Source organism: Enterovibrio baiacu (assembly GCF_004120195.1).
In the GTDB taxonomy this organism is placed as follows: Bacteria; Pseudomonadota; Gammaproteobacteria; order Enterobacterales; family Vibrionaceae; genus Enterovibrio; species Enterovibrio baiacui.
This window is the reverse complement of the sequence record NZ_SCHN01000027.1, coordinates 1-57,671: the sequence shown is the minus strand read 5'-3', so window position 1 is coordinate 57,671 and position 57,671 is coordinate 1. Positions and strand designations below refer to the sequence as shown.

The following is a 57,671-nucleotide window of genomic DNA, read 5'->3' as shown; positions in this document are numbered from 1 at the left end:
GGAATCGGCTTGGCATTTACACCGTGTGTGTTACCGATGTACCCAATATTGACGGGCATAGTGCTGGGCGGCGGGAAGAAAACCCACGGTCAAACATTCCGACTCTCCATGCTGTATGTACAAGGCATGGCGCTTACCTATACCTTACTCGGGCTTGTTGTTGCATCGGCAGGGTTGCAGTTCCAAGCGGCGTTCCAACACCCGTATGTGTTGATGGGATTAAGCACACTGTTCATCTTGTTGGCCATGTCGATGTTTGGCGTATTTAACCTTCAGCTCCCTTCGGGTCTACAAACCCGTTTGAGCCAAATGAGCAATCAACAAACCGGTGGCAGCAACCTCGGCGTGTTCAGCATGGGGGCAATCTCAGGCTTAATTTGCTCACCGTGTACCACGGCGCCTCTGTCGGGCGCACTGCTTTACGTGGCGCAAAGTGGTGACTTGCTCACGGGCGCCATCACCCTTTACGCCTTGGCATTAGGCATGGGTATCCCACTTATTCTGGCGGCAATGTTCGGCAACAAACTGCTGCCAAAAGCCGGCGACTGGATGAACACGGTGAAAGTCTTCTTCGGGTTCGTGTTGTTGGCTGTGCCCCTATTCTTGCTCGAACGTTTGTTACCAGAACAAGCCAGCATCGGACTTTGGATGGGCTGGCTTATCGCCGCGCTAGGTTGGCTTTACCATATCAGCCGTTCAATCAAGCCTGGCAAGCTGGCGAGCACCCTCGCTATCATCTCCATTCTGGGATTAAGCACAGGCGCGGCTTACACCTATAACGCGCTCAATTCAACCGTGAAAGCAGATGTCCCTGACGTGAGTTTTGTTCGAATCGAGAGTATTGACGATCTGAACCGAGAACTTGCTGCAGCGAAACAAGCGGGCAAACCTGTGATGGTCGATTTCTACGCCGATTGGTGTCTGGCGTGCAAAGAGTTTGAGAAGTACACCTTCCACGATCCGAAGGTGGCGACGGAGCTGCAAAACTTCGTGTTACTTCAGGCAGATGTCACGGCGAACCGTCCTCAAGACATCAAATTGCTGATGTCGCTTAATGTGCTTGGATTGCCAACACTGGACTTTTGGGATGCCAATGGCAACCCCATGCCTGAGGCGCGCCTAACCGGATTCATGAAAGCCTCTCCGTTTCTCTCGCATCTTGTTCAAAATCAGCTGATTAAACAATAACGCTGGTTTGCAACCAAACTTGATCTCCCTTACATTGCCACAAATCTAGGGGGATCAGGCTCTTACTTCGCGTCCATCGAAATTGATCTAACCGATCCCGAGTGTTAGCGTGGTTGTTAACGAGGTATTAAATATTTCCTATGGACGCACAATACACAATTATCATCGCAGATGATCATCCACTGTTTCGTAATGCGCTATTTCAATCCGTTCATATGGCGATTAGCGGCGCGAACCTGTTGGAAGCAGACTCGCTCGACAGCCTCACCGCATTACTCGAGAAAGAACCTGACATCGACTTACTGTTGCTGGATTTAAAAATGCCCGGTGCTAATGGTATGTCTGGATTGATCCACCTTCGCGTCCAATACCCCGAACTCCCCATCGTTGTCATTTCTGCCAGTGAAGAAGCGAGTGTCGTACGCCAAGTGCACAGCCATGGCGCATTTGGGTTTATCCCTAAATCCAGCGACATGCGTGAACTGATCGGCTCACTGAACAAGGTCCTAGACGGTGAACCTTGCTTCCCTAGCGGTATCGATTTCAGCGACGCAGGTGAAGAAGAGTCCTTGATGGATAAAATCGCGTCGCTCACGCCTCAGCAGTACAAAGTGCTCAGCATGTTGTCTGATGGTTTGCTCAACAAGCAAATTGCGTATGAGCTTGATGTATCGGAAGCCACCATCAAAGCGCACATGACGGCGATATTCAGAAAGCTCGGCGTGAAAAACCGCACTCAAGCCGTTATTCTGCTTCAACAAACGGACCCTGACGCGTAACTTGTGTCGTACCTAAGCGAATATTCGCACGCTTCATGAATCGGCGCAGGTTACTGTCAGTCTTTCCTACCCGATGGCGCTTTCATCCCCCACAGCAATACCCTGAATCTAAAAAGAAACCCGACTTCCACACCCTCCTTGCGCACTGCTCCCCTTAGGAAAAAACACTTACATTCTTTGCAACAGAGAATTTGCAGTCGTACGGTATCCCCCTGCTCAACTTAGCCTAAAGCCTATTAGACCTTTGGCGTAGTTAACATCTTGTTAACCCCACCAAATGCATGCCCTGAATCACACAAACCCAGTTTTGACAGCCAGTTATCACGCTTTCTCGCTCGACTAAAGTTGCAGTGTTCCCGTGTCTTTAGGCTGCTATTGTCGAAAAGTAACAATCCATTAACGTGTCAATTAAGGAGATGGCAATGGCGTTCGAAAACAAGGAACAGTCACAAGCCTACTGGAATAAAAATCTACGACTGATGGTGATACTTATTTCCATCTGGTTCGTGGTTTCGTTCGGTTGTGGAATCTTATTCGTCGATGCTTTGAATACGATTCAGATTGGTGGTTACAAACTCGGGTTCTGGTTTGCTCAGCAAGGCTCAATTTACGTCTTCCTCGGCATTATTTTCGTTTACGCGCGTCAAATGCGAAAGCTTGACCGCGAATTCGGCGTAGACGACGAGTAAGGGGTTTTAGAAATGGATTTGAAAACAATTACCTACCTCGTCGTAGGGGCGACATTTGTCCTGTACATCGCGATTGCAATTTGGGCGCGCGCAGGGTCGACAAAAGAATTCTATGTTGCAGGCGGTGGCGTTAACCCTATCGCAAACGGCATGGCGACAGCAGCAGACTGGATGTCTGCAGCATCATTTATCTCCATGGCAGGTTTGATTGCCTTCATGGGCTACGGCGGCTCGGTCTTCCTGATGGGTTGGACTGGCGGCTACGTGCTTCTTGCACTCCTTCTTGCGCCTTACCTTCGTAAATTCGGCAAATTTACCGTGCCCGAGTTTATCGGAGAGCGCTTTTACTCCAACACGGCACGCATCGTTGCGGTTGCCTGTCTGATCATCGCTTCTATTACCTACGTTATCGGTCAGATGAAAGGCGTTGGTGTTGCATTCGGTCGCTTCCTTGAAGTGGACTACGCAACAGGTCTTGGTATCGGTATGTGTATCGTATTCATCTACGCCGTGATGGGTGGTATGAAAGGGATCACCTACACCCAGATCGCACAGTACTGTGTTCTGATTTTGGCATACACCATTCCTGCTGTATTTATCTCTCTGCAACTTACAGGCAACCCACTGCCACAGATTGGTTTGGGCAGCACAATGGTAGGGACGGATCAGTATCTGCTCGACCGGCTTGATCAGGTGGTGACCGAACTCGGGTTTACGGAATACACCACCACCTCTCGGGGCGACACGTTAAACATGTTTGTTTACACCATGTCCCTGATGATTGGTACGGCGGGTCTACCACACGTTATCATCCGCTTCTTCACCGTACCGAAAGTGCGTGATGCGCGTACTTCTGCAGGTTGGGCACTGTTCTTCATCGCGATTTTGTACACCACGGCTCCCGCGGTTGCAGCAATGGCGCGTATCAACCTGATGGACACCGTTAACCCTGCACCAGGTCAGCACCTTGCCTATGACGAGCGTCCTGATTGGTTTAAAAACTGGGAGAAAACGGGCCTTCTTGGTTTTGATGATAAAAACAACGACGGCAAAATCCAGTACACCTCAAGCGCAGAAACAAATGAGCTGAAAGTTGACCGTGACATCATGGTGCTTGCGAACCCTGAAATCTCGAAACTTCCAAACTGGGTGATTGCACTGGTTGCAGCAGGTGGTCTGGCAGCAGCACTGTCTACCGCAGCAGGCCTTCTGCTCGCCATCTCGTCAGCGGTATCGCATGACTTGATAAAAGGGGTTATCAACCCATCGATATCCGAAAAAGCAGAACTACGGGCAAGTCGAATAGCCATGATATTCGCCATCTTGGTGGCCGGTTACCTCGGGCTCAATCCGCCTGGCTTTGCCGCCGGTACGGTCGCACTCGCCTTCGGCCTCGCAGGGTCTTCTATCTTCCCTGCCTTGATGATGGGGATCTTCTCGAAGAGCATCAACAAAGAAGGCGCGATTGCGGGCATGATCGCCGGTATCAGTGTCACGCTGTTCTATGTATTCCAACACAAAGGCATCTTGTTTGTTGCTGATTGGACATACTTAAAAGACTGGGGCAGCAACTGGTTCTTCGGTATCGAACCAAACGCATTTGGTGCTATCGGCGCAATCTTCAACTTCGCTGTCGCTATCTTGGTGTCTCGCGTAACCGCAGAAACGCCAGAAGAAGTGAAAGAGTTGGTAGAAAGTGTTCGTGTACCAACAGGTGCTGGTGACGCGCAGTCTCACTAAGCACGAAGACAATGTTCATGGTGGTTCTCTTTGGATTAACACCACAGAGAACCCATTGAACAGACTCTCCAACCTCTCTTGCTACAGGGCGATGACGCAGCAAGAGACAAAAGAGAGATAGGAGCATCACGTAACGATTAAAAAGCCCCGCCTTGGGGCTTTTTTTATCACTCGGGTACGGTATGTTGAGCCTTACTCAAGGATGAATGTGGAAAAGTCTCATTATTATGTTTAAAAACAAACACATTGTACTTGCGATGATTGTCGCCCCCATCTTAGCCATCATTGCGTATTTTGGGGTTGATTTAGCCGTCAGTGAAAAAGCACTTGTCGCGAAAGAAGGCGAAGCCTACAAGCTCGCCGCACGCTCGAATTGTCGATACACCAGCGGCCTTTGCACACTCGCCAATGGCGATTTTAAGATTCAATTACGCTCAGAACGCCTCACGGACAGTGAAGTCGTTATCAAACTTACATCAGATTTTGTTCTTGATGGTGCGAAGATCAGCATCATGCAGAATAAGGAACAACAGCCTCTTCCATCCCCTGTCGACATGGAAAGCAACAGCACCAACGGCACGGAGTGGATGGTTGACTTGCCTGCGCCGACCAGCGAAGAAAGTGCCATTCAATTGGTGGTGAAATCAGAAGGGACGTTCTATTACGGCGAAACGCCTACAACGTTCGTGGAATACAAAACTTACTTTTCAGACGATGAAAAAAGCCAGTAAACATACTGGCTCTGACTTTCTCACCCTGACCTGCTGTTCACGCTTAAAATTGGCGATAAGCAGCATTGAGGAAAGGGATTATCCTTATCGGCGCGCTTTTTAGCGCGCATTTTTTTCTGCGTTTGACGACCTCGCTAGGCGCAGAAATACATCGTCAGCAGCATCGGTCACACCAAGTACAACTTGGCAGCTGCAATCACCGCTGCAATGCGTGATTCATGCTCTTGCTCGGTCATCCAAAATGTCACATCCATCCAGCCGTCGGTCCCCATAAGGGCTAACTCTGTCAGTTGAATGTCTGCAGTCACCGGATCCCATTGACCTTCGGCGCGGATCAGGCCGACTTCGGTATCTAATCGAGGGATCGAAAACACTTCCATTCTAGCTCACTCCTTGTTGAAGCAATGCGCGTAACTTCAGCGGCTTCACGGGTTTAGCAATGTATCCAAAGCCTTTTTCTCGAATACATTGCTGCGTTTCTTGCGTTCTGTCTGCGGTAATGATCGCCCCATAAAAAGCATCCCCCAGCAAACGTCGACATTCTTGCAATACATCCAGCCCGGTCAAGGACGGCGCTAAATGGTAGTCACTCAAGATAAAATCGGGCAACCAATCTTGCTGGAAACACGCGACGACCTCATCCAGATCTTCTGCGACTTTCACTTCACAACCCCAGCGAGATAACAGGCTTTCCATGCCTGCCAAGATGTCCCTTTCATTATCCACACACAGCACACGAACCCCAGCCAGTTGCATACTATTTTTCGGTGCCGCATCAGCCTCAACCCCAGTGTCACACACCTGAGGCATCACTGTTGTCACGGACGCAGTGATGGAAAAAACCGTGCCTTTTCCCGGCCAAGAGCGAAGATCCAAAGATTGATTTAAGATCCGGCTGATCCCGCGCGCAATCGCAAGGCCGAGCCCTAAACCCAACTCAGCGCCCTTTCGATCAATACGCGTAAATTCATCGAAGATATCTTGCTGTCTGTCTTCAGGGATCCCAGGCCCGTTATCCCACACTTCAATGCTGCACTCATCGCCACGACGACGCACACCCAACAGCACACGTCCATCGGGGTTGTACCTAAACGCATTCGTCAGGAAGTTTTGCAGCACTCGACGCAGAAGGCGGCGATCGGAGCGAATACGCAGCCCTGTGGGTAACACCTTGAACTGCACGCCTTGTTCATTAGCAATCATGCCAAATTCCGCCGCGAGAGTTGAAAACACCTCATCCAAATCAAAGTCAGTAATTTGGGCCTTCATTTTTCCCGATTCCAAACGAGAAATATCCAACAAATCCCCGATCAAATCTTCCGCCGCGCCAAGGGCACTTTCAATGTGTCCCGACATGTTCTGCACATCTTGGTCTTGTGCCATTTCATTGAGCGAAGAGGCAAACAAGCGCGCGGCGTTCAGCGGTTGCATTAAGTCGTGACTTACAGCGGCTAACAAACGGCTTTTCGATTGCGAGGCATGTTCTGCTTTGTTGGTTGCACTGATCAGGCGACGGTTTAGCGATTCCAACTCCTGAGTACGTGCAATAACACGCGCTTCCAGCGTTTCGTTGGATTGCTTCAACGCTTCTTCTGCATCACGGAACGCCGTGATGTCAGTAAAACTCATGACGAACCCGCCGCCCGGCATCGGGTTCCCCTGCACCTCAATAACCCGTCCATCCGGGTGAACACGAGATGACGTATGGGGTGAGCCTTGGCGTAAATACGACACGCGCTTCGCCACGTGCGCTTCTATCTCACCAGGGCCACAAAGCCCACGCTCAGCGTTATAACGCACCACATCTGCGATGGGCCTGCCGACTTGAATCAGATCCGGTGGGAATTTGAAAAGCTCAACATAACGCTGGTTCCACGCCACCAGCCGCAGTTGTTTGTCCACCACCGAAATGCCTTGGCTGATGTGTTCGATCGCACCTTGCAACAAGCCCCGGCTAAAATCGAAAAGCTCCGAGGCTTCATCAACGATGGTCGCGATTTCTTCCAATTGCATGTTGCGGCCTTGCAGCGCGGAGGTCAGTACCAACTTCGCTGACGATGCCCCAAACACACCCGCAAGCACACGCTCAGTGTGACGGATCAAGGCCGCACTGGCTTGCTGCTGTGGCAGCAAGGTTTCACCACGTTGTTCGCCGAAAGTGCGAAAGGTTTGTCGCATCCGCGTGCGGCCAACAAATCGTGCTGCGAGCATTTCCAGTTCCGCCACGGTGACACGGCTTTGGTACAGGCTGCTGTCATCGCCTTCCGGCAAAGGGGTTCCCACAAAACTCGCCGCTTGTAAGCGCTCACTGAGTGACGGACGCGTTGCCATCGATACGCCCACAAAGCAGGCGGTATTGACCATCAAACTCAGCACCATCCCCCAATCCACCGCGCTTAATTCACGGAAAAAGGGCAGCGCTGGCGGCGCTAAAAGCCAGAGCACGAGATTGGTATCTGCCGTGCCTGCCAGCATGCCGGTTTGAGTCATGAGGGTCATCAACCAGACGATGAACCCTGACACTAAGCCTGCATACACGCCCTTCTTATTGGCCTGACGCCAATAGATGCCTGCCACCAAAGGCGGGGCAAATTGCGCAATCGCTGCGAACGATAAAAAGCCAATGGCAGAGAGTGAAGGCACTTCAAGAATGAGCTGATAGAAGCCCCAGGCGGCAATCAGCAATAGGAAAATCAGGGCGCGACGAACATTGAGCAATAGGCCGGAAAACTGAGTGAAGTTACGGTTCGAAATACGCATTCTTCGCAGTAACTGCGGCAGAACAAGGTCATTCGATACCATGATCGCCAGTGCAATCGTCGAGACGATGACCATGCCGCTCGCGGCGGATGCCCCACCTAAAAAGGCCAGCAATGCAATGCCGTCATTGCCCGTCGATAAAGGGAGTTGAATCACGTGGGTATCTGCCGAGAATTGCGGCAAGAAAACCTGTCCCGCATAGGCCAACGGCAGAACAAAGATGCCCATCAGCAGCAGATACAAAGGGAAAACCCAGCGCGCCGTATGCAAATCTTGGGCGCGTGAATTCTCCACCACCATGGTGTGAAACTGCCGAGGAAGACAGATAATGGCCGCCATGGTGAGCAGAGTATGCACCAGCAATGCCCCCCAATTGGGTGGCCCCACAACGCCCGTTTCTGCCAGTGACGGTAACGCAATGTCTGTTTCAAGCAGCATACTGACGGCAAACAACCCCACCACCAAAAACGCCACCAGCTTGACGATAGATTCAAACGCCACCGCCATCATCATGCCGCGGTGATGCTCGGTAGAGTCAATGTGTCTTGTACCGAACAGTACGGTAAACATGGCCAAGGACACGCACACGAGCCACGTGATCTGCCCTTGGTCTAGCCCTGCATCTTTCCCGATATTCGGGGCAATAACATCCAGCCCCATGGTGATACCACGCAGTTGAAGCGCGATATACGGCAAAATACCCACAACGGCGATCACTGTGACAAGCACCGCTAAGCCTTGTGATTTCCCGTATCGTGCCGCGATAAAGTCAGCAATAGAGGTAATGTGTTCGCGTTTAGCAATCAATATGATCCGCGCGAGAAAGCGCCAACCAATGGTGAACACCAAGATGGGGGCAAGATAGATAGGAAGGAATGACCAAGGCTGACTGGATGCCTGCCCCACCGTGCCAAAAAAGGTCCACGAGGTACAATAGACCGCAATAGAAAGGCTATAAATCCATGGTCGCCAACCGCGAAGCCAGCGCGGGCGATTATCGCCGTACCATGCGATTAAGAATAAAACCCCGAGGTAAGCCAGCGCCACGGGCACCACAATCCATCCAGCTGACATAATCCCTTCCATGAGATGTCGTTATTTCAAGATGTTGTTTACCACGCCGACATCGCGACAACAACGTGCCGCTTTATCCCCGTGAGCCAGCTCTCCTAAGTAGTGCGACAAGCCATCTTTATTCATCTAAGTGCACTTACTACTGCCTTTTAGTGAACATGTCCACCCTCAATAGTTCAGCGCCGAGCATGGAAAAATCAGCCTGTCGCTTCTTCTGGCGGGGTCTCTTGTTGAGATGAAGGAAGTGATAAAAACAGCACAGGCAAACCAAAAGCGGCCATCACGAAAAAGCTGCTGCCAGAGAAGGATGTATACAGCTCGCCGCTTAACATTGTCACCAGAGCCATCACAGCGCCAAGCGCTAGCGCATTGTATAACGCCTGTAATGCCATAATACGTTCTGCAGGTTGCTGCTGTATGTAACGCATCGCCGCAATATGGGTAAGACCAAATGTAAACCCATGGAGCGATTGCGCCAAAATGAGCACGTTAATGTCTGTCGACCACGCTGTCAGTGTCCAACGAATGATGACGGAAAGCGCCGAGAGTCGAAATAACGTTTGCACTGACCCGTCGCTAAAAAAGCGAGAGCCAACCGCAAACATCAACACTTCAACACCAACCCCTAAGCTCCACAAATACCCTACGGTTGAATCGGCCAAGCCTGATTGCGTCCAATGGATGGAGCTAAACGCGTAATAGGCCGCATGGCTACTTTGCAGCAAAGACACGATCACCATGAAAGTGATGACGTTTGGCGCTTTTAGTACGCTCAATAGCGGTGGGCGGTGGGATGCATCGGCGTCGTCCCCTCTTGGCAAAGGCGATGGACTCATCAAACTCAATCCCCAGCCAATCAACATCGCCGTTGCAGCAACAGGCACAATGATACCCGCACCAAATTCCTCCACTAACCATCCCGTCACGGTCGACCCCACGATAAATGCGATTGAGCCCCAAACGCGAGCACGGCCATAGTCCAGTAACTTCCGGCGGTGATAGTGGTTTGCAATGGCGTCACTCACAGGAATGGATGGGCCAATGACACAGTTGATAAACACTGACAGTGCAGACAGCACAAACAAGTTGGGGGACGCTGCAAGGTGAATAAAACCCACAACCGCGCCAAGGAATGACAACCAACGAATGGCGGGAAGCAAATGTCTAGGCAAATGAAAACGCGGCGTGACCGTCAGATTCACCACAAAGCGGGCCATGACCCCCGCCCCAATCACAATGCCAATGTCATCTGCCGACAACCCTAACCATGCCAACCACAGCGACCAGAAAGGCAAATACACGCCAAAAGAGAAGAAGAATGCGCTGTAGTAAAAAGAAAGCCAGCGATACGGCGAAGGTCGGAGAAAAGACAAAACGGCAAATCCTTAGTGCCAACGAGGTGGTGGCTATTTTGACAGCGAACCGCCTAAGTTAACAGCGACTTTCTGGCTTAATATCTAGACTAAAGTCTGCTGGCGAGCCTCTCACCACTCAGACACACTGTGACTATATGCTCGACGTAAGACCTCTGTTTTTGCGTGAAAAATACTGTCTCGCACCTTGGGAGTCTCTATGCCACAACCGTTCGACACCACCTCGCCGCCGTTCAATCGGCTCACCCCAAAACAAGTGAAGCTGCTTGTTTCTTCTCTCGACGTTTCCTATTTCCGTCGCGGCGACAGCGTCATCGAACAAGAAGCCGACACGACCCACCTTTTCATCGTACTGAAAGGCCGCGTTGAACAGAGTGACAGTGAAACGAAAGAAGTCTTCGCGCAATACATCAAAGATGACCTGTTCGATGCTCACGCCGTATTGAGTGGCACCGCCAAACACAGATACAAGGCGCTGGAAGACACGCTTTGCTATGTGCTGCCTAAATCGGTGTTTTTGTCACTGTACGAAAACAACCCGTCATTTGCGGACTATTTTACGGCGAGTTTCAGCCAGCGAAAAAAATTGCTCGAGCACGCGCAAAAACAAAAGAACCTCGCTGAATTCATTCTGACGCAGGTTGATGAAACCAACATTCAGCCAATACTGACCTTGCCGCACAGCACCTCGATTCACGAAGCGACCTTGGTACTGAAAAAGCAGCAACAAGATTGCGCCTTGGTGTCGTTGACGGACAACCCCAAGGATATCGGCATCATTACACGCACCAACCTTTTACATGCCATCGTCGAAAACGGCCTTCCGACGTCACACCCTATTGGCGACGTCGCCAGCTCCCCCGTGATCAGCGTGAAGTTGGGAGATTACCTTTTCAATGCCATGATTTTAATGACGCGCGACAGAGTAAAGCGCGTCCGTGTCACCCATGAAGATCAAACCGTCGGCATGCTCGACATGACACAAGTGCTGAGTTTGTTCTCGACCCACTCACACGTGCTATCGCTACAAATCAATCGCGCATCGTCCATTGAAGAGCTTGCTCAAGCCGCAAACAGCCAGCAGCAACTCGTCGAAACCCTCAGTAACAACGGCATACACACACAGTTTGTGATGGAGCTTATCTCTGCGGTGAACGAGAAAATCATCGAGAAAGCCTTTCAACTCACCATTCCAGCACATCGCCATGCACAATGTTGTCTTTTCGTCATGGGGTCAGAAGGCCGTGGAGAGCAAATTCTGAAAACAGACCAAGATAACGGACTCATCGTGCAAGACGCTGTTGACTGGCCAAGTGTTCATGACGACATGCAAGCATTCAGCAACGTGCTTTCAAGATTGGGATACCCCGCATGCCCAGGCAAAGTCATGGTCAGCAACCCCAAATGGGTGAACACAGAGTCAGAATGGGAGAAAAGGGTCCGTCATCTTTCGAAGGTCTCCGACGAAAGTAGCCTCATGGATCTCGCTATCCTTGCAGATAGCCATGCTGTCGCAGGAAATTCCACATTATTGACCGCCATAACCTCGACCTTGGTCGACACTCTGAAAGGGAACATGCTGGCACTCAATACCTTCATTCGTCCAAGTCTGGCGTTTCGAGTGCCTCTCACTTTGTTCGGCAGCTTGAAAGCAGACAAAGAAGGGCTAGACGTGAAAAAAGGCGGCATATTCCCCTTGGTTCACGGGGTGCGAACGCTTGCATTGGAATACGGCTTACCTCAAACCAACACCTTCGAACGCTTAACGCAACTGGTGCAGAACAACGCCATCGATGAAGAAACCGCGAATAACCTGACAGAAGCATTGAAACTGTTCGTGAAAACGCGCTTACGCCAGCAACTCGATGACGATGAAACCCACAATTTGCTCGACGTATCAGCCTTACCAAGAACGGAGAGAGACTTGCTGCGTCATAGCTTGAGCGAAGTTAAGGCATTCAAAGAACGCTTAGCGGCGCACTATCAAGTGAGGGATTAACATGAACCTGCTGCTGCGTCATTGGTATCGTCATCGATTTAAGCACACCGCCTACGCGCACCTCTTTGACAAGCCTACAAGCGATGAAGTGGTCTCACTGGATTGTGAAACTACCAGCCTCGATCCGCATAAAGCCGATCTCATCACCATCGCCGCCACAGTGATACGCGGGAATACCATCGTCACCAGCCACCCTTTGTCCATCTCATTGCGTGCACCACAAAGCCTTACCGCACAATCGATCGCCATTCATCGCATTCGCCATCAGGACTTAGACAATGGATTGAGCGATCAAGAGGCCATGACGAGATTGATCGATTTCATCGGTAACCGTCCCTTGGTGGGGTATCACATCCGTTACGACAAATCGATTTTGGATCGCTATGCACGCCGTTTATTTGGCTTTCCATTGCCGAATCAATTGATAGAAGTTAGCCATCTTTATCGAAAACGACTCGAACATATTTTGCCCAATGCCTACTATGATCTGAGTATGGAGGCGATAGGACACCATCTCGACCTGCCACTGTCTGGTCGGCATGATGCACTTGAGGATGCCATCAGTGCAGCCCTCATCTATGTGAGGCTGAAGTATGGTGATGTACCAATGCCCAAATCCGTTTGAATAGAACGCAAAATGTCGCATTGAAATGAGAGCGATGCCTCATGGCCCAAAGTGCCACATCACAGTTTTCATAGAAAACACAGTCCTCATCCTAAAGTCTAATTGTCGAGAAACCTGAACTAACCGACCTTATTGGAACTAGACCACAATACCGCATCCTATTCTTATTTTTCGTGGTCGATAAATGGACATGCCAAAGGCATAACGCAGGAACACAAGGAGAAAGATAATGAGTGAGATCCACCTGCACCCGGTAATGCCGGAAATCGAAGCAAACGCACACGTTAACGATGATAAATACCGCGAGATGTATCAGCAGTCAGTCGTTAACCCAGAAGGATTCTGGCGTGAGCACGGCAAGATTGTTGATTGGATCAAGCCTTTCACCAAGGTTAAGCAAACCTCTTTTGATACTGGCCACGTCAACATCAAGTGGTTTGAAGACGGCACGCTGAATGTTTCTGCCAACTGTATTGACCGTCACCTTGAAACCAAAGGCGATCAAGTCGCGCTGATTTGGGAAGGCGACGATCCGGCCGATGATAAAACCCTGACATACAAAGAACTTCACAAAGAAGTGTGTAAGTTCTCCAACGCCCTAAAAAGCCAAGGTGTTCGTAAAGGCGACGTCGTGTGTCTTTACATGCCAATGGTCATGGAAGCGGCGGTTGCCATGCTTGCCTGTACCCGCATTGGCGCAGTTCACACCATCGTTTTCGGTGGTTTCTCACCAGAAGCACTTGCAGGCCGAATCGTTGATTCAAACGCAAAAGTGGTGATCACTGCCGATGAAGGTGTACGTGGCGGTCGCGCTGTTCCACTCAAACAGAACGTGGATGCTGCACTGAAAAACCCAGCAGTAACAAGCGTTGAGAAAGTCGTTGTTTACCAACGCACTGGCAACGCTGTTGAGTGGCAATCAGATCGCGATGTGTGGTGGCATGAAGCAACGGCAGTCGTTTCAGACAACTGCGAGCCAGAAGAAATGAACGCGGAAGATCCGTTGTTCATCCTTTACACCTCAGGCTCAACAGGCACACCAAAAGGCGTTCTACACACCACAGGCGGCTACTTGGTGTATGCCACCATGACGTTCAAGTACGTTTTCGATTATCAAGACGGCGAAGTGTTCTGGTGTACCGCGGATGTGGGTTGGATCACCGGTCACAGCTACCTGATCTACGGACCACTGGCAAACGGTGCGAAGACCATCTTGTTTGAAGGCGTACCAAACTACCCATCAACCGCGCGCATGAGTGAAGTGGTTGATAAGCACCAAGTAAACATCCTTTACACTGCACCCACCGCTATTCGTGCATTGATGGCGAAAGGTAACGAAGCGGTTGAAGGTACCAAGCGTGACTCTCTGCGTATTATGGGTTCGGTGGGCGAGCCGATTAACCCTGAAGCGTGGGAGTGGTATTACAAAACGATCGGCGACAGCAAATGTCCGATCGTGGATACCTGGTGGCAGACAGAAACAGGCGGTATCTTGATTTCACCGCTGCCTGGTGCAACCGCGTTGAAGCCAGGCTCGGCAACCCGTCCATTCTTCGGCGTACAACCTGCATTGGTCGACAACATGGGTAACATTGTTGAAGGCGCGACAGAAGGTAACTTGGTGATGCTGGATTCATGGCCGGGTCAAATGCGTACGGTATTTGGCGACCATGAGCGTTTCGAGCAAACCTACTTCTCAACCTTCAAAGGCATGTACTTTACCGGTGATGGTGCGCGTCGTGATGAAGACGGTTACTACTGGATCACAGGCCGTGTCGATGACGTATTGAACGTCTCTGGTCACCGCATGGGCACAGCAGAAATCGAATCCGCGTTGGTTGCATTCGACAAGATCGCAGAAGCTGCGATTGTCGGTGTACCGCACGACATCAAAGGTCAGGCTATTTACGCTTATATCACGCTAAACTCGGGCGAAATCCCAAGTGCTGAACTGACCAAAGAAGTGAAAAATTGGGTTCGTAAGGAAATCGGTCCTATTGCGTCACCTGACTTCATTCACTGGACAGATGCGCTGCCGAAAACCCGTTCAGGTAAAATCATGCGCCGTATTCTGCGTAAGATTGCAACGGGCGATACGGGCAGTCTTGGTGATACATCAACGCTTGCCGATCCTGGTGTTGTCGATAAACTCATCGCAGAAAAATCTACCGTGGTGTAAACCAAACATCGGCAAGTTACTTACCATTCAAGGGTCGCTAAATGCGGCCCTTTTTATGCTTAAACGTCAACGCCACACCTTTTGGCGGCAACAGCCTTTCTATGATGTTATCCCGCATCCAGTACTGGTGATAAAGCACAGCCGCAACGTGCACAACAACAGTAAAAGCCAGCAATGCACAACTCACTCTATGCAACGTAAAGAAATAGGCGTTGATCGCGGGATCGCTGACGATATTGGGGATTTTAAACATCCAGAAAAACCAGAACGGCTCTTTGAGCATCAAAAAGCCCGTCGCGAACACAAAAAACATCAGGCTATATAAAACGCCGTGAACAAACTTGGCGATGTTTCTATCTAGCGCAGTGCCAGAAGGAATCGCTTTTACTGGAGGGCGAAATGAGCGCCATACCCAACGCACGACGAACAATCCCGCCGCGATGGTCGACAGGGACATATTGATAACAGAAAGAACATGGAAGATCGTAGGGTGCGAATCGATAACCAAGTGCATGGCGTAGCCTGCAAGGGTCGCATAAATAATGATGATAGCCATGCTCCAGTGCAGCACTTGGCTAAGGGCATCGTAGCGTTTTTGTATCATAAAGCCTCCTAAGATGGCTCGTCGTAAGTTCAAACCCTGTGCAGAAGACATCACTGCACCATTGTCTGAATTAGCGGGCAATTTAGAAAAAGCTTGATAAGCATGTTGTTCGAACCTTGCGGTTCTGGGTGATGGGTTCAAAACTGAAGCACAAAGAATACACATTACAGAAAGCCCTGTGATGTTGTGCCAAAGTTGAGATGCGCAATGAGAAAGCCCACGATACAGGGCACCTCATACGCAACAGAGCAAGCACCTCTGCTGTTTTAAACAACAAACACGTCAGTGTCTTAATTAAAAGACATAAAATGTAACGCCTTTGCGAGTCAGATAGATGACATCTTCGGCATAGCCCTTAATATGTGGGAGCTATCTAACAATTTGATGCTTAAGCGTGATTAAATCGTGAACTACTGCGCCGAAACGTTTGTCAGAATCACGTAATCTGTAACGTTGAATGTCAAATTATGTCTGATTAGACCAGTATTTTGCTGCCATTTGCGGTGATTTCTCTATAATTGCGTTTTAGTGTGTAGCCGAAGAGCTAAATGTCAGGGATTTATCCCTCACTCATACGAAAGCGAAAGATACGGTCTTTTAGCAACAAGAACAGGAACAAAGCGATCAACATGACGACAAATCGCAAAGTTTTACTCATAAACGGCCCTAACCTAAATATGTTAGGCGTTCGAGAGCCTGGACACTACGGACAGCAAACGCTAAAAAGCATTGTCGAGGACATGACAACGCTAGCATCGCAACTCAATATCCAGCTTGATCATGTGCAATCAAACGCCGAGCACGTCCTGATCGATACCATTCATCAGGCGATGGGCAACACTGATTTCATCATCATCAACCCAGCTGCATTTACGCACACCAGCGTAGCCCTGAGAGATGCCATTCTCTCGGTAGGCATTCCTTTTATTGAGGTACACCTGTCCAACGTGCATGCACGTGAACCTTTCCGTCACCATTCCTACCTATCGGATAAAGCCGTGGGCGTTATTTGCGGATTGGGAGCAGACGGATACGAATTTGCCCTGAAGGCAGCGGCTCGCCGCCTGCAGTCAGATGCCAACTGAACAACAATTTTGAAGAGATAAGACACCATGGATATTCGTAAAATCAAAAAACTGATTGAGCTGGTAGAAGAGTCTGGTATTGCTGAACTGGAAATCTCAGAAGGTGAAGAATCAGTGCGCATCAGCCGTGCAATGGCACCCGTTGCAGCACCTGTACAATATGCAGCAGCGCCTGCTCCAGCACCTGTAGCACCTGCTCCAGCGGCGACTGCACCTGCAGCGCCAGTTGAAGCAGCACCAGCAGAAGCCTCTGGTCACAAAGTGCTTTCTCCTATGGTAGGTACGTTCTACCGTTCGCCAAGCCCTGAAGCGAGTGCATTCGTTGAAGTGGGTCAGCAAGTGAATGTTGGCGATACCCTTTGCATCATCGAAGCGATGAAAATGATGAACCAAATCCAATCTGATAAAGCGGGTGTGGTTAAAGCGATTTTGTTTGAAGACGGTCAAACCGTTGAATTCGACGAAGCACTTATCATCATCGAGTAATCGAGGACTGCTATGTTAGATAAAATTGTCATCGCTAACCGCGGTGAAATTGCACTTCGCATTCTGCGTGCGTGTAAAGAGTTAGGTATTAAAACCGTCGCGATCCACTCAACAGCGGACCGCGATCTAAAACACGTATTGTTAGCCGATGAGTCAGTCTGTATTGGCCCTGCATCCAGTGTTGAAAGTTACCTAAACATCCCGCGTATCATTAGTGCTGCGGAAGTGACGGGTGCGATTGCGATTCACCCTGGCTACGGTTTCCTTTCGGAAAACGCAGACTTTGCTGAACAAGTTGAGCAATCAGGCTTCATTTTCGTAGGACCACGCGCAGAAACCATTCGTTTGATGGGCGACAAAGTGTCGGCTATCAATGCAATGAAAAAAGCAGGCGTCCCTTGTGTTCCGGGTTCTGACGGTCCTTTGGACGATGATGAATCGAAGAACAAAGCCTTCGCCAAACGCATCGGTTACCCTGTGATCATCAAAGCCTCTGGTGGCGGTGGCGGTCGCGGTATGCGCGTTGTTCGCTCTGAAGAAGAGCTAACCAGCTCTATCGCCATGACCCGTGCAGAAGCGAAAGCGGCATTCAACAACGACATCGTTTACATGGAGAAATTCCTAGAAAACCCACGTCACGTTGAAGTGCAAATTCTGGCAGATGGTCAAGGCGGTGCAATCCACCTTGGTGAGCGTGACTGTTCAATGCAGCGTCGCCACCAGAAAGTGGTTGAAGAAGCACCCGCACCAGGTATTACTGCAGAAATGCGTAAGTACATTGGTGAGCGTTGCTGCCGTGCATGTATCGAAATCGGTTACCGCGGTGCAGGTACGTTTGAATTCTTGTATGAAAACGGTGAGTTCTACTTCATTGAAATGAACACCCGTATTCAGGTTGAACACCCAGTCACAGAAATGGTGACCGGCGTTGACCTGATCAAAGAGCAACTGCGCATTGCCGCAGGCCAGCCTTTGTCATTCACGCAAGACGACATCGTTATTCGTGGCCATGCTATCGAGTGTCGTATTAATGCGGAAGATCCAGAGCGCTTCCTTCCTTGCCCAGGCAAGATTGAACGCTTCCATGCGCCAGGCGGCATGGGCGTGCGTTGGGAATCGCACATTTACTCTGGCTACACCGTACCGCCTCACTACGATTCAATGATCGGTAAGCTGATTTGTTTTGGTGAAAACCGCGATGTTGCTATCGCGCGCATGCGTAACGCATTGCAAGAAACCATCATTGATGGCATCAAAACCAACATTCCACTTCAGCTGGAAATCATGAAAGACGAGAACTTCCAACACGGTGGCGCGAACATCCACTACTTGGAAAAGAAATTGGGTATTCATAAGTAATCACGTTTTACTGTGACGTCCTAATATCTCGAAAGGCTGCAGCAATGCAGCCTTTTCTTTTTGTCTTCATATCAGAAACAGACGAGCCCCCTCACCTCGCCATTAAACATACCCTGTCTCCATGGCTCAACATCAACACATTCACCCCGTTAGCGCTTCTCGGTGCCGCTTGGTGGATAAAAACAGACACGCATCTTAACCCCTGCACCTGATAAGGGATTGGGAGTACAATGTGCCCCTTTTCTTCACACTGTATTGTTGCAAACAGACACTGGGACCCACCATTTCTGTTTTGGAGACGTCTTATGAAGACACTTAGCAGCCGATACCACCAAGCACATAAAGAAGCAAAATGGGCCATTGCGCTCGCCATTGCTTATTTCGTTTGGTGGTATGCCTCCGCTTATGGACTGGCCCCTGAAGGCATTGAACAAACACTTCCTACGCTGTATTTCGGCATGCCACTTTGGTTTCTCATGGCATGTGTTATCGGCCCTCTACTCTTTACCGTACTGTGCGCCCTCATGGTGAAGTACCTCTATAAAGATATGCCTCTCGATATCGAACAGGACACCTCCAATGAATAGCCAGTTACTCATTCCCATGGCGTTGTATTTGGTGGCCGTGTTCGCATTGGCGATTTATTCGCGCCGAGAAGGCAAAAAGAGCCAAGGTTTTCTTAACGAGTACTTACTCGGCAATCGCAGCATGGGCGGTTTTGTGCTCGCCATGACCTTAGCGGCCACCTATGCCAGCGCCAGTTCGTTCATTGGCGGCCCTGGTGCTGCTTACAAAATGGGGCTCGGCTGGGTATTGCTGGCGATGATCCAACTGCCAGCCGCTTGGCTCACCTTGGGCGTGCTTGGTAAAAAGTTCGCCATTGAATCTCGCCGTCACAACGCATTGACCCTCAATGACATGCTCTATGCGCGATATAAAAACCGTGCAGTGGTCATTTTTGCCTCCCTTGCACTGCTGCTGGCCTTTTTTGGCACCATGGTGGTTCAATTCGTCGGCGGCGCACGCTTACTGCAAACCGTCACCGGGTTGTCTTACATGCATGGGTTGATGCTCTTTGCCTTGACGGTCGGCATATACACCACCATTGGTGGCTTCCGCGCAGTGGTCATGACCGACACCGTGCAAGGCATCATGATGATCATCGGCACCATTGCGCTCTTGGTTGGTCTCGTGCATGCCGGCGGCAGCATTGGCGAAATGATGACAGAGCTTCACGCCATCGACCCTGCACTGATCACGCCATATGGCCCTGATGAATTCCTCTCGCAACCTTTTATGCTCAGTTTCTGGGTGCTGGTCTGCTTTGGGGTGATCGGACTGCCTCACGCCGCGGTGCGCTGCATGTCGTATAAATCCAGCGGCTCACTGCACAAAGGCATGGTGATCAGCACCGCCATGGTGGCGTTCTTAATGCTCGGGATGCACCTTGCTGGCGCGCTCGGCAGAGCCATCGTGCCCGATGTGGCAAACCCAGACCAAATCATGCCCACCTTGATGATGACGGTACTTCCACCCGTGGTTGCAGGGGTGTTCCTGGCGGGTCCCATGGCAGCGATCATGTCCACCATCGATTCACAGCTGATTCAAGCATCGGCAACCCTGCTGAAAGATTTGTACCTGAACTACATCAACCCGAACGCCGATCGTCAGCCTGAAATAGAACGTAAACTGCCAACCCTGTCTCTGTGGGTCACAGGTATTTTCTCTCTACTGGTCTTCGTCGCAGCCACCAATCCCCCAGACATGATCATATGGCTCAACCTGCTTGCTTTTGGTGGTATGCAGGCTGTGTTCTTATGGCCACTTGTTCTGGGATTATATTGGAAAGGAGCAACGTCAGGCGGCGCAATGGCATCGATGATAACGGGCCTTGGAAGTTATGCGGCACTCTCAACGTTTACACCGGATATGGCTGGCGTACACGCCATCGTACCCTCGCTACTCATAAGCCTTACAGCATTTGTAGCGGTCAGTCTTGCTCAAACAAAGAGACCTCAAGTCACCGCCGCTTAGCGACACTTATCGCCCAAGATACCAAGTGCATACATGGGCATAAGGGTAAAAACAGACAACGGGTAGCCTGGCTACCCGTTTTTTTATGGTTTTCTTATCCGTGACGAATATCTTGCCTATCCCGAGTGACTACTTTTTATGCTAGACTCCGCCCCCTAAAAATGTAGCTAAACGATAAGCGAAGAAACCATGCCTTGGATTCAAATCAAACTGAATGCAACCATCGAGAACGCAGAAACTATCGGTGACATGCTGATGGAAGAAGCGGGCGCGTTGTCTGTCACTTTCCTCGACGCGAAAGACACGCCTGTTTTTGAACCTCTCCCAGGTGAAACTCGCCTGTGGGGTGAAACCGACATTCTGGCGCTTTACGATGCAGAAACGGATATGGACGCAGTACTGGCGATCCTAAAAGCGAGCCCACTTCTGGCTGATGACTTTGCCTACAAGGTAGAGCAGTTAGAAGATAAAGACTGGGAGCGCGCTTGGATGGATAACTTCAAGCCAATGCAATTTGGTCAGCGTCTTTGGGTTTGCCCAAGCTGGTGTGATACACCCGATCCAAATGCCGTGAACATCATGCTCGATCCGGGTCTTGCGTTTGGTACGGGTACACACCCAACCACCGCACTTTGCCTAGAGTGGCTAGATGGCCAAGATCTTGCTGGCAAAACCGTGATCGACTTCGGTTGTGGTTCAGGCATTTTGTCATTGGCTGCACTGCTTCTTGGTGCAGAGAAAGTGATCGGTATCGATATCGACCCGCAAGCGCTTCAAGCTTCGAAAGACAACGCAGAGCGCAATGGCGTGGCAGACCGTCTTGAGTTGTATCTTCCGAAAGATCAGCCAGACAACCTACAAGCCGAAATCGTGGTAGCAAACATCCTAGCGGGTCCATTACGCGAGCTATCGCCAGTGATCAAAAGCTTGATGATGCCAAACGGTAAACTGGCCATGTCAGGCGTTTTGGATACGCAAGCAGAGTCAGTAGCCGACTGTTATCGCGATGAATTGACCATTGACGACATCATTGTGAAAGAAGAATGGTGCCGTATTACGGGTCAAAAGGCCTAACTCGGTGATAACTGAGCAATTTTTGTACTAAAAAATTGAATTACATGGCTTTTTATAAAATCAAGATAAAACGCTCAAATATTGGCCTTTTCAGACTGGGAAAAAATGCGTAAAATGCGCGCCCTTGCTGACATAGAAGGTAATCCCTTGCAGATCGGACCATACAAACTGGAAAACACCCTTATCGTCGCGCCTATGGCTGGCGTAACTGATAGGCCATTTCGCGAGCTATGCCTTAGCCACGGCGCAGGTATGGCTGTGAGTGAAATGATGTCTTCCAACCCAGCGATGTGGCACACAGCCAAATCGATGAATCGGATGGTTCATCTCGATGAAAAAGGGATTCGTTCTGTTCAGATTGCTGGTGCAGAACCTGCATTGATGGCAGATGCCGCGCGTTACTGTGTTGAGAATGGCGCTCAGATCGTCGATATCAACATGGGTTGCCCGGCAAAAAAGGTCAATAAGAAACTGGCTGGTTCAGCATTGCTGACCCGACCTGACATCATTGAGCAAATCCTGAAAGCAGTTGTTGCAGCGGTTGATGTTCCCGTCACCCTGAAAACACGGACAGGATGGGATCCGGAGAACAAAAACTGCCTCCAGATTGCCAAACTGGCGGAAGACTGCGGCATTCAAGCGTTGGCCCTACACGGTCGTACACGCGCTTGTATGTATAAAGGGGAAGCTGAGTACGACAGCATTCGTGCCGTTAAAGAGGCTATTTCTATTCCCGTTATCGCCAACGGAGATATTGATACCCCTCAGAAAGCGAAACACGTGCTGGAATACACAGGTGCAGATGCCTTAATGATCGGTCGCCCTGCACAAGGGCGTCCATGGATTTTCAGAGAAATCCAACACTACCTCGACACAGGCGAAGAGCTTGCTGCTCCGCCAATGGAAGAGGTAAAAGCAATTTTGTTAGGTCATGTACAAGAGCTACACCAGTTTTATGGTGAACTCAAAGGGCTGCGTATCGCACGTAAACACGTGGGATGGTACCTGAAAGAACATGACGTAATTGGCGATTTTCGCCGGACTTTCAACGCAATCGAAGACGCCAACCAGCAGATCGATGCGCTGCAAGATTATTTCGTAAACGTTGCATAAAATACGAGAAGAGCTGACAGAGTATGTTCGAACAAAACCTGACTTCAGAAGCATTGACAGTGACTACTGTGACTTCACAAGATCAAATCACCCAGAAGCCACTGCGTGACTCAGTAAAAGCCTCCCTGAAAAACTACCTAGCGCAGTTGAATGGCCAGGAAGTCAATGACCTGTACGAGCTGGTACTGGCAGAAGTTGAGCAGCCACTGCTAGACACCATCATGCAATACACGCGCGGTAACCAAACTCGCGCAGCAACCATGATGGGTATCAACCGTGGTACTCTGCGTAAGAAACTGAAAAAATACGGCATGAACTAAGTTCGGCTATATAAACAGTTTTAAAACAAAGGCCAAGCTTCTAAAGCTTGGCCTTTGTTGTTTCTCCCACCTCAAAATACATCCCCTTCTTCCTTCGATTTTTCTCTTCTAATTGAACGTGATGAGAAGCGCTGAACCCTGCATTTTGATGTAGTTTGGGTATATACTCTTCCCCTAAATCGCTCGGCCTTTACGCATGATTGGAGAGACACAAATGGGGCACACCAACGCCACCAGCGACACCCAAAAGATGAGCAACCAAGATAAACCTGCCATCTTGCATATCTGTCTTTCCACTGGCTGGGGCGGCCTCGAAATGTACCCCTCACGCATGGGTAAAGAGTTCATCGATAAAGGTTATCGCGTGTTTGGGCTAGCATCAGAAAACTCCCGCGTAGCCCATGCCATGAAAGAGGCAGGCATGGATGTGTTTACCGTGCCGAAAAAAGCAGCCCTGTTTGGCCCAACGCTTTTCGCGCTCAACACTTGGCTCAAAGCCAACCATGTTCAGATCGTTCATTGCCATAAGTCTGGCGATATTCTGATTTCAGCCTTGCTGAGCCTTCTAACCCGTCGATATACCTTATTTACTGAGCACATGGGTGTTAAACGCCCGAAAAAAGACATCTACCACCGTTGGGTCTATGGGCACGTAGATCAGGTACTTTCAATCAGTAATGAAACCTACCAGCGTAATATCAAGGCACTGCCCGTCGCCGAAAACAAAATCGAACGGTTATGGCTGGGCACCTACATTGAAAAGAAAACCTTCAGTGAGGAACGTCGCCCTCACCTGTTAGCCGACGAATACGGTCTTTCTCACGACACCACTTTTATCGGCTCCGTCGGTCGTATTTGTGATGGCAAAGGTCAGGCTGATTTACTGGCAGGGTTTGAATTGATCGCGGCTGATTACCCCGATACACACTTAGTGTTGATTGGTGGCCTTAGCCCTGATGAAGGCGCAGATGAAGATTTTTCTAACAAGCTGCAAGAGAAAGCCAGCTCTTCAATGTTTGCAGATCGCGTTCATCTTGCTGGGTATCGCAAGAATGTGCCGACACTGTTAGAAGAAATTCAGGTTGTTTGCCTGCCCTATTGGAACGAGGCTTTTGGCTTAACGGCCATTGAAGCCATGGCACAGCATTGCGCCATCGTGGCATCAAACACAGGGGCATTGCCTGAGATATTGGAAGAAACCGGTGTGTATTGCGCGCCCCAAGATCCGCAATCTATTGCTGCTGGCCTTAAACTGTACTTAGATAACCCTGCGCTGATTGAGAAAAACGCACAAGAGGGTTATTTGCGCGCTGTTGAGCACTTTTCAATGCAAGGGCACGCAGACAAGCTTGAAGAGATCTATTTGAGAGCTCTTTAACCTTTCGCGTTTATGGTCGGATAACACAGTCCAACCCGCCGAGCACAAAAAAAGCGCCAACAATGGCGCTTTTTTTCATCGTAAATACCTATAAGTCATCAAGCAATTAGCGCTTACAGGTACTCACACAGGTATGCCGTGGTTTGCTCTACTTTCACTTGGAAAGACGACTCACCAGGTACTTCAAAGTCATCGCCTGCGCCGAAGGTTTCCCATTCGATGTGGCCAGGAAGCTTCACGGTAAGCTCGCCTTTAACCACTTTCATGCGTTCAGGTGCAGCCGTACCAAAGGTGTACTCGCCCACTTCCATCACGCCCACGCTCAATGGGCCTTTGTTTTCAAAGCTGATGGACTTCACGCCACCATCAAAATATTCGTTTACCTTTAACATCTTTGTCCTTACTTCTCTTGTGATGTACCCATTCGATGGCAAGGTGTGTGTTTGTCACTGCGCTATATTCGGGGTACGTATCCTTTCGGTTTACCCTGACGCTACCACACTCTTTTTACGTTCCCAAACACTATTTATATCTCGTGACGAAGAGAACCAAATCAGAGTCTTAGGCCGTATCACGTATTTTATACACTTGGTATTCGCTGCATGTGCCAGACTTACCAATCATTCGCGTTTTCATTAACAAGGAACCCACCATGTCACACGTTACCTTTCACGGACAGCCTCTTCCACTTTCTGGTTCACTCCCCGCGACAGGTGCCCCTGCTCCTGCGTTCTCTCTGACTGCTGCCGATCTGTCTGATCTCACACTGGAAAGTCTGCGTGGCAACAAAGTCGTGCTCAACATTTTCCCAAGCATTGATACGCCAACCTGTGCAAGCAGCGTACGCGCATTCAATGAAAAAGCCGCTTCCACCAGTAACACCAAAGTGGTGTGTGTTTCTGCGGATCTGCCTTTTGCTGTAAGCCGTTTTTGCGAGCTAGAAGGCCTTAATAACGTTCAACACGCTTCGACGTTCCGCAGCCCTGCGTTTTTAAAAGACTATGGCCTATTGATTGCTGAAGGGCCGCTGCGCGATTTAGCAGCACGTGCCGTTGTGGTGTTAAATGAAGGCGGTGTTGTCACGTATGTTGAGCTGGTCGGTGAGTTGGGTGATGAACCAAACTATGACGCAGCACTCGCAGCCTTGTCTGCATAACGTAAGTTTTGGCATGTTCTACATAAAAGCGAGCCTTCTGAGCTCGCTTTTTTATTACAGCTACAAATACCTTCAAAGTTTTGGACAGAGAAACCCGTTAATCATCCGCTAACGCTTCAAGTATTGAGCAATGGCTCGCGTCATCATCCACGTGACCGCAACATGCATCATTGAGTTTTTTCAATGCAATGCGAATTTGCGTAAGTTCGGCAATTTTCTGGTCGATTTCGTTCAGTTTCTTTTGCGTGATGCCTTTGACTTCCGCACAGCTGTGTTGGCTGGCTTCAAGGCGAATATCCAGTAACTCTTGAATCTCTTCAAGGGTGAGGCCGATGCGTTTTGCTTTCAATATGAAGTGAATACGCGACACAGCATCTTCATCATAAAGGCGGTAGCCGCTTTCACTGCGCGAAGCGGGTTGGAGGAGCCCCACTTTCTCATAAAAACGCAACGTATCCCCTGACACGCCAGCCCGTTTAGCGAGCTGCCCAATCTGCAACATTTTCATGAATCATTTCTTCCGTATTCTGTGACAAAACCATAAAAGCAATCGATTGCGTCACTAAATTAGGTTAGAATGTGCGCCATTCCAACATGAGACACCGCGGTGTCTGGGTCTTTGGCAAAATGGTCTCACATTGACCATTTTGCCAAATATCCTATCCCCACAGTTAAAGAGATGGTAGCAATGGAAAACGCTCGTCCTATTCGTCGCGCATTGATTAGCGTATCTGACAAAACTGGCATTGTTGAATTTGCCAAGGCCCTCGCGGAAAAAGGTGTAGATATCCTCTCCACCGGCGGTACTGCTCGCTTACTGGCAGAGCAAGGTCTCGCGGTGACTGAAGTTTCAGATTATACCGGTTTTCCAGAAATGATGGACGGACGCGTTAAGACCCTGCATCCGAAAGTACACGGTGGCATTTTGGGCCGTCGTGACACCGATGACAACATCATGAACGAGCACGGTATCGCACCTATCGACATGGTGGTCGTCAACCTTTATCCATTCGCAGAAACTGTCGCAAAAGAAGGCTGTACGCTAGAAGATGCGGTTGAGAACATCGACATCGGTGGCCCTACCATGGTGCGCTCTGCTGCTAAAAACCACAAAGATGTCACCATCGTGGTTAACGCTTCTGATTATGGTCGCGTGCTGACTGAATTGGACGCGAACGGTGGCTCGCTTACGCTGAAAACGCGCTTTGATTTAGCGATTTCTGCGTTCGAACACACTGCAGCCTACGATGGCATGATCGCGAACTACTTCGGCACCATGGTGCCTTCGTATGGCGATAACAAAGAAGGCGATGAAGAATCAGCATTCCCACGCACCTTCAACCAGCAGTTCATTAAAAAACAAGACATGCGCTATGGCGAGAACAGCCACCAAGCTGCCGCCTTCTACACAGAAGCGAACCCAGAAGAAGCATCCGTTTCTACTGCGACCCAGCTTCAAGGTAAAGCGCTGTCTTACAACAACATCGCTGATACCGACGCGGCACTTGAGTGTGTGAAAGAGTTCGTTGAGCCAGCATGCGTTATCGTTAAGCACGCCAACCCATGTGGCGTGGCGCTCGGCGACAACCTGCTTGAAGCGTACGATCGCGCTTACAAAACCGACCCTACGTCGGCATTTGGCGGCATCATCGCCTTTAACCGTGAGCTGGATGCGGAAACTGCACAAGCGATTGTTGACCGTCAGTTCGTGGAAGTCATCATTGCACCGTCTGTTTCAGCAGCCGCTTCTGACGTTGTCAGCGCGAAGAAAAACGTTCGCCTGTTGGTATGTGGCCAATGGAGCACACAAACCACGGGCTTCGACGTGAAACGCGTTAACGGTGGTTTGTTGGTGCAAGACCGCGACCAAGGCATGGTGTCACTGGATGACTTGAAAGTGGTCTCTAAGCGTCAGCCGACGGAAGAAGAACTTCGCGATGCACTGTTCTGCTGGAAAGTGGCGAAGTACGTGAAATCAAACGCCATCGTCTACGCAAAAGGCAACATGACCATCGGCGTAGGTGCAGGCCAAATGAGCCGCGTTTACTCGGCGAAAATTGCAGGCATTAAAGCGGCTGATGAGAATTTGGAAGTTGCGGGTAGCGTGATGGCATCAGATGCCTTCTTCCCATTCCGCGATGGCATCGATGCTGCCGCTGAAGCCGGTATCACCTGTGTGATTCAACCAGGCGGCTCTATGCGTGATGACGAAGTGGTGGCAGCCGCTGACGAGCACGGCATGGCAATGGTCTTCACGGGCATGCGTCACTTCCGTCACTAAGAGACAGTCGCACACAAATAGCCCATGATGTGCAGTGTCACGAAGAGACTGCACATCTATCCACACTTACGTTTTTGCCTTTTTAAGCGCGCTACGCCTTAAAAGAAAGAGGGAACGCAAAAATATGAACATCCTTGTTATTGGTGGCGGTGGTCGTGAGCATGCACTTGCATGGAAAGCCGCTCAATCTGCAAATGTTGAAACGGTTTTTGTTGCACCAGGAAACGCAGGCACTGCGCTAGAACCAAAACTTGAAAATGTCGCTATCGACGTTGAAGACATTGCAGGTCTTGTTGATTTTGCTAAGTCAAAAAACGTGGCATTGACGATCGTTGGCCCTGAAGTACCTTTGGTGCTGGGTGTGGTTGATGCCTTCCAAGCAGACAACCTCGCCATCTTTGGCCCAACACAAGCCGCTGCTCAGCTTGAAGGCTCAAAAGCTTTCACCAAGGATTTCTTGGCTCGCCATGCCATCCCGTCTGCGGATTACCAAAACTTCACCGAGATTGAGCCCGCATTGGCGTACGTCCGTGAAAAAGGCGCACCTATTGTCGTTAAAGCTGACGGCCTTGCCGCAGGTAAAGGCGTTATCGTTGCGATGACCTTGGAAGAAGCGGAAGACGCGATCCGCGACATGCTGGCGGGCAATGCATTTGGTGAAGCCGGTCACCGTGTGGTGGTTGAAGAGTTCCTTGATGGCGAAGAAGCCAGCTTCATCGTGATGGTTGATGGTGAGAACGTGTTGCCAATGGCCACCAGCCAAGACCACAAACGCGTGGGCAATGGCGACACAGGACCAAACACTGGCGGCATGGGCGCGTATAGCCCAGCACCGGTTGTTACCCCTGAAATTCACGAGCGTGTGATGAACGAAGTGATCTTCCCTACCGTTCGCGGTATGGCAGCCGAAGGTAACCCGTACACGGGCTTCCTTTACGCAGGCTTGATGATCATGGCTGACGGTACACCAAAAGTGATTGAATACAACTGCCGCTTTGGTGACCCAGAAACCCAACCTATCATGTTGCGTCTTCAATCCGACTTGGTTGCACTTTGCCAAGCAGCAGTTGCAGGCAAGCTTGATACGGTTGAATCTAAGTGGGATCCACGCGCGTCGATCGGTGTTGTACTCGCAGCAGGTGGATACCCAGCGTCTTACAACAAAGGCGACGTGATTTCCGGTCTGTCTACTGAATCCTCCGACAGTGCGAAAGTCTTCCATGCTGGAACGGCAGAGAAAGACGGTAACGTCGTGACGGCAGGCGGTCGTGTATTGTGCGCCACCGCCATGGGCGACAGCGTATCAGACGCTCAGCAGCGCGCTTATGCACTTGCATCGCAAATTAGCTGGAATGGTATGTTCCACCGCGATGACATCGGCTACCGCGCTATAGCACGCGAGAAACAGTAGTTTCTCGCGCCACTCGCAGAATTGCTCTGCGAGAAAAGCAAAAACGCGCCAATGGGCGCGTTTTTTAATGCTTCTGTTTGGCCTCATCGAGGCTCACAGCCATCAGTGCATGTTCCGTTAATTAAAGCTCGGACGCTCAAAGCAATCTGCACTGTCTTTATCTAACATGATGATTGTGTCGACCGTGTTCTCTTTTCGTCCGACGTTACCCACAGCGGCAAGGAAGTTGTCTTCCTTATTTAAGCGCTCAAAAAGGTAATCAGGGAAAGAGACGTTAAACGTCAATGTCTTCTCTTTACCCGTGCTACACGTTTCCAACACACCTTCACTCCAATAACCTTGGAAGAACGTCTGCTTTTTCTTCACTTGCTCACGCGTGTTCGCCAGCGCTTGCTCGGCCTCGCGCGCGTAACGCACAAGTTCTGTTGTTCTTAGAGGCAGCAAATCACCATCAACACGATACTGCTGATACACCGCTTCGCCTTCTGAGTCGTAACGAATGAGCACAGCTTGATGTTTTAGCTTGCCATCAATCAGCACATCGCCTTCACGCTGGATCTCACGTACGACCCCTTTTCGCCAACGGTATTCTGAACTGTATTGGCCATAATCACCCAGTAGGACTTTTTCTGTCAGGGTTTCTGGAAAACTTTGTCGCTCATCCAACCAATAAATACTGGTGGCATCACCTTGGACAATGGCAGTTTGGGAAAGCGTAGGAGGCTGAATACTCTCTGTCGAGCCACAGCCCGTCAAAGCAACAGTGAGGAGAATGAAGAGAGGTTTTACTGATCGGTGCATAAATATCCGCCAAAACAAGGAATTTGTTTTGGCGGAGTATAACTTACTTAACTGCGTCTTTAAGCGCTTTGCCCGCAACAAACGCAGGAACGTTTGCAGCTGCAATTTGAATTTCCTGACCAGTTTGTGGGTTACGGCCAGTGCGCGCAGCACGGTGGTTAACTTTAAACGTACCGAAACCGATCAGTTGAACCTGGTCACCATCTTTCAGTGCACCTTCGATGCCTGCAAGAGTCGCTTCCAGTGCAGCTTTTGCTTGAGCTTTAGACAGGTCCGCTTTTTCAGCAATCAGGTCGATCAAGTTGGTTTTGTTCATTAGGTCTTCCCTTCTTAGGTTTTCTTGAGACAAGGCAACTCTAATTCAAAAGAAGCCCGACTGGCAAAGGTTTGTGGCGCTTCAAGTGACTGTATGCAGAGTCTTTAACCACAAACTGAGCGCATCCTCACAAAATATTGGGTATATTTTAACTCCAACTCTTGTATTTACGGCGCTTAGACCTGATCTTTGGCGCTACTATTACCCCCAATTACTACTATTACGCTGGAATATAATGATTCTGCTAATCATGTTTGTTGCACTGTCTATCGGTGTTTCATTTATTTGCTCGGTGCTCGAAGCGGTTCTTTTGAGTATCACTCCCAGTTACTTGGCCCAAATGCGACAACAAGGTCATCCTGCCGCGGCGCGCTTACAAGAACTCAAAGATGACATTGATCGCCCACTTGCTTCTATCCTGACACTGAACACCATTGCACACACCGTCGGTGCGGCAGCGTCTGGTGCACAAGCCACCAAAGTATTTGGTGATGCATGGTTAGGCGCATTCTCTGCATTCTTAACACTCGCTATTTTACTGCTGTCTGAAATTGTGCCAAAAACCATCGGGGCGACTTACTGGCGTCAAATGGCACCAGGCGCTGCGTCTATCCTTCGTTGGATGGTATGGGCGCTTACCCCAATCGTTTGGGCATCAGAACAACTGACGCGTCGTTTGTCTCGTGGCAAAGAACAACCAAAACTGCGTGATGAGATTTCTGCGATGGCGCTGCTCGCAAAGGAAAATGGCGAACTGGCAGACGACGAGTCAACCATGTTGACCAACCTGCTTAGCTTGCGTGATGTCTCAGTGACCAAACTCATGACACCTCGCCCAGTGTTGTTCCGCGTTGATGCAGACATGACAATTGAAGCGTTTCTAGACCAACACCATGACACGCCGTTCTCTCGCCCGCTGGTTTATACCGAGCAGCGCGACAACATCATGGGCTTTGTTCACCGTTTAGAACTGTTCTCTGCACGCCAACATGGCCGTGGTGCGGATAAATTGGGCTCGTTGATGCGTCCTATTCCTGTTGTTCACGATTCGACTCACGTGCCAAAAGCATTTGACCGCTTGATGGCGCAGCGCTCACAGCTCGCGCTGATCGTTGACGAATACGGTGACGTTCAAGGCATCATCACACTGGAAGACATCTTTGAGCACTTGATGGGCAAAGAGATCGTGGATGAAGCGGACAAAACCATGAACATGCAAACGCTCGCTCAAGAGCGCTGGGCTGACTGGAAAGAAACCCACGGCGTGATCGAAAGCAAAGATGATGACGAGGAAGAAGCAAAGCAAGCGGCGCTTGATGCGGCGGCGGCTTCTGAGGCGAACATGACTGACGCTGAAAAAAATGCGGTTGAAGATGCGAAGGAAAAAGCCGATGCATCAAGCAATGAAGAAGGCATAAAAGCTTCAAAATAAAAAAACGGGCGAAAGCCCGTTTTTTTTCATCTATTGTTCACGGTTTCTTACAGCGATAAACCAAGGTTGCTCACGCCTTCTTCGCGAAGTTCATTGCGAATGCCACGGATCATTTCGATGTCGCGCGACTCAGCGTCTTTAAGTACGCGGAATATTTCCCACTGTACATCCCACTCAGCGCACACCGCTTCATTCTCTTTTTGGTTCTCATTGGTTACTTCAACGCCCGTCTGCGCTTCTTCCAACTGAGCAACGCTGGCAACCGACTGCTGACTGATTTTCAGCACAGATTCCATCATCAGATCGCGATCAAGCAGTGTATGAAGTAGCGTCGACATTGATATGCAGGCATCAACAGCGGGGTAAATCATATAGATGTCATAATCTTCAGTGTTAGGGATCAACTCTTCCAGCTTCTCGAGCTGGTTTTCAAAGTTAATCTTGGCCGTTTTCACGGTCATGATTTCCCACACTGCGTCCAACAGGTTTCGAAAAGCCTGCGGTTCAGCAAAGTCCGTCTGCTGGCAAAATGCTGCATAATTGGGATACATGCGCTCCACCAGCGCTGCCATAAAAGTGATATGCTGCCAAGGTTCAAGTTTTTCGAGTCGCAGCTGGATCGGATTTTGTAACATGGTCTGCCGTCTATCTTATGGCACAGCATGTGCTGGCCAGAAAGGAATGTGAGGCAAGTTTACTTGATAACCACGAACTACCTCAAGAAACATGCTTCATAGGCGTTTCAAGGATGATTCAAAATAAAAGGAAGTGATGTTGAACCGACTTTATCTTTGTTCAGAAAACCATGACCAATACGCAGATTTGCTCGCTAAAGCGAATCTTCCCAACGTTATCCTTACCACGCATATTGAAGAAGCCAATCTGGTTCTCGCTGATCCTCCAGCCTTTGCACATCAACTTGAACACGCCCACCAGCTTGCTTGGCTGCAGTCGACGTTTGCGGGTTGTGATGCCCTACTTGCCAACCCCAAGCGGGATTACCAACTCACCAACGTGCGAGGTATTTTTGGGCCCTTGATGTCAGAATATGTTTTTGGACAACTGCTTTCAGTCACCCGCCATTTACGCCAATACCAAGCCCAACAAGTTGAACGTCTTTGGTCACCCATTTCCTACAGCAGCCTTCAAGGCATGCACATGGTGGTATTAGGAACAGGATCCATTGGTGCGCACGTCGCGGCTACCGCTAAACATTTTGGTATGACGGTGACAGGCGTGAGCCGAAGCGGCACCCCAACAGCCCCATTTGACGATGTCGTATCAAACGCCGACTTACGCACTGCATTGTCATCGGCAGATGTGATTGTGTCGACGCTGCCTTCCACGCCGCAAACCAAACACCTGTTAAATGCAGATTCTCTGTCTCACTGCCATCAAGCGTTGCTGTTTAATGTTGGTAGAGGGCCCGTATTGGAAGAGCAAGGGCTGTTAACCGCGATTGAAAAGCAACACATCAGGCACGCTTTTCTGGATGTGTTCGTAACTGAACCACTGGGTAGCGAGCACCCATTTTGGACGCATCCTGCCATTTCAGTTACACCCCATATCTCGGCGATAAGCGTTCCAGAGCAAGTCATGATGATCTTCAAAGAGAACTACCTGCGATGGATTAAAGGACAGCCTCTTCAACATACTGTCGACTTTGAATCAGGTTACTGAGCATGCCAAAAACCCTGCCTTCACTTCTTGAAGACATTAAACGGTGCAAAATCTGTGCAGAGCATTTACCGCTAGGCCCCCGCCCCGTCGTGCAAGCAGCATCATCTGCAAAAATATTGATCATTGGCCAAGCGCCGGGAACGCGTGTTCATGAAACAGGCATTCCGTGGAATGACCCTAGCGGCGACCGCCTCAGAGAATGGATCCAAATAGAGAAAACTCGATTCTACGATCCCAATATCATTGCGATCATGCCGATGGGGTTCTGTTATCCGGGAAAAGGAAACTCTGGGGATTTACCGCCGCGCCCCGAATGTGCGCCAACATGGCACGCTGATGTTAAACAGCACCTTCCAAACGTCGCGTTGACTTTGCTGATTGGCGATTATGCACAGCGCTACTATTTAGAAAATAAGCCACGAACTCTGACAGAGACAGTCAAAGCCAACACACAGTGGTCGCCAGATTTTATTGCGTTGCCGCACCCATCACCGCGAAACAACATCTGGCTGAGAAAGAACCCTTGGTTTGAGAGAGATGTGCTTCCTTACCTGCGAGAAAGAATTAAACAGCTTTTATAAGCTTGAACTGCTTTTTGCTGTACAACAATTTCAAACTCAAACACTAAATCACATAACATATTGATATTTAAAACATAAAATACTGCGTACAGCTTTCTTAGCAAATTTCCTGATGAACCTTGAAGAGCTAAACTCTGTCCGAAATCACCAAAAAAGCAGCTATCACTCACCCGTTCAGCTTTTAGTTAAAATATCAGCTTTTTTGTTCACAAGAATAAACACAAAAAGACACCGCCATCTATTTCATTGATAATTATAAATTAAATGAGATGTGCAGCTTTTCGAGGAATTTTCCAAGTGAACCTTCACGCGACCGATTCGAGTGCAAGCCCAAAAACAAAAATGGCCAGCAAACGCTGACCATTTTCAAACAACACCGCTAGGTGCTTACTTGTGGTATGGCTTTGAAAGCTCATGCACGGCATCAACGAACACACCGGCATTTTCAGGTGGCACGTCCAAGTGAATACCGTGCCCCAAGTTGAATACGTGGCCAGTATTGCTGTTGCCAAAGCCTTCAAGGATGGTGCCCACTTCCTGACGAATACGCTCTGGTGATGCATACAGCATCGAAGGATCCATGTTGCCTTGCAGCGCGACTTTGTCTCCAATACGGCGTTTCGCTTCTGCAATATCGATGGTCCAATCCAGACCGACGCCATCACAGCCCGTCGCTGCAATTTTCTCGAGCCACATGCCACCGTTTTTGGTGAACAGGGTAACAGGCACACGGCGACCGTCATTTTCACAGATCAAGCCATCAACGATTTTGTGCATGTATTGTAAAGAGAAATCGTTGTAATCACGTGGCGTCAGTACACCGCCCCACGTGTCAAATACCATCACAGATTGTGCGCCCGCTTTAATTTGCGCGTTCAGATACTCAATCACGCTGTCTGCAAGCTTATCAAGCAGAAGGTGCAACGTTTGAGGATCGGCGTACATCATCTTTTTGATTTTGGTGAAGGCTTTAGAACTGCCCCCTTCAACCATATACGTTGCAAGGGTCCACGGGCTTCCAGAGAAACCAATCAGCGGCACCTGACCGTCAAGGCCTTTACGGATCGTGCGAACCGCGTTCATCACGTATTGCAATTCACCTTCAGGATCAGGCAAACCAATCTTTTCTACGTCTGCTTTGCATGTAATCGGACGTTCGAATTTAGGGCCTTCACCCGTTTCAAAATAAAGGCCTAGACCCATTGCATCAGGGATCGTGAGGATATCTGAAAACAAGATCGCGGCATCAAGGTCAAAACGACGAAGCGGCTGAAGTGTTACTTCACACGCTAGCTCTGCATTTTTACACAATGACATAAAGTCGCCAGCTTCTGCTCGCGTCGCCTTATATTCAGGCAAGTAACGGCCAGCCTGACGCATCATCCATACCGGCGTGTAATCAACCGGCTCTTTTAACAGAGCGCGCAAATAGCGATCGTTCTTTAGTTCTGTCATTGTTTACATCCTGCAAATTAAGTAGCGCTATTGTATCACTCTATATTCTCAACAAAAGCCACCCTTTGTGGACGCGATCATAAATACAGCTTCTAAGGCTGCGGGGAGTTTGAAGGATGTTTAATGGCATGTTAAAAAATTGCTTCTAATAACAGTTGTCAGACAGGCAACACCCAAAAAATCGCATCTTACTCCCGCCCCCTACGGCGGGTTTTTTTTGGCCTTTTTCAGGCCTCGGGCGTCTCTTTATTTTGTGAACATACAGTGTCGATGAGCTTTCTTGCAATAGTGCCTTTAGGCGCCACCAGCGGCAATGCGTGAGGTTCAAACCATTGCGCATCACTTAGCTCTTCATAGTCAGGATGAATATCTCCACGCTCGTATTCAGCGAAAAAGCCCATCATTAAATTAGATGGGAAAGCCCAAGGCTGGCTTTCAAAGTAACGGATATTTTTTACTTTTATGCCCGTTTCCTCTTCGACTTCTCGCGCAACACACTGCTCAAGGGTTTCTCCGGCTTCAACAAAACCTGCCAGCACGGTGTACATGCCGTCTTTATGCCTAGGATGATGTGCAAGCAAGATCTGATTGCCTCGTGTCACTGCGACAATGATGCAAGGCGACACCCTCGGGTAATGCACGGTCTGACATGATGAACACACCATGGCGGGATGCGTTGCATCAAAGTGGTTCTCGCTGCCGCAAGACGCACAGAATCGCTGAGAGTTGCGCATATATTCGAGCTGAACCGCCTTGCCCGCCAAGGCAAACAATTCCGCCGGCATACTCAACAATGCGCGTAACGTCTCATAGTCTTTTGAATCAAAGACATCAGCACCAAAAACGACATGAACTGCATGGTTGTTATAGTGTCCGATCTCGTAGCTTGTAAGTCCTAATTCTTCAATTTTTCTTTTTGAGATCAATGGCAAGCTGTGATCGGGCTGCCACAACTTCCCCCCTGTTACACAACATAAATACACAACATCATTCTGATTAGACATAACAATACTTCGATCCTTGATAAGCGTGACGATTACTGGCACTCTAATTTTCAGCAACTAAATGTTAGTAAATTGATGGCCTGAAAGATATGGCTGTAATCCGATAAGCGCGCAGTAGCGCTGATCATGAGGAACGTGGTCATGCTAAATAAACTCGAAAAAGCACAGCAACAGTGGGGCGGTTACAGTGACGTAATCGACTACTGGTTGACCCTTAGACAAGAGCTACTTGTTGAATATTCCAAGATGGCTGGATTGTCAGGCGGCAGTAAGACATGTTTACCGACAGAAGAGAAGTTGAATCAATTCTGTGGTGCCTTGGTGGATTACATCTCGGCAGGGCATTTCAAGATCTATGACATGGTAATGGAACGCTGGAAATCAACAGGCTTTTCATCCAATGCGGAGATCGACACCCTGTATGCGCGCATTGTAGAAACCACAGAGCCACTGTTGAACTTCAACGACAAGTACAGCAGCTTTGTACTCGATGAAGACAACTTTGCGGGTTTTGATAATGACATCTCTGCCGTGGGTGAAATTATGGAAATGCGATTTGAGCAAGAAGACATGCTCATCCAGCTCATAGCAGACAGTCTGGCGATACCACCAGGCGCATAGTAACGCACGCATTCTGATGGACTCCGGTTGATCGACATATCGACCGGGGTTTGCTTCGCTTCTCGCTTCTCGCTTCTCGCTTCTCGCTTCTCAAGACAACGCTACCAACGGCAAACGAAATACACCAGTTTCCCCTCTCCGTACTTTCTCTTTTCTCCCAACGAAAGAATCATCCAATCTATCTCCCAGCCGCACCTTCTGAGGAAGACACCAGTGTCATGGCGCTTCATTACCGCTGAGACAAACAAAAAAGGCACCCCGAAGGATGCCTTTCATTTAAATCAACGAAGAATCGTTAATTAATCGTCGCTTAGACCAGCGTTAAGCAATGCAGCCAGATCGTGTGATGCTTGTTCAGCATCGATCTGAGGTGCAACAGGCTCTTCAGCTACAACACGCTTAACTTGACGTGTTTTGTGGTATGCGAAACCGGTACCCGCTGGGATCAAACGACCCACGATAACGTTCTCTTTCAGACCACGTAGCTCATCACGCTTACCAGAAACCGCAGCTTCGGTTAGAACGCGAGTCGTTTCCTGGAACGATGCAGCTGAGATGAATGACTCAGTCGCAAGAGATGCTTTGGTGATACCTAGCAAATCACGTTCGAAGGTAGCAACTTGCTTGCCTTCGTCTTCCAGTTTACGGTTCGCAATCGTTACGCGTGAGAATTCTACCTGCTCGCCTTCTAGGAACTCAGAGTCACCAGATTTCGAGATAGTTACTTTGCGTAGCATCTGACGAACGATCGTTTCGATGTGCTTATCGTTAATCTTAACGCCTTGCAGACGGTAAACGTCTTGCACTTCGTTAGTGATGTACTCAGTAACCGCACGTACGCCACGTAGACGTAGAATATCGTGTGGAGACTCAGGACCATCGGCGATTACATCACCTTTCTCAACTTTCTCGCCTTCGAATACGTTTAGCTGACGCCACTTAGGAATCATCTCTTCGTATGGACTGCCTTCAGTTGGAGTAATAATCAAACGACGCTTACCTTTGGTTTCTTTACCGAAGGATACAGCACCCGTGATCTCAGCAAGAATCGCAGGCTCTTTAGGCTTACGTGCTTCGAACAGGTCTGCTACGCGTGGTAGACCACCGGTGATATCTTTCGTACCACTTGCAGCTTGCGGGATACGAGATAGCACTTCACCGATACCAACCGTTGCGCCATCTTCCAACTGGACAATTGCTTTACCAGGTAGGAAGTATTGTGCTGGCATTTCAGTACCAGGGATCATCACAGCGTTGCCAGATGCATCAAGCAACTTCACGGTAGGACGCATGTCTTTACCTGCAGAAGTACGCTCAGCTGCGTCCAGGATAACCATTGAAGATAGACCGGTCAGTTCATCCGTTTGACGCTGAACAGTTACACCGTCCACCATGTCTACGAATTCAATGCGACCTTCTACTTCAGTGATGATTGGCATTGTGTGCGGGTCCCAGTTTGCTACGGTTTCACCGATAGCCACTGCGTCACCGTCAGCTTTCGCCAAGATGGTACCGTAAGGAAGCTTATAGCTTTCCTTAGTACGACCAAACTCATCAACGATAGTCAGCTCAGAAGCACGAGACGTGATAACCAGCTTGCCTGCGTTGTTCGTAACGAACTTCGCATTGTGCAGGTGCAACGAACCGTTGTTCTTCACTTGAATGCTGTTTTCTGCTGCCGCACGAGATGCCGCACCACCGATGTGGAACGTACGCATCGTCAGCTGTGTACCCGGCTCACCGATTGACTGAGCAGCGATAACACCCACTGCTTCACCGTGGTTCACAATGTGACCACGCGCCAAGTCACGACCGTAACAGTTTGCACAACAACCGAAGTCAGTTTCACAGCTTACTACAGAGCGCACTTTTACTTGGTCAACAGAGTTCTGTTCTAGAATCTCACACCATTTCTCATCAAGAAGGGTGTTACGAGGTGCAAGAACTTCTTCTGTACCAGGCTTCATCACGTCTTCAGCAACAACACGACCAAGAACACGCTCACGCAGTGCTTCTTTAACGTCGCCGCCTTCGATAACTGCCATCATGTGGATACCTTCGCTGGTACCACAATCGGTTTCAGTAACTACAACGTCTTGTGCAACATCTACTAGACGACGAGTCAGGTAACCTGAGTTCGCAGTCTTAAGTGCTGTATCCGCTAGACCCTTACGAGCACCGTGCGTCGAGATAAAGTACTGAAGTACGTTCAGACCTTCACGGAAGTTCGCGGTGATTGGCGTTTCGATGATTGAGCCATCTGGCTTAGCCATCAGACCACGCATACCCGCCAACTGACGAATCTGAGCAGCAGAACCACGAGCACCTGAGTCGGCCATCATGTAAACGCTGTTGAACGATTTCTGTTCTTCAGGCTCGCCATCACGGTTGATAACAGTGTCATGCGACAAGTTATCCATCATCGCTTTAGCAACTTGTTCGTTGGCTGCAGCCCAGATATCGATAACTTTGTTGTAACGTTCGCCCGCAGTAACAAGACCAGACTGGAACTGTTCCTGAATCTCAGCAACTTCAGCTTCTGCTGCTTCGATCAGGTCGTATTTCGCCTGTGGGATAACCATGTCATCGATACCAACAGATACACCAGACAGTGCCGCGTATGCGAAACCGGTGTACATGATTTGGTCAGCGAAGATTACAGTGTCTTTCAGACCCAGCTTACGGTAACAGGTGTTAAGCAGGTTCGAAATTTGCTTCTTGCCTAGCGCTTGGTTAACGATGTCGTATGGCAGGCCTTCAGGCACGATTTGCCACAACATTGCACGACCAACGGTGGTGTCACGCAGCTCTACTGATTCAGAGCGGTTACCCATCTCGTCAAACAGCACTTCTTTCAAGCGTACTTTAACGCGAGCGTGCAGTTCAGCGTTGCCAGTACGGTAAGCTTTTTCAGCTTCCGCAGGGCCAGATAGGTAAAGACCTTCACCTTTCGCATTCACTTTTTCGCGGGTCATGTAGTACAGACCCAAAACAACGTCCTGAGAAGGTACGATGATTGGATCACCGGACGCAGGAGACAGGATGTTGTTCGTCGACATCATCAGAGCACGTGCTTCAAGCTGCGCTTCCAGTGTCAGCGGTACGTGTACCGCCATCTGGTCACCATCGAAGTCGGCGTTGTATGCCGCACAAACGAGTGGGTGCAGTTGAATTGCTTTACCTTCGATCAACACTGGTTCAAACGCTTGGATACCCAAACGGTGAAGTGTTGGTGCACGGTTTAGCAGTACTGGGTGTTCACGGATAACTTCATCCAAGATATCCCAAACAACAGCTTCTTCGCGCTCAACCATTTTCTTAGCAGCTTTGATCGTCGTCGCAAGACCACGCGCTTCTAGCTTGCCGTAGATAAATGGTTTGAATAGCTCAAGTGCCATCTTCTTAGGAAGACCACACTGGTGTAGACGAAGGTATGGACCTACGGTGATTACCGAACGACCAGAGTAATCTACACGCTTACCAAGCAAGTTCTGACGGAAACGACCTTGCTTACCTTTGATCATGTCAGCCAGAGACTTAAGCGGACGCTTGTTCGAACCAGTGATGGCACGACCACGACGACCGTTGTCTAGCAGGGCGTCAACTGACTCTTGCAGCATACGTTTTTCGTTACGTACGATGATGTCAGGTGCAGCCAGATCCAGTAGGCGTTTCAGACGGTTGTTACGGTTGATTACACGACGGTACAGATCATTAAGATCTGACGTTGCGAAACGACCGCCATCCAGTGGTACCAGAGGACGTAGATCCGGTGGCAGAACTGGAAGTACAGTCAGGATCATCCACTCAGGGTTGTTTCCAGACTGTAGGAATGCTTCAACAAGCTTCAAACGCTTGGTGATTTTCTTACGCTTGGTTTCAGAGTTAGTTTCTTCCAACTCTTCGCGCATAAGTTCAGTTTCAGCTTGAAGGTCCATGTTGGCCAGCAATGCTTTAACTGCTTCAGCACCCATACGAGCATCGAATTCGTCACCCCATTGCTCAAGCGCGTCAAGATACTGTTCTTCTGACAGCATTTGGCTACGCTCAAGATCGGTCATGCCTGGTTCGATCACAACATATGATTCGAAGTACAGAACACGCTCGATGTCACGCAAAGGCATGTCCATCAGCAAACCGATACGAGATGGTAGTGATTTTAGGAACCAGATGTGGGCAACAGGTGAAGCCAGCTCAATGTGACCCATACGCTCACGGCGTACTTTAGTCTGAGTAACTTCAACACCACATTTTTCACAGATCACACCACGGTGCTTAAGGCGCTTGTATTTACCGCAAAGACATTCGTAGTCTTTTACTGGGCCAAAGATACGTGCACAGAATAGACCGTCACGTTCAGGCTTAAAGGTACGGTAGTTAATTGTTTCTGGCTTTTTAACTTCACCAAAAGACCATGAACGGATCATGTCTGGAGAAGCTAGACCGATTTTGATTGCATCAAATTCTTCGGTCTTATGCTGTGCTTTCAGAAACTTAAGTAAGTCTTTCACATTTGGCTCCTGTGAGGAGTTGACCCATAAAGGCGCTGGCAGGCAGCGCCTTCATATTGATACCGGAAATAACGTTCAAGCCTTGGCTTATTCGTCTTCCAGCTCGATGTTGATACCCAACGAGCGGATTTCTTTCAGCAATACGTTGAAAGATTCCGGCATACCCGGCTCCATGCGGTGATCGCCGTCGACGATGTTCTTATACATCTTCGTACGACCATTCACGTCATCCGACTTAACAGTCAGCATTTCTTGAAGGGTGTATGCTGCGCCGTATGCTTCAAGCGCCCACACTTCCATCTCACCGAAACGCTGGCCACCGAACTGAGCTTTACCACCCAGCGGCTGCTGAGTAACAAGGCTGTAAGAACCGGTAGAACGGGCGTGCATCTTGTCATCAACCAAGTGGTTCAGTTTCAGCATGTACATGTAACCCACGGTTACAGGACGCTCAAACTTCTCACCAGTACGACCATCGAACAAGTTCAATTGGCCAGATTCTGGTAGGTCACCCAATTTCAGTAGCTCTTTGATTGACGGCTCAGGCGCACCATCAAATACTGGCGTTGCGATCGGTAGACCTGCACGCAAGTTTTGAATCAGAGTACGCACTTCGTCATCAGTCATCGTGCTGATATCGACTTTTTGACGTGTATCACCCAGGCTGTAAACCTTCTGCAGGAATTCGCGGAATTTCGCCAATTCTTGCTGCTCTTTAAGCATCTTGTTGATCTTGTTACCGATACCTTTTGCCGCGAGGCCAAGGTGGGTTTCAAGGATCTGACCGATGTTCATACGAGACGGTACACCCAGTGGGTTTAGAACGATGTCTACTGGCTCACCAGTTTCGTCGTACGGCATATCTTCAACAGGGTTGATCTTAGAGATAACACCCTTGTTACCGTGACGACCTGCCATCTTATCACCAGGTTGGATACGACGTTTAACAGCCAGGTAAACCTTAACAATCTTAAGGACGCCCGGTGCCAAGTCATCACCCTGAGTGATCTTACGGCGTTTGGTGTCGAACTTCTTATCGAAGTCAGCTTTCAATTCGTCGTACTGCTCAGCCAATTGCTCAAGCTGAGTTTGCAGCGCTTCGTCATCAAGAGTTTGCGTTAGCATGCTCTGACGATCCATGTTCGCCAACTTCTCTTGGCTGTAACCGGCATGACCCAGTACATTGCGAACACGTGCCACCAAACCACCTTCAAGAATAGAGAACTCTTCTGTCAGGTCTTTTTTGGCTTCTTTCAGCTGCATTTCTTCGATTTCTAGCGCACGCTTGTCTTTCTCTACACCATCACGGGTAAATACTTGTACGTCGATAACCGTACCAGATACACCGTTAGGAACACGTAGAGAAGAGTCTTTCACGTCAGACGCTTTCTCACCGAAGATTGCACGTAGTAGTTTCTCTTCTGGTGTCAGCTGAGTTTCACCTTTAGGTGTCACTTTACCTACCAGAATGTCACCGCCTTTCACTTCCGCACCGATGTAAACAACACCTGATTCGTCAAGCTTAGACAGCGCCGCTTCACCCACGTTAGGGATATCAGCAGTAATTTCTTCGCTACCCAGTTTAGTATCGCGTGCCACACAAGAAAGCTCTTGAATGTGGATAGTGGTCAGGCGGTCTTCCTGCACTACACGCTCAGATACAAGGATGGAGTCCTCGAAGTTGTAACCGTTCCAAGGCATGAACGCGATACGCATGTTCTGGCCAAGTGCAAGTTCACCTAGGTCTGTTGAAGGACCGTCAGCCAACACGTCACCACGTGCAACTGGTTCACCAGGCATCACGGTAGGACGCTGGTTGATACAGGTGTTCTGGTTAGAACGGGTGTACTTCGTTAGGTTGTAGATGTCGATACCAGCTTCACCAGAAACCAGCTCTTCTTCGTTAACCTTGATAACGATACGAGATGCATCAACTGACTGAACCATACCGCCGCGCTTAGCAACAGCAGTTACACCCGAGTCAACCGCTACTGCACGCTCAATACCAGTACCAACCAACGGCTTATCAGCACGTAGCGTTGGAACTGCCTGACGTTGCATGTTCGCACCCATAAGTGCACGGTTAGCATCATCGTGCTCTAGGAACGGGATTAGGGATGCCGCCACCGATACAACCTGGTTGGTTGCAACGTCCATGTACTGAACGTGATCGCTTGGGTGCAAACCTGAATCGCCTTTCTGGCGAGCAGTAATGAGTTCTTCACCGAATGAGCCATCGTCATTCAACACGGCATTTGCCTGTGCAATAACGAATTGACCTTCTTCGATAGCAGAAAGGTAATCAATCTGGTCCGTTACTTTACCGTCAACAACTTTACGGTAAGGCGTTTCTAAGAAGCCGTACGGGTTAGTACGTGCATACGCAGAAAGCGAGTTAATCAGACCGATGTTTGGACCTTCAGGCGTTTCGATAGGACATAGGCGACCGTAGTGGGTTGCGTGTACGTCTCGAACTTCAAAGCCTGCGCGCTCACGCGTCAGACCGCCTGGACCCAATGCAGAAATACGACGCTTGTGCGTCACTTCTGACAACGGGTTGTTCTGGTCCATAAACTGTGACAACTGAGAAGAGCCAAAGAACTCTTTCACTGCCGCAGAGATAGGTTTAGCGTTGATCAGATCTTGAGGCATGATTGCATCAAGGTCGCCAAGGCTTAGACGTTCTTTAACTGCACGTTCAACACGAACCAGACCTACACGGAATTGGTTCTCTGCCATTTCGCCAACAGAACGAATACGACGGTTACCCAAGTGGTCAATGTCATCCACTTCACCGATACCGTTACGGATATCGATAAGCTTGCGCATTACCTGAATAATATCGTCGTGGCTAAGTACACCAGAACCGGTCATCTCTTCGCGGCACAGTGAACTGTTGAACTTCATGCGACCTACCGCAGAAAGATCGTAACGATCTTCTGAGAAGAACAGGCTTTCGAAAAGCTGCTCTGCTGCTTCGCGCGTTGGTGGCTCACCAGGGCGCATCATGCGGTAGATTTCTACCAATGCAGACAGACGGTCAGTTGTGCTGTCGATACGCAAGGTATCAGACATGTATGGACCGTGGTCTAGATCATTGGTGAATAGGGTTTCGATCTTCTTGTGGCCAGCCTGAGAAAGAAGCGCTAGAGACTCTAGGCTTAGTTCTTGGTTAGCAGCAGCAATGATCTCACCAGTTTCCTCGTTGATATAGTCACGTGCAGCAATTTTGCCCACGATGTATTCAACAGGAACATCAATTTGTTTGATGCCGTCTTTTTCTAGCTGACGGATTTGGCGCGCAGTGATGCGACGGCCTGTTTCTACGTAAACTTGACCGTTAGCTTCAATATCGAAGCTTGCAGTTTCGCCACGTAGACGATCCGGTACCAGTTCCATCACCAGAGATTTGCCTTGTACTTCGAACACTACTTTGTCGAAGAACAGGTCAAGAATTTGCTCGGTGGTGTATTCCAGCGCACGCAGAATGATCGAAGCAGGTAGCTTACGACGACGGTCAATACGTACGTAGACAGCATCCTTAGGATCGAATTCGAAATCCAACCACGAACCGCGGTAAGGAATGATACGTGCGTTGTACAGCACTTTACCTGAGGAATGGGTTTTACCCTTATCGCTGTCGAAGAAGACGCCCGGGCTACGATGCAGCTGGGATACGATAACCCTCTCAGTACCGTTAATTACGAAGGTACCATTGTCGGTCATGAGTGGAATTTCACCCATGTAGACTTCTTGTTCTTTAATGTCTTTTACGGTGCCAGCAGGTGCGTCTTTGTCAAACATCACTAGACGCAGTTTCACGCGAAGCGGTGCAGAATAAGTTACGCCACGAATTTGGCATTCTTTAACATCAAAAACTGGCTCACCGAGACGATAGCTAACGTATTGCAGCTCGGAATTGCCATTGTAGCTCTGAATCGGAAAAACAGAGCGAAAGGCAGCTTCAAGACCGTATTGCCCTTCTGGATCCTGCTCGATAAATTTTTCGAAAGAATCAAGCTGGATAGACAGTAAGTATGGTACGTCCAAGACTTGCGGACGCTTACCAAAATCCTTACGGATACGCTTTTTCTCGGTATAAGAGTAAACCATAGGGTTCCTCAGCTCGCTGATAAGTGACCCAAACTGTCCAGACTGAGGGACAGTAACTAAACAACCGCCGTTTACTGTAGGAACATCAGGGAGTTATCCCGATGTTTTTTTGCATGAACGGTAGTGACTAAACGGGGTGTAAAATTCACTACTGCCCTACAGCGCAAAAAGGCCGGTGGCTATTTAGCCACCAGCCGTTAGCCTAAACAGGCTAAGAAGTTAAGTATAAATTACTTAACTTCAACAGAAGCACCAGCTTCTTCTAGATCTTTCTTCAGAGCTTCAGCTTCTTCTTTAGAAACAGCTTCTTTCAACGGAGCTGGAGCACCGTCAACTACAGCTTTCGCTTCTTTCAGGCCAAGACCAGTTGCGCTACGTACTGCTTTGATTACAGCAACTTTGTTTGCGCCAGCAGCAGTTAGAATTACGTCGAATTCAGTTTGCTCTTCAGCAGCTTCAGCAGCAGCGCCGCCAGCTACAACTGCAGCAGCTGCAGATACGCCGAACTTCTCTTCCATTGCTTCGATTAGTTCAACAACTTGCATTACAGACATTTCTGCAACTGCGTCTAGGATTTGCTCGTTAGTGATAGACATAACAATTCTCTTTAAAGTCAACAATTAGTTTAAATAGCAACCAGTTAAAAGCAAGGCAAATTATGCCGCTGCTTCTTCTTTTTGGTCGCGAACAGCTGCGATAGTACGTACCAGCTTGCCAGCAGACGCTTCTTTCATGCACATCATTAGGCGTGCAATCGCTTCGTCGTAAGTTGGCAGTGTTGCAAGTACATCAGCGTCAGTAATAGCGCCTTCGAATGCAGCAGCTTTGATCTCAAAATCTTTATTCTCTTTCGCGAAGTCTTTAAAAAGACGCGCAGCAGCACCAGGGTGCTCGTTAGAGAAACCGATCAGAGTAGGACCAACGAAAGTATCTTGAAGACACTCATAGTCAGTACCTTGAACCGCACGACGTGCAAGGGTGTTACGAACAACTTTCAGGTAAACGCCCGCTTCACGCGCTTGTTTACGTAGAGAAGTCATTGCACCAACCGCGACACCGCGAGAATCAGCTACAACTGCAGACAGGGCACCACTGGCAGCTTCGTTGACTTCAGCAACAATTGCTTTTTTGTCTTGAAGATTTAATGCCATTTGGATTTGCTCCTGGATTATATATACACCACTCGCTGCTTCTCAGCAGGAGAGTAATTACGGCGCAGATCCAAGAAAGAAAAATATCTATCATGTCCTGGCACCGTCTACGTAGGGCTTATTAAGCTTCTATCCGAGGATAAAAACGCCTACGGTCTTGGACGAAGTCCGACTAGCGGACATCAGCCATTATTTTAAAGCGGGAAATTGTACAGTAACTCCCCGCTTTAAGCAAATTAGATTGCTTGTGCGTCCAGAGTATTCTGGTCAACCGCAACACCTGCACCCATAGTGGTAGAGATGCTTACTTTCTTGATGAAAGTACCTTTCGCTGAAGAAGGCTTCGCTTTCTTCAGAGCTACCAACAATGCTTCAAGGTTACCCTTAAGTTTGTCAGCATCGAAATCAACCTTACCGATAGTGGTGTGGATGATACCGTTTTTGTCGTTACGGTAACGAACCTGACCCGCTTTCGCGTTTTGAACCGCTTCAGCAACGTTAGGAGTTACAGTACCAACTTTAGGGTTTGGCATTAGACCGCGTGGACCCAAGATAGTACCCAATTGACCTACAACGCGCATTGCATCTGGAGATGCGATAACTACGTCGAAGTTCATTTCGCCTTTCTTGATTTGGTCAGCAAGGTCTTCCATACCAACGATGTCAGCACCAGCTTCTTTAGCAGCTTCAGCGTTCGCACCTTGAGTGAATACCGCTACGCGGATGTCACGGCCAGTACCGTGTGGCAATACAGTTGCGCCACGAACGTTTTGGTCTGATTTACGTGCATCGATGCCCAAGTTTACTGAAACATCAACACTTTCAACGAATTTAGCAGTAGCTAGTTCTTTCAGAAGAGCAACAGCTTCGTTGATGTCGTACTCACGAGTACCATCAACTTTTTCGCGAATAACGCGCATGCGTTTAGTCAATTTTGCCATTGTCTTATCCCTCTACCACTAGGCCCATTGAACGAGCAGTACCAGCGATTGAGCGTTTCATCGCTTCAATGTCAGCGCCAGTCATGTCTTTCGCTTTAGTTTCAGCGATTTCCTGAATCTGAGCGTCGGTAACAGTACCTACTTTCTCAGTGTTCGGACGACCTGAACCAGACTTGATGCCAGCTGCTTTCTTAAGAAGAACTGCAGCAGGTGGAGTCTTAGTTTCGAAAGTGAAAGAACGGTCTGCGTATACAGTGATAACAACTGGAGTAGGAAGACCTTTCTCCATTGATTCTGTACGTGCGTTGAACGCTTTACAGAATTCCATGATGTTAACACCGTGTTGACCTAGAGCTGGACCAACTGGTGGACTTGGGTTAGCCATACCAGCTGCAACTTGCAGCTTGATGTAAGCTTCTACTTTTTTAGCCATTACTAAATACCTAAATTTGGGTTCTAACGTCTGTTTTGTACAAACAAACTCCCCGTTTAACAAAAGGGCGCGAAATTGTATTCAAATTTCGCGCCCCTCGCAATACTTTCCGAGCAAAAAACGATCAGCTTTTTTCTACTTGGCTGAACTCTAGCTCTACTGGTGTTGCACGACCGAAGATCGAGACAGAAACCTTCACGCGGCTCTTCTCATAGTCAACTTCTTCAACCACACCATTGAAGTCCGCAAACGGGCCTTCAGTAACACGAACAACTTCACCCGCTTCGTACACAGTTTTATGCACTGGGGATTCGCTCGCTTTTTCCAGACGGTTCAAAATCGCGTCCGCTTCTTTATCAGAAATCGGCGCTGGGCGATCAGGTGTACCACCAATGAAGCCCATTACACGCGGTACGCTGCGTACCAAGTGCCATGATTCATCATTCATGATCATTTGAACAAGCACGTAGCCTGGGAAAAACTTACGTTCACTTTTACGACGCTGTCCTGCGCGCATTTCTACAACTTCTTCGGTAGGTACAAGTACTTCACCAAAGAAATCTTCCATCTCGTGGATCTTGATATATTCGTTCAAAGACTTAGATACACGGCCTTCAAAACCGGAAAAAGCTTGAACTACATACCAACGTTTTTTCGGAGCTTCGCTCATGAATTTATCCTCACACGCCAGTGAATAGGCGGACCAGACGGACCATGATACCGTCGATGCCCCACAGGATGAGCGCCATGACGACAGTGACAGCCAGAACGATGAGAGTGGTCTGCAAAGTTTCTTGGCGTGTAGGCCAAACAACTTTACGCACTTCCATACGCGATTCTTGTGCAAAAGTGATTGCGGCTTTACCTTTAGCAGTCAGGGCAGCAACACCACCCGCAGCAGCAACTAGCACAATTACAGCAGCAGCTCGTAGCACAACAGACATATCACCGTACAGGCTATTTCCCACTACCGCAGTCGCTAGTAAGGCAAAGACTACTACCCATTTCAGGGTGTCCATTGACCCGGTTGGGGTTTCAGCATTCGCTTTCATACATTCTACCTGTAACTTATCTATTTCATAGACGACAACAACCTCGCGTTAGCGAGGTAAAAAGAACAAGAAATATAAATCTGACACGTTTTCACTGTCTACTTTCTTATCCCATAAACGTTTACTTCTGCGCCAGATAGGCGAAAAAAAGTCCAATTCGATAATTTGGCGCAGAAAAAGGGCATCAAATGATGCCCTTTTTGCTAGTGTGTCGTCAAATCTTATTCGATGATTTTAGCAACAACACCCGCACCAACTGTACGGCCACCTTCGCGGATTGCGAAGCGTAGACCTTCGTCCATCGCGATTGGCGCGATCAGAGTAACAGTCATAGAAACGTTATCACCAGGCATTACCATCTCAACGCCTTCTGGCAGTTCGATAGTACCGGTCACGTCAGTTGTACGGAAGTAGAACTGTGGACGGTAGCCTTTGAAGAACGGAGTATGACGGCCGCCTTCRTCTTTCGACAGAACGTAGATTTCTGAAGTGAAAGTAGTGTGTGGAGTGATTGAACCTGGCTTAGCAAGTACTTGACCACGTTGAACTTCGTCACGCTTAGTACCACGTAGAAGAACACCAACGTTCTCACCAGCACGGCCTTCGTCAAGAAGTTTACGGAACATCTCAACACCAGTACAAGTAGTGGTGATGGTGTCTACGATACCAACGATAGCAACTTCGTCACCTACACGTACGATACCTTGCTCAACACGACCAGTTACAACAGTACCACGGCCTTGGATTGAGAATACGTCTTCGATTGGAAGGATGAATGGCTTGTCGATAGCACGCTCTGGCTCTGGRATGTAAGAATCCAGTGCTTCAGCTAGCTCAACGATTTTCGCTTCCCACTGCTCTTCGCCGTTCAGTGCACCTAGTGCAGAACCTTGAATTACTGGGCAATCGTCGCCTGGGAAGTCGTACTCAGAAAGAAGTTCACGAACTTCCATCTCAACCAACTCTAGAAGCTCTTCGTCGTCAACCATGTCACACTTGTTCATGAAAACAAGGATGTAAGGAATACCAACTTGGCGACCTAGAAGGATGTGCTCACGAGTTTGTGGCATAGGACCATCAGTTGCCGCAACAACTAGGATACCACCGTCCATTTGCGCAGCACCGGTGATCATGTTTTTAACATAATCGGCGTGTCCTGGGCAGTCTACGTGTGCGTAGTGACGWGWAGGAGTATCGTATTCTACGTGTGAAGTAGAGATGGTGATACCGCGCTCGCGCTCTTCTGGAGCGTTATCGATAGATGCGAAGTCACGTGCAGCACCGCCGTATACTTTAGAAAGTACAGTACAGATTGCTGCAGTTAGAGTGGTTTTACCGTGGTCAACGTGGCCGATAGTACCAACGTTAACGTGCGGTTTCGTACGTTCAAATTTTTCTTTAGACATGACAGTCCCTCTAAGCACGGTATTTTGGTGGTACGACGACCACACAACCAACAATTGGATTTTGTTGAGAATAAATCAAACGGCTTGAGTAACTTGTAAGAGAAAGATGGTGCTGATACCCAGATTCGAACTGGGGACCTCACCCTTACCAAGGGTGCACTCTACCAACTGAGCTATATCAGCACTTTAGAATTGGAGCGGGCAGCGGGAATCGAACCCGCATCATCAGCTTGGAAGGCTGAGGTAATAGCCATTATACGATGCCCGCTTTCAGTTTCTCGTAGAGCTATTCAAACTATTTGAAATATGGTGGTGGGAGAAGGATTCGAACCTTCGAAGGCTGAGCCGTCAGATTTACAGTCTGATCCCTTTGGCCACTCGGGAATCCCACCAAATTGTTTTGTATTGTCTTAATGGTGCCGGCTGCCGGAATCGAACTGGCGACCTACTGATTACAAGTCAGTTGCTCTACCAACTGAGCTAAGCCGGCGACAAGTGCTGCGCATTCTATGCAATGATTTTTGACGTTGCAACCGCTATTTTAAAAATTTCCTTCAATTCAGTTCTTGTGGGACATATTTTCACCAATTCATGTGCATTTTTAGCAGTATGAACGCATGCTAGGTGCCCATCGTGCTTTAACAATTCGTGGGGATAATGTATTGTCGCTTTCCTTAGTTAAAACAGATTCATTTGTATCATGAGCGACTTGTTAACGCCTTATTTGTCATTTAATCGCCAGCAATGGTCAGAACTCAGAGATTCAGTGCCGATGACACTGGATGAGGCTGATCTCGAAAAGCTGCGCGGGATAAATGAGCATTTGACGATGAATGAGGTGCGAGACATCTATTTACCTCTCTCTCGTCTTTTGAATCTGTATGTCAAAGCTAGGAAGGGTCGTACTCAAGTCCTCGAGCACTTCCTTGGGCAAAAAGACAATTCTGTGCCTTACGTCATTGGTATTGCAGGCAGTGTAGCAGTGGGTAAAAGTACCACGGCACGTCTGCTCAAAGCGCTGCTTGAACGCTGGCCTGAACACCCGAAAGTCGCTCTCGTCACAACCGATGGTTTTCTTCACCCTAATGATGTTCTAAGAGAACGCAACTTGATGAAGAAGAAAGGCTTTCCCGAATCTTACGATATCCGTAAGCTCGTGCAGTTTGTCGCCGATGTGAAATCAGGAAAGTCTCGTGTAGCCGCGCCTGTTTATTCGCACCTGGTTTATGACATCACTGACCAAATTAAGGTTGTCGAACAACCTGACATCCTTATCGTTGAAGGCCTCAATGTTCTTCAATCTGGTATGGACTACCCTCACGATCCGCACCGTGTCTTTATTTCAGACTTTCTCGACTTTTCAATTTATGTCGATGCCGATAATTCACTATTGAAGAATTGGTATATCGAACGCTTCATGGCGTTTAGAGAAGGCGCATTTAAAGATCCCTCTTCCTATTTCCACCACTACACGAAGTTATCACATGACGAAGCGCGTGAAACGGCATCAGGTATATGGGAAGAGATCAATGGCAAGAACTTGGTTGAGAATATCTTGCCAACTCGAGAGCGTGCAGGGTTGATACTCCAGAAGAGCAACAACCATGCAGTACAGACAGTGATGGTAAGAAAGTAATCGCGATATCGTATTGGCTTTAATTACACATCGGCACGAAGGCTGATTTCACCACCCAGGTAAGGCGTAATTCCCGCTTCTGTTTCAAGCATCAACGCGCCTTGCTCGTTAATTCCTCTCGCTATACCTCTGACTTCACGTTCGCCAAGTATCAACTTCACTGCTCGGCCTTTGAAGTTGTCATACCTATCCCAGCGTTCGACAAAACCATTCATGCCAGAGATTTCATACTCTTTGAGCGCATCAATCACACCATTGATGAGCGCGGCGGCCAATGTGTTTTTATCAGGCAATGTAGACGACGTATCTTTTAGGTTTGCCCATTGCTGATCGACAGAATCGGTTTCAGGCATCGCAACGTTTAAACCCATTCCAATGACCAAATGGGCGGCATCACCGGCTTGACCAGTCATTTCAACCAAAATACCCGCCAGCTTTTTGTCTTGCCAATACAGGTCATTAGGCCATTTCACTTTTACGCCCTCAGCACCAAGCGTGTTCAATGTTTCAGCCATGGATACGCCAACCACCAAACTCAGTCCCATGGCGGCAGCCATACCTGCATCTAAACGCCAATACATAGAAAGGTATAAATTCGCACCATAGGGAGAAAACCAAACACGCCCACGTCGCCCGCGTCCTGCTTGCTGATACTCGGCCAAACAACTTGTACCAGAGGTCAGTTGACCGACGCGATCGAGCAAATACTGATTGGTCGAGTCAATGACAGGAACAAGGGAGAACGTCGGCACATTCAATTTCGATTGCAATGAAGCTTCATCAAGAAGGTCTAAAGGCGCCGGAAGGCAATACCCTTTCCCTTGAACACGAAACACATCCACGCCCCATTGTTGAAGTACTTTGATGTGCTTACTGATTGCAGCTCGGCTCATGCCAAGTTCTTGGCCCAGTATCTCACCTGAGTGAAACTGTCCATCTGACAGCTTCTTGATGAGAGCAAGCCTTGGGGAATTATCTAGCGCTGGCATACTGTCTCCAGTGAGGTTTCTTCTTCCGCGCCCATGAAACGCACTTCATGTTCGAGTTCAACGCCAAAAGACTGATAAACCGTATCAACCACATGTTTGGCCAACTGAACGACATCCTGCGCAGACGCGTCTCCAGTATTGATCAGCACAAGCGCTTGTTTCTCATGAACAGCAGCACCGCCGAGTTTGTGGCCTTTTAGACCGGCTTTTTCTATTAACCAGCCTGCAGCAAGCTTCATTTGATGATCACCCGCTGGGTAGGCAGGCATCGCTGGGTATTTTGCTTTGATCTTGTTACCCAATGACGCAGCAACAACAGGGTTCTTAAAGAAGCTTCCAGCATTGCCTAATACGTAAGGATCTGGAAGTTTTGCGCGGCGAATTTCGCAGACTTTGTCAAAGATGGCTTGAGCAGAAACGGAGGGTTTCGCAGCAAGATCAGACAAGGCGCCATAGCCAAGAACAGGCTCCCAAGCTTTTTCTAATTGAAGCCCAACAGCCACAATTACGTGGCCGTGTTTTAACGATTGTTTGAATACGGAATCACGATAACCGAAGGCACACTCTTTTGCTGACAGCCTCAGAATATCGCCCGAGTCCAAATGCAACACATCGACATATTCACAGCGGTCATTCAACTCAACACCATAAGCACCGATGTTTTGTATCGGTGCGGAGCCAACAAGGCCAGGAATAAGCGCGAGATTCTCTAGCCCTGGCATGTTGTGTTCAACCGTCCAGCGAACCAACTCATGCCAATTTTCGCCACTCGCAACATGTAAATGCCAATGGGTGTCTGTTTCTGAAACCGAAATACCTTTTAGGCGATTGAGTACGACTAAGCCTTTAAAGTCTTCGCAAAAAAGCAAATTACTTCCTTCGCCCACGATCAGCTTTGGAAGGGTTTTATACCTATCGTCACGCCAGATTGCTAAGAAGTCCTCGGGGCTTTGCGCATCGATAATTTCTTTAGCATGCACATCCAAGCCAAAAGTATGAAAGGGTTTGAGTGATGTATTGCTGTGTGCTTTCATTCGCTTATCGGTTTCGTTTTCATGAGGTCTTAGCCGTGTATACTACCCCATCCACCCTGAATTCACAGTGATTTGATAGCCGTGGCAGATTACACATACTCTCTTTTAAACCCAATGCGATTCCCTCTTGTGGCGCGCTTTTACAAAGCCTATTACCCATCGGGAAAACCCAAAAAAGATGAAATCATTTGGACGATAGAAAGTCACAAAGGGATATGTGGCGCTGTGAGGTTCAAGCAGTTTGAAGCGTTTCAATTGCTCACGGGCATGCTTGTCACTCCAGCACTTAGAAGACAAAAGCTCGGAGACGCACTACTCGTCGCTTGCAAAGAACAAATCGACGCTATGCAGTGTTACTGTTTGGCCTTTAGCTACCTTACGCCACTCTACGAAGCACAAGGTTTTGAAATTATCGAGGCCAGTCAGCTTCCAGAACAACTACGCGGTCGCTATGCGAGCTATTGCAACAGTGGTAAAGATCTTATTCCTATGAAGCATCTTTCTTCGTCACAATGCTAAATCGAGAGAACAGACACATCAGGATGGCTTGAAATCACGCAATATCTGGTACAATACAAGGTTTGACTTTCGTTATCCCGACATGTCGTCGAACTGAATGAGGCAACAATGGATTCAGCTACTGCAAACAAGCAGTTGATCGATCAGCTTCCAAGAATTGCGCATCGTCCTGACCAGCTAGAAACGCTGTTGGACGCGGCTTCGTTTAGAGAGCGCTTGCTGCACGAAATCGCACAAGCCAAACATCGTATCTACCTCGTTGCGCTTTATCTTCAAGATGATGAGGCAGGACGAAGCATTCTTGATGCGCTGTATGAAGCCAAGCAAAAGAACCCTGTACTCGATATCAAAGTATTGGTTGATTGGCATCGCGCTCAACGCGGGCTAATCGGTGCTGATAAATCAGATGGCAATGCCGCGCTTTATCGTCATTATGCGGAAAACTACACGCACAAGATTGACGTCCTCGGCGTACCTGTCAGAAACCGCGAAGTATTTGGCGTCCTTCACCTTAAAGGGTTCGTCATTGACGATAACGTCATCTATAGCGGTGCGAGCCTCAACGATGTTTATCTTGCTCAGCATGATCGTTATCGCTATGACCGCTACCATGTCATTAAGAACAAAGCTCTTGCTGACTGCATGGCGAGCTTTATTGGCAATACACTCGTTGCAAGTGATGCGGTAAATTGCCTCGCGCAACCAAATCGCCCTGAGACAAAAGTATTGAAGTCGGCGATTCGAGATCTTCGCGCTCGCTTACAATCTGCAAGTTATAGCTTTATTTCTCAGCACATCAACGAAGAACAAATTGGCCTTACGCCAATGGTCGGTTTAGGTAAACGTAAAAACTATCTAAACACGCAAATCTGCACGTTGATTGCGAGTGCTCATGAAGAGCTCATCATTTGTACCCCTTATTTCAATCCGCCACGAAGCGTTATGCGCGAAATTCGCCGTGCATTGCGTCGTGGTGTTGTTGTCACGATCATCGTTGGCGATAAAACAGCGAATGACTTCTATATTCCACCGAGTGAACCATTCAAGACGATCGCGGGTTTACCTTATCTCTATGAGATTAACCTTCGTAACTTTGCTCGGAAAAATGAGGCTGCCATCGCCAAGCGTCAACTGCGCATCAACCTTTGGAAGCATGATGACAACAGCTTCCACCTAAAAGGTATTTGGGTCGATAGATCATACATGCTCCTTACGGGCAACAATCTAAACCCTCGTGCTTGGAAGCTAGACTTGGAGAATGCGATTCTGGTTCATGACCGCCATCGCCTTCTCGAAGAGCAAATGCAAAGTGAGATCGATACGATCCTAGAGCACACACAACTCATTGGTAGCTACAAGCAAATAGAAAAGCTTGAGCACTACCCACCCCAAGTGAGAAAGCTCCTAAAGCGCATCCGTCGTGTTCGAGCTGACCATTTACTGAATCAGATCCTTTAAGGAGAAAGGTGTGATTGCGTCAATTGATGTCGACCCTCAAAAAACATTTACGCCACTTTGTCCTAGTGAGCTTCCTGTGGTTGAAGGCGATAAAATTGGGCCTGCATTAAACAAGCAGGCTGAAAAAGCAGTGCTTCGTGTGTTAACAAAAGATGCTCACCCTGCAAATGCAGTATGGGTTGTCGACACGCCAGAAAAAATGCTCGCGCCTTTAGATCACCCCAATGCCGACCTCACTTGGGTCTCTCACGCAGTGCCAGGAACGGAAGGGTTTGAAACCATACCAAGCCTTCCAGCCGTCACTGAATATGATCATGTTATCTGGAAAGGCGTAGAGCCAGATCTCCACCCTTATGGTGCATGTTTCCACGATATCCAAGAGAAGCTGAGCACAGGCTTAATCGAGTGGCTTACGATTAAAGGAGTAACGACGGTCTTGGTCGGCGGTCTCGCAACAGATTACTGTGTGAAAACGACTGCTCTCCAGCTCAAGCAACACGGGCACTTTGATGTTTGGGTTAACCTAGAAGCGTGTCGAGGCATCGCAGAAGAAACGACGATAGCAGCTTGTCATGAAATGTCAGAGGTTGGCATCCATGTCATCCAATCTTTAGATGAATTCCCTGTGTAGTATCTAAATAGTCTCGTGACTCCAAAAGCACTGCGTAAGCGGTGCTTTTTTGTATCTGGGAAACGAGAGTGCGAGAGTGCGAGAGTGCGAGAGTGCGATCCAGTGTGTCTTTGGACTCATTCAGATGAAGATATATGTGCGCGTTTTTCTTCGCTTTTCCCAGGTTTCAGGACCCGCTCTTTCTGCTCTTCCTGCTCTTTCTCGTCCCTCGCCTTCTCAAGTCTCGTTTCTGCTTTTCTCCAGACGCAAAAAAGCCCTGACCATAAGGTCAGGGCTTTCTTAAATTCAAGCCTGGCGATGTCCTACTCTCACATGGGGAAGCCCCACACTACCATCGGCGCTGTTACGTTTCACTACTGAGTTCGGCATGGAGTCAGGTGGGTCCATAACGCTATGGTCGCCAAGCAAATTTGTTAAAATCTGGGAAAATTCTGACTAGCTTTGTGTCTCAACACACATTCAATGAATG

General features: G+C 48.8%; 50 protein-coding genes, 4 tRNA genes and 1 rRNA gene (1 of these 55 running past the window's edge). 28 read left to right on the top strand and 27 right to left on the bottom strand.

Annotated features, from left to right (window positions below):
• The 5 genes from EQP46_RS22485 to EQP46_RS22465 form a co-directional block, all read left to right on the top strand.
• A protein-coding gene (locus EQP46_RS22485; protein ID WP_129495742.1) for a protein-disulfide reductase DsbD crosses the window boundary here: on the top strand, positions 1-1,188 show its 3' portion. Its footprint begins 627 nt before the window's first position; only the last 1,188 of its 1,815 coding nucleotides appear in the window; its start codon lies off the left edge, out of view; the stop codon is at positions 1,186-1,188.
• A 140-nt stretch (positions 1,189-1,328) separates the two neighbouring features.
• Positions 1,329-1,967 (top strand): response regulator transcription factor, encoded by a 639-nt coding sequence (locus EQP46_RS22480; protein WP_129495741.1) that lies wholly within the window; start codon positions 1,329-1,331, stop codon positions 1,965-1,967.
• A gap of 422 nt (positions 1,968-2,389) precedes the next feature.
• Positions 2,390-2,656: a DUF4212 domain-containing protein gene (locus EQP46_RS22475; RefSeq protein ID WP_017007870.1), complete on the top strand. Its 267-nt coding sequence runs from the start codon at positions 2,390-2,392 to the stop codon at positions 2,654-2,656.
• A 12-nt stretch (positions 2,657-2,668) separates the two neighbouring features.
• A complete protein-coding gene (locus EQP46_RS22470) occupies positions 2,669-4,396 on the top strand; it encodes a sodium:solute symporter family protein (RefSeq protein ID WP_129495740.1) in 1,728 nt (575 codons plus the stop codon).
• Between the two features lie 227 nt (positions 4,397-4,623).
• Entirely contained in the window at positions 4,624-5,127 is a 504-nt protein-coding gene (locus EQP46_RS22465; RefSeq protein ID WP_167482789.1) for a hypothetical protein, read from the top strand.
• A 167-nt stretch (positions 5,128-5,294) separates the two neighbouring features.
• Here the strand turns inward: EQP46_RS22465 and EQP46_RS22460 are convergent, their stop codons facing one another.
• From EQP46_RS22460 to EQP46_RS22450, 3 genes are all read right to left on the bottom strand, one after another.
• Positions 5,295-5,507, bottom strand: coding sequence for a hypothetical protein (locus EQP46_RS22460; protein WP_129495738.1), 213 nt, complete (start codon positions 5,505-5,507; stop codon positions 5,295-5,297).
• Between the two features lies 1 nt (position 5,508).
• Positions 5,509-8,961, bottom strand: a complete 3,453-nt coding sequence (locus EQP46_RS22455) for a hybrid sensor histidine kinase/response regulator (RefSeq protein ID WP_129495737.1) — start codon at positions 8,959-8,961, stop codon at positions 5,509-5,511.
• A gap of 197 nt (positions 8,962-9,158) precedes the next feature.
• On the bottom strand, positions 9,159-10,334 hold the full coding sequence (locus tag EQP46_RS22450) for a 3-phenylpropionate MFS transporter (RefSeq protein WP_129495736.1): 1,176 nt from the start codon (positions 10,332-10,334) through the stop codon (positions 9,159-9,161).
• Positions 10,335-10,533: 199 nt separating this feature from the next.
• Here EQP46_RS22450 and EQP46_RS22445 point away from each other — a divergent pair, with 199 nt between their 5' ends.
• From EQP46_RS22445 to acs, 3 genes are all read left to right on the top strand, one after another.
• A complete protein-coding gene (locus EQP46_RS22445; RefSeq protein ID WP_129495735.1) occupies positions 10,534-12,333 on the top strand; it encodes a DUF294 nucleotidyltransferase-like domain-containing protein in 1,800 nt (599 codons plus the stop codon).
• Position 12,334: 1 nt separating this feature from the next.
• On the top strand, positions 12,335-12,958 hold the full coding sequence (locus EQP46_RS22440) for a 3'-5' exonuclease (protein WP_129495734.1): 624 nt from the start codon (positions 12,335-12,337) through the stop codon (positions 12,956-12,958).
• 229 nt (positions 12,959-13,187) lie between these two features.
• Complete coding sequence (gene acs / locus EQP46_RS22435) at positions 13,188-15,137, top strand: acetate--CoA ligase (protein ID WP_129495733.1); 1,950 nt, start codon at positions 13,188-13,190, stop codon at positions 15,135-15,137.
• Between the two features lie 37 nt (positions 15,138-15,174).
• On the opposite strand, the gene EQP46_RS22430 is transcribed toward acs, so the two are convergent.
• Positions 15,175-15,741 carry a cytochrome b gene (locus EQP46_RS22430; RefSeq protein ID WP_129495732.1) on the bottom strand — a complete coding sequence of 189 codons (567 nt, stop codon included), beginning with the start codon at positions 15,739-15,741 and terminating at the stop codon, positions 15,175-15,177.
• Positions 15,742-16,370: 629 nt separating this feature from the next.
• On the opposite strand from EQP46_RS22430, the gene aroQ reads away from it, so the two are divergent.
• From aroQ to EQP46_RS22385, 9 genes are all read left to right on the top strand, one after another.
• The gene (gene aroQ, locus EQP46_RS22425; RefSeq protein WP_129495731.1) at positions 16,371-16,826 is read left to right on the top strand and encodes a type II 3-dehydroquinate dehydratase; all 456 of its coding nucleotides are present in this window, start codon (positions 16,371-16,373) and stop codon (positions 16,824-16,826) included.
• 27 nt (positions 16,827-16,853) lie between these two features.
• Positions 16,854-17,312: an acetyl-CoA carboxylase biotin carboxyl carrier protein gene (accB, locus tag EQP46_RS22420; protein WP_129495730.1), complete on the top strand. Its 459-nt coding sequence runs from the start codon at positions 16,854-16,856 to the stop codon at positions 17,310-17,312.
• A 12-nt stretch (positions 17,313-17,324) separates the two neighbouring features.
• Positions 17,325-18,671: an acetyl-CoA carboxylase biotin carboxylase subunit gene (gene accC / locus EQP46_RS22415; protein WP_129495729.1), complete on the top strand. Its 1,347-nt coding sequence runs from the start codon at positions 17,325-17,327 to the stop codon at positions 18,669-18,671.
• 305 nt (positions 18,672-18,976) lie between these two features.
• On the top strand, positions 18,977-19,258 hold the full coding sequence (locus EQP46_RS22410) for a YhdT family protein (RefSeq protein ID WP_129495728.1): 282 nt from the start codon (positions 18,977-18,979) through the stop codon (positions 19,256-19,258).
• Complete coding sequence (gene panF / locus EQP46_RS22405) at positions 19,251-20,705, top strand: sodium/pantothenate symporter (protein ID WP_129495727.1); 1,455 nt, start codon at positions 19,251-19,253, stop codon at positions 20,703-20,705. The genes EQP46_RS22410 and panF overlap by 8 nt, the downstream gene beginning before the upstream one ends.
• 189 nt (positions 20,706-20,894) lie before the next feature.
• Positions 20,895-21,779, top strand: a complete 885-nt coding sequence (prmA, locus tag EQP46_RS22400) for a 50S ribosomal protein L11 methyltransferase (RefSeq protein WP_129495726.1) — start codon at positions 20,895-20,897, stop codon at positions 21,777-21,779.
• A gap of 147 nt (positions 21,780-21,926) precedes the next feature.
• Positions 21,927-22,892 (top strand): tRNA dihydrouridine synthase DusB, encoded by a 966-nt coding sequence (gene dusB / locus EQP46_RS22395; protein WP_026024387.1) that lies wholly within the window; start codon positions 21,927-21,929, stop codon positions 22,890-22,892.
• A 23-nt stretch (positions 22,893-22,915) separates the two neighbouring features.
• Positions 22,916-23,212, top strand: coding sequence for a DNA-binding transcriptional regulator Fis (fis, locus tag EQP46_RS22390; RefSeq protein ID WP_002542007.1), 297 nt, complete (start codon positions 22,916-22,918; stop codon positions 23,210-23,212).
• 214 nt (positions 23,213-23,426) lie between these two features.
• Positions 23,427-24,590 carry a glycosyltransferase family 4 protein gene (locus tag EQP46_RS22385; RefSeq protein WP_129495725.1) on the top strand — a complete coding sequence of 388 codons (1,164 nt, stop codon included), beginning with the start codon at positions 23,427-23,429 and terminating at the stop codon, positions 24,588-24,590.
• Between the two features lie 113 nt (positions 24,591-24,703).
• On the opposite strand, the gene ppnP is transcribed toward EQP46_RS22385, so the two are convergent.
• A complete protein-coding gene (gene ppnP, locus EQP46_RS22380) occupies positions 24,704-24,982 on the bottom strand; it encodes a pyrimidine/purine nucleoside phosphorylase (protein ID WP_129495724.1) in 279 nt (92 codons plus the stop codon).
• A gap of 260 nt (positions 24,983-25,242) precedes the next feature.
• Between ppnP and tpx the strand changes: the two genes are divergently transcribed.
• Complete coding sequence (tpx, locus tag EQP46_RS22375) at positions 25,243-25,746, top strand: thiol peroxidase (RefSeq protein ID WP_129495723.1); 504 nt, start codon at positions 25,243-25,245, stop codon at positions 25,744-25,746.
• Positions 25,747-25,843: 97 nt separating this feature from the next.
• Here the strand turns inward: tpx and zntR are convergent, their stop codons facing one another.
• Positions 25,844-26,254: a Zn(2+)-responsive transcriptional regulator gene (zntR, locus tag EQP46_RS22370; RefSeq protein ID WP_129495722.1), complete on the bottom strand. Its 411-nt coding sequence runs from the start codon at positions 26,252-26,254 to the stop codon at positions 25,844-25,846.
• Between the two features lie 180 nt (positions 26,255-26,434).
• Between zntR and purH the strand changes: the two genes are divergently transcribed.
• Together purH and purD are read left to right on the top strand one after the other, a co-directional pair.
• Positions 26,435-28,027 carry a bifunctional phosphoribosylaminoimidazolecarboxamide formyltransferase/IMP cyclohydrolase gene (gene purH / locus EQP46_RS22365; RefSeq protein WP_129495721.1) on the top strand — a complete coding sequence of 531 codons (1,593 nt, stop codon included), beginning with the start codon at positions 26,435-26,437 and terminating at the stop codon, positions 28,025-28,027.
• Between the two features lie 124 nt (positions 28,028-28,151).
• Positions 28,152-29,438, top strand: coding sequence for a phosphoribosylamine--glycine ligase (purD, locus tag EQP46_RS22360; RefSeq protein WP_129495720.1), 1,287 nt, complete (start codon positions 28,152-28,154; stop codon positions 29,436-29,438).
• A gap of 117 nt (positions 29,439-29,555) precedes the next feature.
• On the opposite strand, the gene EQP46_RS22355 is transcribed toward purD, so the two are convergent.
• Both EQP46_RS22355 and hupA read right to left on the bottom strand, forming a co-directional pair.
• Positions 29,556-30,239 carry a DUF1481 domain-containing protein gene (locus EQP46_RS22355; RefSeq protein WP_102260486.1) on the bottom strand — a complete coding sequence of 228 codons (684 nt, stop codon included), beginning with the start codon at positions 30,237-30,239 and terminating at the stop codon, positions 29,556-29,558.
• A 43-nt stretch (positions 30,240-30,282) separates the two neighbouring features.
• Positions 30,283-30,555 (bottom strand): nucleoid-associated protein HU-alpha, encoded by a 273-nt coding sequence (gene hupA, locus EQP46_RS22350; RefSeq protein ID WP_002542017.1) that lies wholly within the window; start codon positions 30,553-30,555, stop codon positions 30,283-30,285.
• Between the two features lie 235 nt (positions 30,556-30,790).
• On the opposite strand from hupA, the gene EQP46_RS22345 reads away from it, so the two are divergent.
• The gene (locus EQP46_RS22345) at positions 30,791-31,987 is read left to right on the top strand and encodes a hemolysin family protein (protein WP_102260487.1); all 1,197 of its coding nucleotides are present in this window, start codon (positions 30,791-30,793) and stop codon (positions 31,985-31,987) included.
• Positions 31,988-32,034: 47 nt separating this feature from the next.
• Here EQP46_RS22345 and EQP46_RS22340 read toward each other — a convergent pair whose 3' ends face one another.
• Positions 32,035-32,622, bottom strand: coding sequence for a YjaG family protein (locus tag EQP46_RS22340; protein WP_102260488.1), 588 nt, complete (start codon positions 32,620-32,622; stop codon positions 32,035-32,037).
• 136 nt (positions 32,623-32,758) lie between these two features.
• Between EQP46_RS22340 and EQP46_RS22335 the strand changes: the two genes are divergently transcribed.
• Positions 32,759-33,667, top strand: a complete 909-nt coding sequence (locus tag EQP46_RS22335; RefSeq protein ID WP_129495719.1) for a D-2-hydroxyacid dehydrogenase — start codon at positions 32,759-32,761, stop codon at positions 33,665-33,667.
• 2 nt (positions 33,668-33,669) lie between these two features.
• Positions 33,670-34,248: a uracil-DNA glycosylase family protein gene (locus tag EQP46_RS22330; protein WP_129495718.1), complete on the top strand. Its 579-nt coding sequence runs from the start codon at positions 33,670-33,672 to the stop codon at positions 34,246-34,248.
• A gap of 387 nt (positions 34,249-34,635) precedes the next feature.
• Here EQP46_RS22330 and hemE read toward each other — a convergent pair whose 3' ends face one another.
• A complete protein-coding gene (hemE, locus tag EQP46_RS22325) occupies positions 34,636-35,703 on the bottom strand; it encodes a uroporphyrinogen decarboxylase (protein ID WP_129495717.1) in 1,068 nt (355 codons plus the stop codon).
• Positions 35,704-35,930: 227 nt separating this feature from the next.
• Positions 35,931-36,707, bottom strand: coding sequence for an NAD(+) diphosphatase (gene nudC, locus EQP46_RS22320; RefSeq protein ID WP_129495755.1), 777 nt, complete (start codon positions 36,705-36,707; stop codon positions 35,931-35,933).
• Positions 36,708-36,848: 141 nt separating this feature from the next.
• On the opposite strand from nudC, the gene rsd reads away from it, so the two are divergent.
• Entirely contained in the window at positions 36,849-37,328 is a 480-nt protein-coding gene (rsd, locus tag EQP46_RS22315; RefSeq protein WP_129495716.1) for a sigma D regulator, read from the top strand.
• 299 nt (positions 37,329-37,627) lie between these two features.
• Here rsd and rpoC read toward each other — a convergent pair whose 3' ends face one another.
• The 13 genes from rpoC to EQP46_RS22250 form a co-directional block, all read right to left on the bottom strand.
• Positions 37,628-41,839 (bottom strand): DNA-directed RNA polymerase subunit beta', encoded by a 4,212-nt coding sequence (gene rpoC / locus EQP46_RS22310; RefSeq protein ID WP_129495715.1) that lies wholly within the window; start codon positions 41,837-41,839, stop codon positions 37,628-37,630.
• Positions 41,840-41,926: 87 nt separating this feature from the next.
• Positions 41,927-45,952, bottom strand: a complete 4,026-nt coding sequence (gene rpoB, locus EQP46_RS22305; protein WP_129495714.1) for a DNA-directed RNA polymerase subunit beta — start codon at positions 45,950-45,952, stop codon at positions 41,927-41,929.
• Between the two features lie 230 nt (positions 45,953-46,182).
• Entirely contained in the window at positions 46,183-46,548 is a 366-nt protein-coding gene (rplL, locus tag EQP46_RS22300) for a 50S ribosomal protein L7/L12 (RefSeq protein WP_129495713.1), read from the bottom strand.
• Between the two features lie 60 nt (positions 46,549-46,608).
• On the bottom strand, positions 46,609-47,103 hold the full coding sequence (gene rplJ, locus EQP46_RS22295; RefSeq protein ID WP_129495712.1) for a 50S ribosomal protein L10: 495 nt from the start codon (positions 47,101-47,103) through the stop codon (positions 46,609-46,611).
• Between the two features lie 236 nt (positions 47,104-47,339).
• Complete coding sequence (rplA, locus tag EQP46_RS22290) at positions 47,340-48,044, bottom strand: 50S ribosomal protein L1 (RefSeq protein ID WP_129495711.1); 705 nt, start codon at positions 48,042-48,044, stop codon at positions 47,340-47,342.
• A gap of 4 nt (positions 48,045-48,048) precedes the next feature.
• A complete protein-coding gene (rplK, locus tag EQP46_RS22285; RefSeq protein WP_129495710.1) occupies positions 48,049-48,477 on the bottom strand; it encodes a 50S ribosomal protein L11 in 429 nt (142 codons plus the stop codon).
• Positions 48,478-48,601: 124 nt separating this feature from the next.
• The gene (gene nusG, locus EQP46_RS22280) at positions 48,602-49,147 is read right to left on the bottom strand and encodes a transcription termination/antitermination protein NusG (RefSeq protein WP_017007909.1); all 546 of its coding nucleotides are present in this window, start codon (positions 49,145-49,147) and stop codon (positions 48,602-48,604) included.
• A 10-nt stretch (positions 49,148-49,157) separates the two neighbouring features.
• Positions 49,158-49,529 carry a preprotein translocase subunit SecE gene (gene secE / locus EQP46_RS22275; protein ID WP_017014452.1) on the bottom strand — a complete coding sequence of 124 codons (372 nt, stop codon included), beginning with the start codon at positions 49,527-49,529 and terminating at the stop codon, positions 49,158-49,160.
• A 221-nt stretch (positions 49,530-49,750) separates the two neighbouring features.
• The gene (gene tuf, locus EQP46_RS22270) at positions 49,751-50,935 is read right to left on the bottom strand and encodes an elongation factor Tu (RefSeq protein ID WP_129495709.1); all 1,185 of its coding nucleotides are present in this window, start codon (positions 50,933-50,935) and stop codon (positions 49,751-49,753) included.
• Between the two features lie 107 nt (positions 50,936-51,042).
• Positions 51,043-51,118, bottom strand: a tRNA-Thr gene (locus EQP46_RS22265).
• A gap of 10 nt (positions 51,119-51,128) precedes the next feature.
• Positions 51,129-51,203, bottom strand: a tRNA-Gly gene (locus tag EQP46_RS22260).
• Positions 51,204-51,242: 39 nt separating this feature from the next.
• Positions 51,243-51,327, bottom strand: a tRNA-Tyr gene (locus tag EQP46_RS22255).
• A gap of 22 nt (positions 51,328-51,349) precedes the next feature.
• Positions 51,350-51,425, bottom strand: a tRNA-Thr gene (locus EQP46_RS22250).
• A gap of 210 nt (positions 51,426-51,635) precedes the next feature.
• On the opposite strand from EQP46_RS22250, the gene coaA reads away from it, so the two are divergent.
• Positions 51,636-52,571 carry a type I pantothenate kinase gene (gene coaA / locus EQP46_RS22245; protein WP_129495708.1) on the top strand — a complete coding sequence of 312 codons (936 nt, stop codon included), beginning with the start codon at positions 51,636-51,638 and terminating at the stop codon, positions 52,569-52,571.
• 23 nt (positions 52,572-52,594) lie between these two features.
• Here the strand turns inward: coaA and birA are convergent, their stop codons facing one another.
• Together birA and murB are read right to left on the bottom strand one after the other, a co-directional pair.
• Positions 52,595-53,560: a bifunctional biotin--[acetyl-CoA-carboxylase] ligase/biotin operon repressor BirA gene (gene birA, locus EQP46_RS22240; RefSeq protein ID WP_129495707.1), complete on the bottom strand. Its 966-nt coding sequence runs from the start codon at positions 53,558-53,560 to the stop codon at positions 52,595-52,597.
• Entirely contained in the window at positions 53,548-54,594 is a 1,047-nt protein-coding gene (murB, locus tag EQP46_RS22235) for a UDP-N-acetylmuramate dehydrogenase (protein WP_129495706.1), read from the bottom strand. Before murB ends, birA begins: the two co-directional genes overlap by 13 nt.
• Before the next feature lie 114 nt (positions 54,595-54,708).
• On the opposite strand from murB, the gene EQP46_RS22230 reads away from it, so the two are divergent.
• The 3 genes from EQP46_RS22230 to EQP46_RS22220 all read left to right on the top strand — a co-directional run bounded on the left by EQP46_RS22230 (position 54,709) and on the right by EQP46_RS22220 (position 57,202).
• Positions 54,709-55,113 (top strand): GNAT family N-acetyltransferase, encoded by a 405-nt coding sequence (locus EQP46_RS22230; protein ID WP_129495754.1) that lies wholly within the window; start codon positions 54,709-54,711, stop codon positions 55,111-55,113.
• 108 nt (positions 55,114-55,221) lie between these two features.
• Positions 55,222-56,571 carry a CDP-diacylglycerol--serine O-phosphatidyltransferase gene (gene pssA / locus EQP46_RS22225; protein WP_129495705.1) on the top strand — a complete coding sequence of 450 codons (1,350 nt, stop codon included), beginning with the start codon at positions 55,222-55,224 and terminating at the stop codon, positions 56,569-56,571.
• A gap of 10 nt (positions 56,572-56,581) precedes the next feature.
• Positions 56,582-57,202, top strand: coding sequence for a nicotinamidase (locus EQP46_RS22220; protein WP_129495704.1), 621 nt, complete (start codon positions 56,582-56,584; stop codon positions 57,200-57,202).
• A 289-nt stretch (positions 57,203-57,491) separates the two neighbouring features.
• On the opposite strand, the gene rrf is transcribed toward EQP46_RS22220, so the two are convergent.
• A 5S ribosomal RNA gene (rrf, locus tag EQP46_RS22215) occupies positions 57,492-57,607 on the bottom strand.
• Positions 57,608-57,671: the final 64 nt, after the last annotated feature.

Bases quoted from the DNA above. Each gene is read 5' to 3' on its own strand.
- EQP46_RS22480 (WP_129495741.1), top strand. From the start codon at position 1,329: ATGGACGCACAATACACAATTATCATCGCAGATGATCATCCACTGTTT.
- EQP46_RS22475 (WP_017007870.1), top strand. From the start codon at position 2,390: ATGGCGTTCGAAAACAAGGAACAGTCACAAGCCTACTGGAATAAAAAT.
- EQP46_RS22470 (WP_129495740.1), top strand. From the start codon at position 2,669: ATGGATTTGAAAACAATTACCTACCTCGTCGTAGGGGCGACATTTGTC.
- EQP46_RS22465 (WP_167482789.1), top strand. From the start codon at position 4,624: ATGTTTAAAAACAAACACATTGTACTTGCGATGATTGTCGCCCCCATC.
- EQP46_RS22460 (WP_129495738.1), bottom strand. From the start codon at position 5,507: ATGGAAGTGTTTTCGATCCCTCGATTAGATACCGAAGTCGGCCTGATC.
- EQP46_RS22455 (WP_129495737.1), bottom strand. From the start codon at position 8,961: ATGTCAGCTGGATGGATTGTGGTGCCCGTGGCGCTGGCTTACCTCGGG.
- EQP46_RS22445 (WP_129495735.1), top strand. From the start codon at position 10,534: ATGCCACAACCGTTCGACACCACCTCGCCGCCGTTCAATCGGCTCACC.
- EQP46_RS22440 (WP_129495734.1), top strand. From the start codon at position 12,335: ATGAACCTGCTGCTGCGTCATTGGTATCGTCATCGATTTAAGCACACC.
- acs (WP_129495733.1), top strand. From the start codon at position 13,188: ATGAGTGAGATCCACCTGCACCCGGTAATGCCGGAAATCGAAGCAAAC.
- EQP46_RS22430 (WP_129495732.1), bottom strand. From the start codon at position 15,741: ATGATACAAAAACGCTACGATGCCCTTAGCCAAGTGCTGCACTGGAGC.
- aroQ (WP_129495731.1), top strand. From the start codon at position 16,371: ATGACGACAAATCGCAAAGTTTTACTCATAAACGGCCCTAACCTAAAT.
- accB (WP_129495730.1), top strand. From the start codon at position 16,854: ATGGATATTCGTAAAATCAAAAAACTGATTGAGCTGGTAGAAGAGTCT.
- accC (WP_129495729.1), top strand. From the start codon at position 17,325: ATGTTAGATAAAATTGTCATCGCTAACCGCGGTGAAATTGCACTTCGC.
- EQP46_RS22410 (WP_129495728.1), top strand. From the start codon at position 18,977: ATGAAGACACTTAGCAGCCGATACCACCAAGCACATAAAGAAGCAAAA.
- panF (WP_129495727.1), top strand. From the start codon at position 19,251: ATGAATAGCCAGTTACTCATTCCCATGGCGTTGTATTTGGTGGCCGTG.
- prmA (WP_129495726.1), top strand. From the start codon at position 20,895: ATGCCTTGGATTCAAATCAAACTGAATGCAACCATCGAGAACGCAGAA.
- fis (WP_002542007.1), top strand. From the start codon at position 22,916: ATGTTCGAACAAAACCTGACTTCAGAAGCATTGACAGTGACTACTGTG.
- EQP46_RS22385 (WP_129495725.1), top strand. From the start codon at position 23,427: ATGGGGCACACCAACGCCACCAGCGACACCCAAAAGATGAGCAACCAA.
- ppnP (WP_129495724.1), bottom strand. From the start codon at position 24,982: ATGTTAAAGGTAAACGAATATTTTGATGGTGGCGTGAAGTCCATCAGC.
- tpx (WP_129495723.1), top strand. From the start codon at position 25,243: ATGTCACACGTTACCTTTCACGGACAGCCTCTTCCACTTTCTGGTTCA.
- zntR (WP_129495722.1), bottom strand. From the start codon at position 26,254: ATGAAAATGTTGCAGATTGGGCAGCTCGCTAAACGGGCTGGCGTGTCA.
- purH (WP_129495721.1), top strand. From the start codon at position 26,435: ATGGAAAACGCTCGTCCTATTCGTCGCGCATTGATTAGCGTATCTGAC.
- purD (WP_129495720.1), top strand. From the start codon at position 28,152: ATGAACATCCTTGTTATTGGTGGCGGTGGTCGTGAGCATGCACTTGCA.
- EQP46_RS22355 (WP_102260486.1), bottom strand. From the start codon at position 30,239: ATGCACCGATCAGTAAAACCTCTCTTCATTCTCCTCACTGTTGCTTTG.
- hupA (WP_002542017.1), bottom strand. From the start codon at position 30,555: ATGAACAAAACCAACTTGATCGACCTGATTGCTGAAAAAGCGGACCTG.
- EQP46_RS22345 (WP_102260487.1), top strand. From the start codon at position 30,791: ATGATTCTGCTAATCATGTTTGTTGCACTGTCTATCGGTGTTTCATTT.
- EQP46_RS22340 (WP_102260488.1), bottom strand. From the start codon at position 32,622: ATGTTACAAAATCCGATCCAGCTGCGACTCGAAAAACTTGAACCTTGG.
- EQP46_RS22335 (WP_129495719.1), top strand. From the start codon at position 32,759: ATGTTGAACCGACTTTATCTTTGTTCAGAAAACCATGACCAATACGCA.
- EQP46_RS22330 (WP_129495718.1), top strand. From the start codon at position 33,670: ATGCCAAAAACCCTGCCTTCACTTCTTGAAGACATTAAACGGTGCAAA.
- hemE (WP_129495717.1), bottom strand. From the start codon at position 35,703: ATGACAGAACTAAAGAACGATCGCTATTTGCGCGCTCTGTTAAAAGAG.
- nudC (WP_129495755.1), bottom strand. From the start codon at position 36,707: ATGTCTAATCAGAATGATGTTGTGTATTTATGTTGTGTAACAGGGGGG.
- rsd (WP_129495716.1), top strand. From the start codon at position 36,849: ATGCTAAATAAACTCGAAAAAGCACAGCAACAGTGGGGCGGTTACAGT.
- rpoB (WP_129495714.1), bottom strand. From the start codon at position 45,952: ATGGTTTACTCTTATACCGAGAAAAAGCGTATCCGTAAGGATTTTGGT.
- rplL (WP_129495713.1), bottom strand. From the start codon at position 46,548: ATGTCTATCACTAACGAGCAAATCCTAGACGCAGTTGCAGAAATGTCT.
- rplJ (WP_129495712.1), bottom strand. From the start codon at position 47,103: ATGGCATTAAATCTTCAAGACAAAAAAGCAATTGTTGCTGAAGTCAAC.
- rplA (WP_129495711.1), bottom strand. From the start codon at position 48,044: ATGGCAAAATTGACTAAACGCATGCGCGTTATTCGCGAAAAAGTTGAT.
- rplK (WP_129495710.1), bottom strand. From the start codon at position 48,477: ATGGCTAAAAAAGTAGAAGCTTACATCAAGCTGCAAGTTGCAGCTGGT.
- nusG (WP_017007909.1), bottom strand. From the start codon at position 49,147: ATGAGCGAAGCTCCGAAAAAACGTTGGTATGTAGTTCAAGCTTTTTCC.
- secE (WP_017014452.1), bottom strand. From the start codon at position 49,529: ATGAAAGCGAATGCTGAAACCCCAACCGGGTCAATGGACACCCTGAAA.
- coaA (WP_129495708.1), top strand. From the start codon at position 51,636: ATGAGCGACTTGTTAACGCCTTATTTGTCATTTAATCGCCAGCAATGG.
- birA (WP_129495707.1), bottom strand. From the start codon at position 53,560: ATGCCAGCGCTAGATAATTCCCCAAGGCTTGCTCTCATCAAGAAGCTG.
- murB (WP_129495706.1), bottom strand. From the start codon at position 54,594: ATGAAAGCACACAGCAATACATCACTCAAACCCTTTCATACTTTTGGC.
- EQP46_RS22230 (WP_129495754.1), top strand. From the start codon at position 54,709: ATGCGATTCCCTCTTGTGGCGCGCTTTTACAAAGCCTATTACCCATCG.
- pssA (WP_129495705.1), top strand. From the start codon at position 55,222: ATGGATTCAGCTACTGCAAACAAGCAGTTGATCGATCAGCTTCCAAGA.